The organism is Bacillus sp. FSL K6-1033, assembly GCF_038630765.1.
GTDB lineage: Bacteria > Bacillota > Bacilli > Bacillales > Bacillaceae > Bacillus > Bacillus altitudinis.
On the sequence record NZ_CP152041.1, the window covers coordinates 2,377,513 to 2,435,183 of the forward strand.

General features: G+C 42.1%; 58 protein-coding genes, 1 other RNA gene, 1 pseudogene, 1 riboswitch and 2 other annotated features (2 of these 63 only partly in view). Of the genes and pseudogenes, 11 read left to right on the forward strand and 49 right to left on the reverse strand.

Going from position 1 to position 57,671, the window contains the following annotated elements; genetic code table 11:
* From MHH31_RS12200 to MHH31_RS12275, 16 genes are all read right to left on the reverse strand, one after another.
* Positions 1-52, reverse strand: the 5' portion of a protein-coding gene (locus tag MHH31_RS12200; protein ID WP_007501430.1) for a YrrS family protein. Its footprint begins 611 nt before the window's first position; 52 of the gene's 663 nt are visible here — the first part of the coding sequence; it begins with the start codon at positions 50-52; its stop codon lies beyond the left edge, outside the window.
* Positions 53-119: 67 nt separating this feature from the next.
* Entirely contained in the window at positions 120-1,862 is a 1,743-nt protein-coding gene (locus MHH31_RS12205) for a penicillin-binding protein 2 (protein WP_025207694.1), read from the reverse strand.
* Positions 1,863-1,912: 50 nt separating this feature from the next.
* Entirely contained in the window at positions 1,913-2,386 is a 474-nt protein-coding gene (greA, locus tag MHH31_RS12210; protein ID WP_007501433.1) for a transcription elongation factor GreA, read from the reverse strand.
* 647 nt (positions 2,387-3,033) lie between these two features.
* Entirely contained in the window at positions 3,034-3,666 is a 633-nt protein-coding gene (gene udk / locus MHH31_RS12215; protein ID WP_007501435.1) for a uridine kinase, read from the reverse strand.
* A gap of 7 nt (positions 3,667-3,673) precedes the next feature.
* The gene (locus MHH31_RS12220; RefSeq protein ID WP_342494845.1) at positions 3,674-4,942 is read right to left on the reverse strand and encodes a U32 family peptidase; all 1,269 of its coding nucleotides are present in this window, start codon (positions 4,940-4,942) and stop codon (positions 3,674-3,676) included.
* Between the two features lie 20 nt (positions 4,943-4,962).
* Positions 4,963-5,892: a peptidase U32 family protein gene (locus MHH31_RS12225; protein WP_008342670.1), complete on the reverse strand. Its 930-nt coding sequence runs from the start codon at positions 5,890-5,892 to the stop codon at positions 4,963-4,965.
* Positions 5,889-6,554 (reverse strand): O-methyltransferase, encoded by a 666-nt coding sequence (locus tag MHH31_RS12230; RefSeq protein ID WP_342494846.1) that lies wholly within the window; start codon positions 6,552-6,554, stop codon positions 5,889-5,891. The genes MHH31_RS12225 and MHH31_RS12230 overlap by 4 nt, the downstream gene beginning before the upstream one ends.
* Positions 6,555-6,766: 212 nt before the next feature.
* Complete coding sequence (gene mltG, locus MHH31_RS12235) at positions 6,767-7,849, reverse strand: endolytic transglycosylase MltG (RefSeq protein WP_045034105.1); 1,083 nt, start codon at positions 7,847-7,849, stop codon at positions 6,767-6,769.
* A gap of 73 nt (positions 7,850-7,922) precedes the next feature.
* Positions 7,923-9,011, reverse strand: coding sequence for an acetyl-CoA C-acyltransferase (locus MHH31_RS12240; RefSeq protein ID WP_061419777.1), 1,089 nt, complete (start codon positions 9,009-9,011; stop codon positions 7,923-7,925).
* On the reverse strand, positions 8,999-10,456 hold the full coding sequence (locus MHH31_RS12245; protein ID WP_342494847.1) for an acyl-CoA synthetase: 1,458 nt from the start codon (positions 10,454-10,456) through the stop codon (positions 8,999-9,001). The genes MHH31_RS12240 and MHH31_RS12245 overlap by 13 nt, the downstream gene beginning before the upstream one ends.
* Complete coding sequence (locus MHH31_RS12250) at positions 10,456-11,022, reverse strand: biotin transporter BioY (RefSeq protein WP_024718368.1); 567 nt, start codon at positions 11,020-11,022, stop codon at positions 10,456-10,458. Before MHH31_RS12250 ends, MHH31_RS12245 begins: the two co-directional genes overlap by 1 nt.
* Positions 11,023-11,179: 157 nt before the next feature.
* Positions 11,180-11,464 carry a DUF1292 domain-containing protein gene (locus MHH31_RS12255; protein WP_017358102.1) on the reverse strand — a complete coding sequence of 95 codons (285 nt, stop codon included), beginning with the start codon at positions 11,462-11,464 and terminating at the stop codon, positions 11,180-11,182.
* A 15-nt stretch (positions 11,465-11,479) separates the two neighbouring features.
* Positions 11,480-11,896, reverse strand: a complete 417-nt coding sequence (ruvX, locus tag MHH31_RS12260; RefSeq protein ID WP_003216519.1) for a Holliday junction resolvase RuvX — start codon at positions 11,894-11,896, stop codon at positions 11,480-11,482.
* A 3-nt stretch (positions 11,897-11,899) separates the two neighbouring features.
* A complete protein-coding gene (locus MHH31_RS12265) occupies positions 11,900-12,166 on the reverse strand; it encodes an IreB family regulatory phosphoprotein (RefSeq protein ID WP_024718370.1) in 267 nt (88 codons plus the stop codon).
* Between the two features lie 89 nt (positions 12,167-12,255).
* Entirely contained in the window at positions 12,256-14,892 is a 2,637-nt protein-coding gene (gene alaS, locus MHH31_RS12270; protein ID WP_342494848.1) for an alanine--tRNA ligase, read from the reverse strand.
* Positions 14,893-14,971: 79 nt separating this feature from the next.
* Positions 14,972-15,179: a binding site (T-box leader), on the reverse strand.
* 43 nt (positions 15,180-15,222) lie between these two features.
* Positions 15,223-16,287, reverse strand: a complete 1,065-nt coding sequence (locus tag MHH31_RS12275) for an AI-2E family transporter (protein ID WP_017358104.1) — start codon at positions 16,285-16,287, stop codon at positions 15,223-15,225.
* A 224-nt stretch (positions 16,288-16,511) separates the two neighbouring features.
* On the opposite strand from MHH31_RS12275, the gene MHH31_RS12280 reads away from it, so the two are divergent.
* The 4 genes from MHH31_RS12280 (at position 16,512) to MHH31_RS12295 (ending at position 19,464) form a co-directional block, all read left to right on the forward strand.
* On the forward strand, positions 16,512-17,240 hold the full coding sequence (locus tag MHH31_RS12280; RefSeq protein WP_007501456.1) for an amino acid ABC transporter ATP-binding protein: 729 nt from the start codon (positions 16,512-16,514) through the stop codon (positions 17,238-17,240).
* A 14-nt stretch (positions 17,241-17,254) separates the two neighbouring features.
* Positions 17,255-18,064, forward strand: coding sequence for a transporter substrate-binding domain-containing protein (locus MHH31_RS12285; RefSeq protein ID WP_327877837.1), 810 nt, complete (start codon positions 17,255-17,257; stop codon positions 18,062-18,064).
* Between the two features lie 80 nt (positions 18,065-18,144).
* Complete coding sequence (locus tag MHH31_RS12290; protein ID WP_007501460.1) at positions 18,145-18,798, forward strand: amino acid ABC transporter permease; 654 nt, start codon at positions 18,145-18,147, stop codon at positions 18,796-18,798.
* Positions 18,799-18,813: 15 nt separating this feature from the next.
* A complete protein-coding gene (locus MHH31_RS12295; protein WP_008342693.1) occupies positions 18,814-19,464 on the forward strand; it encodes an amino acid ABC transporter permease in 651 nt (216 codons plus the stop codon).
* 38 nt (positions 19,465-19,502) lie between these two features.
* Here MHH31_RS12295 and MHH31_RS12300 read toward each other — a convergent pair whose 3' ends face one another.
* The 8 genes from MHH31_RS12300 to MHH31_RS12335 all read right to left on the reverse strand — a co-directional run bounded on the left by MHH31_RS12300 (position 19,503) and on the right by MHH31_RS12335 (position 26,322).
* Positions 19,503-19,634, reverse strand: a complete 132-nt coding sequence (locus tag MHH31_RS12300) for a YrzQ family protein (protein ID WP_008342695.1) — start codon at positions 19,632-19,634, stop codon at positions 19,503-19,505.
* A gap of 20 nt (positions 19,635-19,654) precedes the next feature.
* Positions 19,655-19,846 (reverse strand): hypothetical protein, encoded by a 192-nt coding sequence (locus MHH31_RS12305; RefSeq protein WP_003216308.1) that lies wholly within the window; start codon positions 19,844-19,846, stop codon positions 19,655-19,657.
* A gap of 13 nt (positions 19,847-19,859) precedes the next feature.
* A complete protein-coding gene (locus tag MHH31_RS12310) occupies positions 19,860-20,318 on the reverse strand; it encodes a PRC-barrel domain-containing protein (RefSeq protein WP_041506817.1) in 459 nt (152 codons plus the stop codon).
* A gap of 90 nt (positions 20,319-20,408) precedes the next feature.
* Positions 20,409-22,793: an ATP-dependent RecD-like DNA helicase gene (locus MHH31_RS12315; RefSeq protein WP_284725520.1), complete on the reverse strand. Its 2,385-nt coding sequence runs from the start codon at positions 22,791-22,793 to the stop codon at positions 20,409-20,411.
* 19 nt (positions 22,794-22,812) lie between these two features.
* Positions 22,813-23,466, reverse strand: a complete 654-nt coding sequence (locus MHH31_RS12320; RefSeq protein WP_041506815.1) for a tetratricopeptide repeat protein — start codon at positions 23,464-23,466, stop codon at positions 22,813-22,815.
* A 61-nt stretch (positions 23,467-23,527) separates the two neighbouring features.
* A complete protein-coding gene (gene mnmA / locus MHH31_RS12325; protein WP_041506814.1) occupies positions 23,528-24,646 on the reverse strand; it encodes a tRNA 2-thiouridine(34) synthase MnmA in 1,119 nt (372 codons plus the stop codon).
* A 95-nt stretch (positions 24,647-24,741) separates the two neighbouring features.
* Positions 24,742-25,884 carry a cysteine desulfurase family protein gene (locus MHH31_RS12330; RefSeq protein ID WP_342494849.1) on the reverse strand — a complete coding sequence of 381 codons (1,143 nt, stop codon included), beginning with the start codon at positions 25,882-25,884 and terminating at the stop codon, positions 24,742-24,744.
* 18 nt (positions 25,885-25,902) lie between these two features.
* Positions 25,903-26,322 (reverse strand): Rrf2 family transcriptional regulator, encoded by a 420-nt coding sequence (locus MHH31_RS12335; protein ID WP_008342713.1) that lies wholly within the window; start codon positions 26,320-26,322, stop codon positions 25,903-25,905.
* Positions 26,323-26,529: 207 nt separating this feature from the next.
* On the opposite strand from MHH31_RS12335, the gene MHH31_RS12340 reads away from it, so the two are divergent.
* On the forward strand, positions 26,530-27,795 hold the full coding sequence (locus tag MHH31_RS12340; protein WP_342494850.1) for a replication-associated recombination protein A: 1,266 nt from the start codon (positions 26,530-26,532) through the stop codon (positions 27,793-27,795).
* Positions 27,796-27,828: 33 nt separating this feature from the next.
* On the opposite strand, the gene MHH31_RS12345 is transcribed toward MHH31_RS12340, so the two are convergent.
* From MHH31_RS12345 to MHH31_RS12365, 5 genes are all read right to left on the reverse strand, one after another.
* Positions 27,829-28,593 (reverse strand): tRNA threonylcarbamoyladenosine dehydratase, encoded by a 765-nt coding sequence (locus MHH31_RS12345; RefSeq protein ID WP_008342718.1) that lies wholly within the window; start codon positions 28,591-28,593, stop codon positions 27,829-27,831.
* Positions 28,594-28,685: 92 nt separating this feature from the next.
* Positions 28,686-28,866, reverse strand: a non-coding RNA gene (ssrS, locus tag MHH31_RS12350) — 6S RNA.
* Positions 28,867-28,943: 77 nt separating this feature from the next.
* Positions 28,944-30,722 (reverse strand): aspartate--tRNA ligase, encoded by a 1,779-nt coding sequence (aspS, locus tag MHH31_RS12355; protein ID WP_026050119.1) that lies wholly within the window; start codon positions 30,720-30,722, stop codon positions 28,944-28,946.
* An 18-nt stretch (positions 30,723-30,740) separates the two neighbouring features.
* Entirely contained in the window at positions 30,741-32,015 is a 1,275-nt protein-coding gene (gene hisS, locus MHH31_RS12360) for a histidine--tRNA ligase (protein ID WP_008342721.1), read from the reverse strand.
* 73 nt (positions 32,016-32,088) lie between these two features.
* Positions 32,089-32,328 (reverse strand) — a binding site (T-box leader).
* A gap of 58 nt (positions 32,329-32,386) precedes the next feature.
* A complete protein-coding gene (locus MHH31_RS12365; RefSeq protein ID WP_003216250.1) occupies positions 32,387-32,557 on the reverse strand; it encodes a YrzK family protein in 171 nt (56 codons plus the stop codon).
* A gap of 137 nt (positions 32,558-32,694) precedes the next feature.
* Here MHH31_RS12365 and MHH31_RS12370 point away from each other — a divergent pair, with 137 nt between their 5' ends.
* The gene (locus MHH31_RS12370; RefSeq protein ID WP_041506805.1) at positions 32,695-34,275 is read left to right on the forward strand and encodes an SH3 domain-containing protein; all 1,581 of its coding nucleotides are present in this window, start codon (positions 32,695-32,697) and stop codon (positions 34,273-34,275) included.
* A 97-nt stretch (positions 34,276-34,372) separates the two neighbouring features.
* On the opposite strand, the gene dtd is transcribed toward MHH31_RS12370, so the two are convergent.
* The 8 genes from dtd to MHH31_RS12410 all read right to left on the reverse strand — a co-directional run bounded on the left by dtd (position 34,373) and on the right by MHH31_RS12410 (position 43,850).
* Entirely contained in the window at positions 34,373-34,816 is a 444-nt protein-coding gene (dtd, locus tag MHH31_RS12375) for a D-aminoacyl-tRNA deacylase (protein WP_008342725.1), read from the reverse strand.
* 18 nt (positions 34,817-34,834) lie between these two features.
* The gene (locus MHH31_RS12380) at positions 34,835-37,045 is read right to left on the reverse strand and encodes a bifunctional (p)ppGpp synthetase/guanosine-3',5'-bis(diphosphate) 3'-pyrophosphohydrolase (protein ID WP_008342726.1); all 2,211 of its coding nucleotides are present in this window, start codon (positions 37,043-37,045) and stop codon (positions 34,835-34,837) included.
* A gap of 142 nt (positions 37,046-37,187) precedes the next feature.
* Positions 37,188-37,700, reverse strand: a complete 513-nt coding sequence (locus MHH31_RS12385; protein WP_008342729.1) for an adenine phosphoribosyltransferase — start codon at positions 37,698-37,700, stop codon at positions 37,188-37,190.
* A 23-nt stretch (positions 37,701-37,723) separates the two neighbouring features.
* A complete protein-coding gene (gene recJ, locus MHH31_RS12390) occupies positions 37,724-40,057 on the reverse strand; it encodes a single-stranded-DNA-specific exonuclease RecJ (RefSeq protein WP_058336587.1) in 2,334 nt (777 codons plus the stop codon).
* Positions 40,058-40,138: 81 nt separating this feature from the next.
* A complete protein-coding gene (locus tag MHH31_RS12395) occupies positions 40,139-40,495 on the reverse strand; it encodes a lipopolysaccharide assembly protein LapA domain-containing protein (protein ID WP_025207709.1) in 357 nt (118 codons plus the stop codon).
* 99 nt (positions 40,496-40,594) lie between these two features.
* On the reverse strand, positions 40,595-41,083 hold the full coding sequence (locus MHH31_RS12400; protein WP_008342734.1) for a cation:proton antiporter regulatory subunit: 489 nt from the start codon (positions 41,081-41,083) through the stop codon (positions 40,595-40,597).
* Positions 41,084-41,283: 200 nt separating this feature from the next.
* Positions 41,284-43,512 (reverse strand): protein translocase subunit SecDF, encoded by a 2,229-nt coding sequence (secDF, locus tag MHH31_RS12405; protein ID WP_048001809.1) that lies wholly within the window; start codon positions 43,510-43,512, stop codon positions 41,284-41,286.
* A gap of 41 nt (positions 43,513-43,553) precedes the next feature.
* On the reverse strand, positions 43,554-43,850 hold the full coding sequence (locus MHH31_RS12410) for a post-transcriptional regulator (protein WP_003216788.1): 297 nt from the start codon (positions 43,848-43,850) through the stop codon (positions 43,554-43,556).
* A gap of 116 nt (positions 43,851-43,966) precedes the next feature.
* Between MHH31_RS12410 and spoVB the strand changes: the two genes are divergently transcribed.
* Positions 43,967-45,517, forward strand: a complete 1,551-nt coding sequence (spoVB, locus tag MHH31_RS12415; protein WP_019743030.1) for a stage V sporulation protein B — start codon at positions 43,967-43,969, stop codon at positions 45,515-45,517.
* Between the two features lies 1 nt (position 45,518).
* On the opposite strand, the gene MHH31_RS12420 is transcribed toward spoVB, so the two are convergent.
* Entirely contained in the window at positions 45,519-46,181 is a 663-nt protein-coding gene (locus tag MHH31_RS12420; RefSeq protein ID WP_024718383.1) for a DUF421 domain-containing protein, read from the reverse strand.
* 165 nt (positions 46,182-46,346) lie between these two features.
* On the opposite strand from MHH31_RS12420, the gene MHH31_RS12425 reads away from it, so the two are divergent.
* Positions 46,347-46,724 carry a TIGR04086 family membrane protein gene (locus MHH31_RS12425; RefSeq protein WP_007501492.1) on the forward strand — a complete coding sequence of 126 codons (378 nt, stop codon included), beginning with the start codon at positions 46,347-46,349 and terminating at the stop codon, positions 46,722-46,724.
* Between the two features lie 49 nt (positions 46,725-46,773).
* Here the strand turns inward: MHH31_RS12425 and yajC are convergent, their stop codons facing one another.
* The 7 genes from yajC to MHH31_RS12460 all read right to left on the reverse strand — a co-directional run bounded on the left by yajC (position 46,774) and on the right by MHH31_RS12460 (position 51,802).
* Positions 46,774-47,040, reverse strand: coding sequence for a preprotein translocase subunit YajC (gene yajC, locus MHH31_RS12430; RefSeq protein WP_003216659.1), 267 nt, complete (start codon positions 47,038-47,040; stop codon positions 46,774-46,776).
* A 47-nt stretch (positions 47,041-47,087) separates the two neighbouring features.
* Positions 47,088-48,233, reverse strand: coding sequence for a tRNA guanosine(34) transglycosylase Tgt (gene tgt / locus MHH31_RS12435; protein ID WP_008342748.1), 1,146 nt, complete (start codon positions 48,231-48,233; stop codon positions 47,088-47,090).
* Between the two features lie 31 nt (positions 48,234-48,264).
* Positions 48,265-49,293: a tRNA preQ1(34) S-adenosylmethionine ribosyltransferase-isomerase QueA gene (gene queA / locus MHH31_RS12440; protein WP_039167059.1), complete on the reverse strand. Its 1,029-nt coding sequence runs from the start codon at positions 49,291-49,293 to the stop codon at positions 48,265-48,267.
* Between the two features lie 34 nt (positions 49,294-49,327).
* The gene (locus MHH31_RS12445) at positions 49,328-49,528 is read right to left on the reverse strand and encodes a DUF2905 domain-containing protein (RefSeq protein WP_008342752.1); all 201 of its coding nucleotides are present in this window, start codon (positions 49,526-49,528) and stop codon (positions 49,328-49,330) included.
* Complete coding sequence (ruvB, locus tag MHH31_RS12450; protein ID WP_007501501.1) at positions 49,521-50,525, reverse strand: Holliday junction branch migration DNA helicase RuvB; 1,005 nt, start codon at positions 50,523-50,525, stop codon at positions 49,521-49,523. The genes MHH31_RS12445 and ruvB overlap by 8 nt, the downstream gene beginning before the upstream one ends.
* Positions 50,526-50,536: 11 nt before the next feature.
* The gene (gene ruvA, locus MHH31_RS12455; protein ID WP_017358123.1) at positions 50,537-51,142 is read right to left on the reverse strand and encodes a Holliday junction branch migration protein RuvA; all 606 of its coding nucleotides are present in this window, start codon (positions 51,140-51,142) and stop codon (positions 50,537-50,539) included.
* A 147-nt stretch (positions 51,143-51,289) separates the two neighbouring features.
* Positions 51,290-51,802 carry an intercompartmental signaling factor BofC gene (locus tag MHH31_RS12460; protein WP_008342756.1) on the reverse strand — a complete coding sequence of 171 codons (513 nt, stop codon included), beginning with the start codon at positions 51,800-51,802 and terminating at the stop codon, positions 51,290-51,292.
* A 226-nt stretch (positions 51,803-52,028) separates the two neighbouring features.
* Between MHH31_RS12460 and MHH31_RS12465 the strand changes: the two genes are divergently transcribed.
* Complete coding sequence (locus tag MHH31_RS12465) at positions 52,029-52,673, forward strand: protein kinase family protein (RefSeq protein WP_342494851.1); 645 nt, start codon at positions 52,029-52,031, stop codon at positions 52,671-52,673.
* Positions 52,674-52,905: 232 nt separating this feature from the next.
* Here MHH31_RS12465 and MHH31_RS12470 read toward each other — a convergent pair whose 3' ends face one another.
* Positions 52,906-53,088: a hypothetical protein gene (locus MHH31_RS12470; protein WP_008342761.1), complete on the reverse strand. Its 183-nt coding sequence runs from the start codon at positions 53,086-53,088 to the stop codon at positions 52,906-52,908.
* 192 nt (positions 53,089-53,280) lie between these two features.
* Between MHH31_RS12470 and MHH31_RS12475 the strand changes: the two genes are divergently transcribed.
* The gene (locus MHH31_RS12475) at positions 53,281-53,430 is read left to right on the forward strand and encodes a hypothetical protein (protein WP_008342763.1); all 150 of its coding nucleotides are present in this window, start codon (positions 53,281-53,283) and stop codon (positions 53,428-53,430) included.
* A gap of 31 nt (positions 53,431-53,461) precedes the next feature.
* On the opposite strand, the gene thiC is transcribed toward MHH31_RS12475, so the two are convergent.
* Positions 53,462-55,222 carry a phosphomethylpyrimidine synthase ThiC gene (gene thiC, locus MHH31_RS12480; protein WP_342494852.1) on the reverse strand — a complete coding sequence of 587 codons (1,761 nt, stop codon included), beginning with the start codon at positions 55,220-55,222 and terminating at the stop codon, positions 53,462-53,464.
* Between the two features lie 126 nt (positions 55,223-55,348).
* Positions 55,349-55,458: riboswitch (TPP riboswitch) on the reverse strand.
* 238 nt (positions 55,459-55,696) lie between these two features.
* Between thiC and MHH31_RS12485 the strand changes: the two are divergent.
* Positions 55,697-56,329, forward strand: a pseudogene (locus tag MHH31_RS12485) (LysE family transporter).
* Between the two features lie 46 nt (positions 56,330-56,375).
* On the opposite strand, the gene MHH31_RS12490 reads toward MHH31_RS12485, so the two are convergent.
* Together MHH31_RS12490 and safA are read right to left on the reverse strand one after the other, a co-directional pair.
* A complete protein-coding gene (locus tag MHH31_RS12490; protein ID WP_017367717.1) occupies positions 56,376-56,996 on the reverse strand; it encodes a YhcN/YlaJ family sporulation lipoprotein in 621 nt (206 codons plus the stop codon).
* Positions 56,997-57,129: 133 nt separating this feature from the next.
* Positions 57,130-57,671, reverse strand: partial view of a SafA/ExsA family spore coat assembly protein gene (safA, locus tag MHH31_RS12495; protein ID WP_342494853.1) — the end only. The gene runs 655 nt beyond the window's last position; 542 of the gene's 1,197 nt are visible here — the last part of the coding sequence; its start codon lies beyond the right edge, outside the window — the gene reads right to left on this strand; the stop codon is at positions 57,130-57,132.

Below are 57,671 nucleotides of genomic sequence, written 5' to 3' on the forward strand. Positions count from 1 at the left end.
TATTCGCCTTTCTGCGCTTATCACGATGTTCAAATCGAGAATTTCTACTCAAAATCTCTGCACTCCTTTGCCTCTGTTCCCTAAGTCGTTACTATTCTAACATGACATGAAGGGATGTTCTATGTCTGTTTCTTTTCAATTTCATTGACCTTTTTTACAATATCATAAAACGCTTCATTTGTCTTAGCCCGGCCACTTGCCTCATCAAGGTGAACAACGACGAGAGCGTATTTTGGTTTTTCTGCCGGAAAGTATCCGGCAAACCACTTGTGATAAAGTGGATTCCCCTGTTTATCTTTGCTGCCGGTTTGGGCCGTGCCTGATTTCCCTGCTATATGGAACGGCAGGTCTTGAAATCTTCTTCCTGTTCCTTTGTCAGACGTCACCACCTGCCTTAAGTACTTTTGCAAGGTTTGAGCTGTATAGCGGTCAATACTGTCACCATCAGGTCGTTTGTTTTGAAAGGATAGCATCGTTGTTCCGTTTTGATACATCACTTTATCTGCAATCCTCACTTCTTTTCGTTCTCCACCCCTTGCAATCGTTGCCATCATATTGGCAATTTGTAAGGGGGTTGTTTTGACATTTTTTTGACCAATTGCCGTTTGCGCAATGGCTTTTTTGACATGCTTGTCTCTTTTATCTCCCCACACACTGCCTGTTTCTTCACGATCAAACTGTTTGAATTGTTGCTTATGGTATACATCCCCTTCCCAGCCAGCTCGATCCACAAGCCCAAGCTTTGAAGCTGTCTTTTCAAGGATTTGATCATCTGTTTGGATGAGCTGCTCAGCGAGTGTCGCAAATGTATAATTACAGCTTTGCGCAAAGCTTTCAGACAGATTCAGTACTTCCTGCTTTCCTTCTGGCTCTCCATATAAATTCTTTCGACAATCATACATCGTTTGTGGTTGGTTCAAGTTTTTTTCAATCGCTGCGGCAAGCACGACCGTTTTAAATACAGAACCGGGAGCCATTGCGGTCAGCATGTAATTTCTTGCCTCATGCCGGTTTTTGCTGGTCACATTTGGAACACTCGCCATCGCTAGCACACTGCTATTTTGGATGTCGAGCAGAACCGCTCCGCCTTTTTCAACACCTTGTGCTTTGAGAACATTCTCCATTTCCCTCTGCATGTCTTCGTCCATGGTTGTCTGCACTTGCAGCGGATAAAACGAATGAGCTTCTGCTGTATATTTGACGTCCATCCCAAACAAAGGGTTTCCCCTTCCGTCCACATGGTATAACAATTTTGTGTCTTGCTCTGGTAATAGAAATTCGTCAAATGTACTTTCCAAACCGAATGTACCGATCTCAGTGCGGATTGAAAGCTCTTTTTTGTCCGGATAACGCTTTCTCAAGAGTTCTGGATTCTCGCTTGTGAAACCTAATGTGTGGAGGGCAAGTCTTTTTTTGTCCTTCTCTTTCATATATACGCCGTAAACACCTGAATATTTCATATCATTGATGTCTTTTAGCTTTTTTTTCGTGATATCATCTTTTAAAATGAGTGGTTTCTTCGTTTCTGTCAGCTGGCTCTTCAATTCATCTTCTTCCATCTCAAGTATAGAAGCGGTTTGCTTTAAGTGAGGGAGGTCATATTGCAGGAAAGGAAATATGATGACCGCAGGCTCTTCTTTTGTGAGAAGTGCCTCGCCGTTTCGATCTAAAAATTCACCGCGTCCGTCTGAAATGACTACTTCTTCTGTCCGCTGCCTGACACTTTCTTGGATCAAATTAATATCCAGCTTTGAAAAAGATTCTGTGAAAAACAACTGAATTTCCGCTAGTCTAAATAGGAGACCGAGCAATAAGATAAAAATAATGACACCTGTCCATTGGATTCTTCTTGTTTTCAGCATAAAAACACCTCGTCCCTATTGTGGACGAGGTGTTGATCGTATAAACGTAATTATGAAATTTTTACAATTTGGACGAACATTTCTCCGCCAGGTGTTTGAACAGTGACTTTGTCGTCTACTTGTTTGCCTAAAAGGCTTTTTGCAATTGGTGAATCGTTTGAAATTTTGCCTTCAAACGGATCAGCTTCTGCACTTCCTACAATCGTATAAGACTCTTCTTCACCGTCCGGTAATTCAACGAATGTCACCGTTTTACCGAGTGAAACAATATTTGAGTTACCTTCATCTTCAATAATTTTGGCATTACGAATCATATTATCAAGCGTTGTAATACGACCTTCTACAAACGCTTGCTCTTCTTTAGCAGAATCATATTCCGAGTTTTCAGAGAGGTCTCCAAAACTTCTAGCGATTTTAATACGCTCTACAACCTCTTTACGTTTAACCGTTTTCAAATATTCAAGCTCTTCTTCTAATTTGCGCTTTCCTTCTTCTGTCATTGGAAATACTTTCTCTTGTGCCATGAATCATTCACTCCTTCTATTAATCCTCATCATACAAGCTTTCTGCATGTGAGTGACGACTGAAATATACAAGAATGAGGACATATTCCGGCCCTCATTCCTTCTGTCCCATATTCGTAAAAGTCCATCTTACATGGCGTCCCTTTTAGATGCAACTATTATGCCTTTTTATTAGGCAGGAACAGCAGCGGTCTCATGATGATATATTATCTTCATCGCACAAACTGTGGAAAGGCACAGGAAGCTCCTGTACCTCGTTCGGCCATTTCGATCATATGTAGAAGAATAGCTTATCCATTCTCCATCTTCCAATACATAATATGGTCAGTGTACGATATGTCTATGCTATATTATTACAAAATTGCATTTTGATCAAGAATTGTTTGAAAATTTGTGATGATTTGTTTGTCGTTTTTTTAATATACTTTTACAAAGCAGGAATAACTGAAACTTTCAGCATCCCATCGTGATTTTCCTGTCTCCATTTCGCAGCATTGTTTTCCTATCATATCAAATCTTTTACTCAGGGACTGCTTCTTACAATGCTCACCGATGATTTCGGACTAGCCATTACTAAAGTATTGACTACAAGAGCATGATGTTGAAAAGACCTTTACGTCGTAAAGGTCTTTGTTCTTCTCCATCATTTACTCTCCGCGGTTTTGAAGAATCGTTTGAATTTTTGTCACCATGAGGTCTATTGCGACATGATTTTGTCCGCCTTCTGGGATGATGATATCGGCGTATCGTTTTGACGGTTCAATGAATTGATTGTGCATCGGTCTGACGACAGATACATATTGTTCAATCACGGAATCAATCGATCTGCCTCTTTCTTTCGTATCACGTAAAATACGGCGAATGATCCGAAGATCTGCATCTGTATCCACATACAGTTTAATATCCATTAAGTTTCTTAGACGTTCATTTTCAAGAGCAAAGATTCCTTCAACGATGATGACATCTTTGGGCTCAACATGTACCGTCTCTTCTGAACGTGTGTTTAGTTTAAAATCATAAATTGGTTTTTCAATGGACTCGTACTTTAGCAGCGCTTCTACATGCTCAATCATCAGGTCATTGTCAAATGCAAGCGGATGATCATAATTGGTCAGCAGGCGCTCTTCAAATGGCATATGACTTTGATTTTTATAATATAAATCTTGCTGAAGCATGAGGATTGAATGTCCTTTAAATTTTTCGTAAATGGAATTGGTGACGCTCGTTTTACCTGAACCCGAGCCGCCAGCGATTCCAATCACCACTGGTTTTTTCCCCATGTTCCGGTTATTTCCCCTTTCTCATCATGTTGCTAGGGTATACTTTTTGATCAAGCTTAAATTTCACAATTTGCAGTGGATGACGAGCGGCATCGAGTTCGTTCCCTTTTTCGTCCCAAATCTTCTCAATCTTGCATGTGAAATTTTCAATTTCTGGACCGAAAAATTCAACTTCGTCGCCAGCTTTAAAGAAATTACGCTGCTGTAATGTGACAATTTGTTCTTGTTCATCATAATGAAGTACAAGACCGACGAAATCAAAGGTCGTTTTCTTTCCGTGAATGCCAAACATTTGTTCATCCGTTCCTGGTACACCTTCAAAAAAGGCAGGAGCCGTGTCACGGTTGGCACATTTGTCTAATTCATCAAGCCATTCTTGTTGAATGACGAAATTGTCTGGATCCGCACAGTAAGCATCAATGACTTTACGATAGACACTGACAACTGTTGCTACATAATGAATGGACTTCATTCGTCCTTCGATCTTTAAGCTATCAATTCCCATTTCGATCATTTGCGGTATGGATTCGATGAGTTTCAAATCTTTTGGACTCATCGCAAATGGTGCGTCTTCTTCACCGAATAAAGGCGCTTCCTCAGAGCCTTCTAGTTTATAAAGATCATAATCCCAGCGGCAAGATTGGCAGCAGCCTCCGCGGTTTGAATCTCTCGCTGTCATATGGTTACTGAGCACGCAGCGGCCAGAATAAGCAATACACATCGCCCCGTGAATGAACGTTTCGATTTCAATATCCACTTTTTCTTTCATTTCTTTAATCTCTAGGGCGCTTGTTTCACGTGCAAGGACCACACGCTCAAGCCCCTCTTCCTTCCAAAACTGCACCGCTTTCCAATTTGAAAGAGACTGCTGTGTGCTCAAGTGAACTTCAAGCTTTGGAGCTACTCGTTTGCATGTTTCAATAATGAGTGGATCAGCGACAATAATTCCCGCTACACCGGCTCCTTCAATCCCTTGAAGATATTCTTCCAGCCCGTCCATGTTTTCGTTGTGGGCGAAAATATTCGTTGTCACATAAATGCGAGCACCGTATTTGTTCGCAAATGCGACACCTTCTGCCATTTCTTCGATTGAAAAGTTATCTGCATTTGAACGAAGTCCAAATTCTTTCCCGCCAATAAAAACAGCGTCCGCTCCATAATGCACAGCAATTTTTAGTTTTTCTAAGTTACCTGCTGGCGCTAGCAGTTCTGGTTTTTTTGTAATGACACGTTTTCCATCGATCATTTCAGAAATTCCATCTTTTAAAAGTGCCATTTCCTCTGCCTCCTTTTATCTTAATAAACCGTTTCTTTAAAGAAGAACCCTGTATCGATTGAACGGTTGACAGGCTGGATCTCTTCAATACGCTCCACCCATTCATCTTTCTGATCTTCATAGGCTTCCTTATCAGTCACTAGTAAATCAATGGCTTTTCGATAGAGGGATGTCACCTCTGTCATATAAGAAAGTGACTTTAAAATTCCGTCAATTTTAAATGAGTCAATGCCTGCGTCAACAAATTCTTCTAATTCATCAATCATACATACATCATTTGGACTCATAATGTGTGTGCCATTTTCATCCTCAAAAATAGGATATTTGTTTTGACGCTCCTGGTCGTGAAGGAATAGACCTTCTTCCATATTTCTGCCTTCCACGTCCATTTGTTTGCCTTGATATTCAAAATAGTTGCCAACAAGTGTCCGTTTGGATTGGAACATACAGGTCATGCCGTGGACTTGAATTTCAATCTCCACTTCGGCGTTTTCTTTGATATCAATCACGCTATCCATATTGAGTTCTTTGGCAAGAACAGCACGTGTTGCGCCTTTTCTGCCCCAGTAGTTACAAGTGTAATAGTTTGTCCCAGTTGTTTCTGTACTCCAGTGCAGATTCAAGTTGACACCTGTTTCTTTTGCTGCCATGATCACTGCCGGATCTCCAAAAACGACACCATCCACGTTTAACCCATCGAGAAAGGTTAAATAATCTCCAAGCAGTGCCACACGGTCATTATGAAAAATCGCATTCATGGCGACATATACTTTTTTGTGATGTGCATGTGCGAGTTGAACCGTTTGTTTCACATCTTCTCTTGAAAACTCACCTGCAAGACGGATTCCATATGTTTGTTCACCTATTAAAAATGCGTCAGCACCCGCTTCAATGAGCGGCAGTACATCCGACACCTTGCTTGGCGTCACAAGCAATTCTGGTTTTTTCATGATTGGTCACCTCTTTTTGTACTAATAGCGATCCCATCTCCAACCGGAATGATACACGTTTGGTAGTCAGGATTTGACATCAGCCATTGATTGTATCGATCAATTTTGCCTATTAATTGTTTTTTTCGTTTATCTTCAATTTCTTCTTCATAATTTGTCGCAACTAAGCCTTTAAATAATACGTTGTCTGTAATAATCATTCCGTCATCGGACAGCATCGGTTCAAACAGCTCAAAAAAGCGTTGATACTGACCTTTTGCCGCATCAATGAAGATCACATCATAGGGCGCCATCGTCTGAACCGTTTTAGCTGATTCGATCGCATCGCCAAAAAACACGTGAATTCTATCTTTGAAATACAATTCTTCAATATTCCGTGTCGCTTCCTCATAACGTTTCGCATTTCGCTCAATCGTATAGATTTCAGCATCTGGCAGAGCTTCTGCCATTCGAATCGCTGAATAGCCAATCGCTGTCCCAACCTCAAGAATCTTCTTCGGTTTTTTCAAAGAAAGCAGCTGCAATAACAGTTCAATGCTCACCTTTTCCATGATTGGCACATGATGCTCTTTCGCATACTCCTCTAATTGAGCGATGGCATCAGGACTCGGCTCAATTAAATCTTCAATATAATCATTTATTTGATCATCTTCGATTGTCATTATATGTCTAGCTCCTTCATGACCTGAAAAAGAAGAGTCCTGCCTGCTGCAGCTCTCTTTCTCGTCAATCTTTCGTTCATCTAAGTAAAAACAACCCGATATATTTTACCACAAAGATGTGGTAATTGCGAACCTATAAAATGGATATAACAACGAAAAAAACTGCAGGCAATTTCACCATTGTCTACAGTCTTTTTCCTCTCACATGAGCGCTAGTTGCTGCCTGTGATGTATTTCGCTTTTGCTTTGTTGTGCTCATTTAACGTTTTCGTAAAGACGACTTCCCCATTTTTCTTTGCTAGGAAGTAAACAAAATCTGTTTTCTCTGGATGGAGTGCTGCTTTCCAAGAAGATTCTCCAGCATTGGCAATAGGTCCAGGCGGCAGCCCTTTGTTTGTATACGTATTATAAGGTGATTTCACTTTTAAATCTTTGTAATAAACACGGGACTTATGCTCGCCAAGCGCATAAAGAACGGTTGGATCTGTTTGAAGCGGCATGTCCTTTTTCAACCGGTTATAAAACACACTTGAGATTTTTGACCGGTCTGTTTTTTCGGTTGCTTCCATTTCTATCAGGGATGCCATCGTTAGGACATCATGGATGGACATCTTTCTCTTTTTCATGTCCTTTTCATACGTTTTCACATATTGATCTGTTTGTTTAATCATCGTGTCAATGATGGTTTCAAGTGATTCATCCTCACGATAAAACGGATACGTCGCCGGGAATAAATATCCCTCTAACGGATGCTTGACCTGTTTCCCGTTCACTTGTGATGTCACCGTTTTCGGGTATTTTTTCATTAATTTTTTAATAAAGGCTGGATCATCCAACTTCGCTTCAACTTCCTTCGCTGAAAAATTCGTCTGGTTTGCGATAATAGATGCAATATCAGACAACTGTTTCCCTTCAGGTATCACAAGCTGAAATGCGTAGTCTGTCCCGCCAGATGTCAGCTTTTGAATTAGCTGATCCGCATCCATTGTTTGTTTGAGATGAAAATAGCCCGCTTTAAAGCCTGACGCTTTTTTGTACTTTGCATAGTAAGTGAAAATCGTGTCATTTGAAATCAGCTCTTTTTCTTTTAAAATGCTCGCAATTCCGCTGACAGATGTCCCATTTGGAATATGAATATTAATGGTTTGTTTGCTTTTTTGATCGACCGGCCCGAGTGCTGATTTTACATATAAAAAACCTGATAATGCTGCAATGATGATCACAGCAAGTACAGATAACAGGACGATCCCCATTTTTCGTTTAAAAAATGGTCGTTTCTTTTGTTCTGAAAACATGCATGGCCCTCCTCACATCTAGCTTTTATAGTACATGATTCGACGGAGTTCGGCAATTACTTGCTCATGCATGTCATGACAGAACTTGCCATAGTGTGGCTAAACCGACACCGCCTCCACTGCCAATTGCAGCCATGACATAACTTCCATTCGGTAAGGCGCGGGCTTCGCAAAACAGTCTCACCATCATAGCAGCTCCCGAGGCGCTATATGGATGACCAAGACAAAGCGCACCGCCTCTTTTATTGATACGGTCATAAGGAATACCTAGTGTCCGGGCAATGAGCACTACTTTGAGTGCAAACGCTTCATTGATTTCAAAAAGTGCAACATCTTCTATCTTCACTTGTTCTTTATGTAAAAGTTTCTTGATTGCATCAATTGGTGAAGCAGCAGGATAATGCGGGTCCATAGCGGTCACGGCACTCCCGATATACCGCAGCATAGGGCTGAAGCCTTTTGCCTCCGCTTCCGCTCTTTCCATCACAACGACGGCAGCTGCACCATCTGCTTCTTTACAGCTATTGGTCACAGTCACAGTACCTTTGCCTGGTAAAAAGACAGGTTTTGCTCGCTTTATCAAGCTTGCAATCGGTCTTATTTTAGCTGCCGCTTCATCTGTACCCATCCCGCTAATCGGAACAATTTCTTCTGAATACGTTCCTTGCTTGAATGCGGTTATACTTCGTTCCCAGCTTAAAAGTGCATAGTCATCTTGCTCTTGTCTCGCAACTGAAAATCTCGACGCCGTCAGCTCTGCCGCTTCCCCCATATGAGGGTCCCCTATCCACTCTGGAGAAAAGCGGGCCCTTTCTTTCATTGGTGACCGAGAAATGCTTTCCGTTCCACCAGCGATATACATTGATCCCTCCCTCGACTGAATCATGATGCACGCCGTTCTAATGGCTTCAAGACCGGAAGCACATTGCCTATCAATGGTCATACCCGGAATATGTAATGAAAGCCCTGCTTCTAACGAGGACAGACGGGCAATGTTGCCACCACCCCCGACGACATTGCCTAAAATGATGTCATCTGGCTTGGTCACGTTTGAAAAATGCTGGATCAAGGGCGCAGCTAGATGCTCTGGCCGGTAATCCTTCAACATTCCATTTTTCTCACCGAAGGGCGTCCGCTTCGCTTGTACGATCACGGCTTGCATGATAATTGTTCCTCCGCCCACTTTTTCATACTGGCACGAGCGATTTTCCCTCCTGATGTTTCGATCATTTTGTCCGTGACGAGCCATTTTTTTGGTACTTTGTATGCCGCTAATGTTTCTTTTACAGCTTGCCGAATGATTTTTGTTTGCTGTACATTCTCAATAATGGCAACAGGGATTTCGCCCCAATAAGGATCAGGAAGTCCAATCACGATTGACCGATTCACCTCTGGCTGTTCATTCAGCACACGCTCAATTTCCTCTGGAAAAATATTCAGTCCCCCATAGACAATCATGCCATTCTCGCGGCCGCTCATATACAAGTAACCATCTTCGTCGAGCCACCCCATGTCATATACGGTCAGCCACTCTTCGGGCGGCTTTTCATCTTGTAAATAGCCTGAAAAAGACATTGGGCTTTTCACATAAATTCTCCCTATTTCATTTGGCTTGCAAACGGTTTGATCTGCCCTCCTGACTTCAACCTGAATAGAAGGAAAAGGCTTTCCGACAGAAGTAGGCTTTTGCAAAAAGTCATCTGAAGATAAATAGGAGACAAAACTCAATTCTGATGTTCCATAAAAATCAAAAAATGTGATGTAAGGATAGCGGTTGACGAGCTGTTTTTTTGAAGAGTTTCCCCAATCTGCACCAGACGACAGGACAAGAAGCGGATTCTTCCCGAAAGCATCCATTTGCAGCAACGATTCTGTCATGGTCGGAACCGTATAAATAGCCGTGATGTCTCCTTTCTCTAAGGTTTTCTTTGCTTTCTCTGGCACAAATTTTTCTAACAATGTCACAGTGCCACCGAAATAAAGTGTGCTGATCGCACCGTATAAAAAATGAGAGGATAAAAGTGTGCCCAAAATCAGTACATGATCTTTATGTGTGATCCCAAAGACGGATGTTGTCATTTGAAAGCTCTCGATCCATGACTGTTGGCGTCTTATAAAGGCTTTGGGCGATCCCGTTGATCCTGAAGTAAAACCCATATAAAAAGCAGGATCTTCCTCCGGTTCACTTTTGTTCGATTGAACGTTTATGCTGAGGCTGATTCTTTCTTTCCATTCAGATAAAGAGAGCACTGGCATATCCAGCTTGTACTTTTCAATTCTTTTGATATATCGATTTTCCACAATGACAAGGTCTGCCTCGCTTAATAAGAGCTTTTCCGCGCATTCCTTATCACTCCACCGCGGATCAAGAGGCACCGCTGTCCATCCTGCAGAAGCTGCGCCAGCAAATAGTTGGAGAAACGGAACACCATTTGATACTAAAAAAGCGACTCTTTTTTGCTGATGAGGCGTTTCTTTTAACCATTGTGCAGATGACTTCACACGCTCATGCCATTCTTCATAAGTGATCTGCTCTTTTTCATCTATGATCGCCATCTGACCTGGCTCCACTTTTGCATGAGCTGCATAGTTTTCCGTTATTCTCATCAAACTGCTCGCCTCCCTCTATGTAAGTCCCTTTTTCGATATGACATCGCTTGAATGATTTTCACCGTGAAGACGGCACATATCCCTGCTTTGATCAGATCACCCGGTAAATAAATGACGCTGAACAGAGCTGCTTGCGTGATCTTTATATGCATCATCATGGCTTGAAAGGGAATTCCGCCTATATATAATATCCCGATACTGCATACCGCATAGATTAAAAATAGGCGTAAGGCCGTCACTTTCTTCAGCCGGTTCAGCCACAGACTGATCATAAAGGCAGCCACTGGATAAGCAAGTAAAAAACCACCGCTTGGCCCAAAAAAGACCCCTATTCCGCCTCTCCCTCCAGATAAAAGAGGTGCGCCTGCTGCCACTATTAGAAGAAACAGAAGTAAACTAATCAGGGCTTGCTTTGGTTTTAACAGCCCTCCAGCAAGCAAAAGACCTGCGGTTTGTAAGGTGATTGGTACAGGTGTAAACGCAAGAAAAATAGGCGGAATCAATCCTAACATCCCAATAACTGCTGTCATGAATGCCATTTGCATCATATCGTGAATTTTCAATTTTCATACCCCTCACTCGATGTTTTTTGATAAAAATAGCGTAAAAGGTCGAGTGATATATGTCAACTAAATTTAAATAATAGTTTACATATAGAATGTAAAAAAAGACCTGTGAAGAAAGATCACAGAGATCATGTTCACAGGCCTTTTATTCGTTCTATTCTTCTTCGTCTTCTTGATCTAAGAACGTATTTAACGTTTCTTCAATCATGTCCCACTCTTCATCCGTTTCAATTGGCTCTAATTCGCCATCTTCACCGTCTTCGTTTGGTGTGAAGCTTGATGCATGAATTTCAATTTCTTCGTTATCTTGTTCAGAAATTGGGTAGTAAAGAACATATGATTTGTTAAAATGGTCGCTTTCAAAAGTAAATAGTACTTCGCAAAGCTGCTCATTTCCATTATCATCAACGATTGTAATTTGCTTTTCTCCGTGTTCCATTTGATTCACCTCATTTTAATTTAAGCTGTCTAAGTACCCTTGAAGGATCATAACAGCCGCCATTTTATCAATGACTTTTTTACGCTTTTGTCTGCTCACATCTGCAGAGATGAGCATTTTTTCTGCTGCCATCGTTGACAGACGCTCGTCCCAAAGCACAACAGGAACATTGTACGTGTTTTCTAACACTTTCGCAAATGATTGGCTGGCCTCGCCTCTTGGACCGACCGTACCGTTCATATTTTTTGGAAAACCAAGTACAATTTTATCCGTTCCATATTGCGAGACGATCTCAGACAGGCGGCTGAGACCAAAGTCTCCGCCTGCTTCATCAATTTTAATGGTTTCAATCCCTTGAGCTGTCCATCCCATTTCATCACTGATTGCCACACCAAGGGTTTTCGTGCCTAAATCTAAGCCTAAAATTCTCATGTTTTACGCCTCTTTATGTGTCTCTAAGTACGATTTAACCAATTCCTCAATTAATTCGTCTCGTTCTAGTTTACGAATTAGGTTGCGTGCATCCTGATGTCTTGGAATATAAGCAGGGTCGCCTGACAGCAAGTATCCGACAATTTGATTGATCGGGTTGTATCCTTTTTCTTGGAGTGCGTCATAAACTGTTATGAGCACTTCATTCACATTGGTTTCAGCTGAATCATCAGAGAAGTTAAACTTCATTGTCTTATCAAATGAACTCACTGCTTCTTGCACCTCTCTTCCAACATTCTACTAGCAAGCTTTTTTCTAACCGCTCATCTAATACCATTATTCTACACTACATTGACTGATTATAAAACGGATTTGACAGATTCTTCGACAGTTGCCAGTGCTTCTTCAAGCTTTTCTGGCTGTTTCCCGCCTGCTTGTGCCATATCTGGGCGTCCGCCTCCGCCTCCGCCGCAAATTTCAGCTGCCTGCTTCACAAGTTTTCCTGCATGAAGACCTTTTTCAATGACGTCTTTCGTCACACCGGCTGAAATGTTGACTTTTCCATTTTGAACGGCACCAAGTACGATGACAGCTGAACCTAATTTCGCTTTTAAGTCATCAACCATCGTTCTTAAATGGTTCATGTCTTTGGCGTTTACTTTTTCAGTTAACACGTTCACTCCGCCAACTTCGATGACTTTTTCTAAAATAGAGCCAGCTTCTGCTTGACTTAATTTCGCAAGAAGTGATTCGTTTTCTCTTTGAACTTCTTTTAAATCAGCCTGCAAGGAAGCGATGCGTTTTGGTACATCTTTTGTATTTGATTTCAGTTCATTAGCTGCCTTTTCTAAAATCGCAAGCTGATCATTTAATTCTGTATAAGCACCTTTACCTGTTACAGCCTCAATACGGCGTGTTCCAGCACCAATACCCGATTCAGATGCAATTTTAAACAATCCGATCTCCGCAGTGTTTTGAACGTGACAGCCTCCGCATAACTCGATGCTGTAATCACCTACTTGCACCACACGGACAATATCGCCATATTTCTCGCCAAACAGCGCCATTGCGCCCATTTCTTTTGCTTCAGCAATTGGTTTCAGGTCAATGGCAACCGAAATGCCTTCCCAAATCTTTTCGTTGACGATTTTTTCAATTTGTGACAATTCTTCTTTTGTTACTTGTCCAAAGTGAGAAAAGTCAAAGCGAAGTCTGTTTTCATTCACAAGTGAACCCGCTTGGTTAACGTGGCTGCCCAATACATCTTTTAGCGCTTGGTGCAAAAGATGTGTCGCTGTGTGATTTTTCACAATGCCTTTTCGAAGCGCTGATTCGACTTCTGCAGTGACTTCAATGCCTTTTTGAACTGTACCACTTACGACGACTCCTTCGTGGACATGCTGGCCGTTTGGCGCCTTTTTCACATCTTTGATATCAATGATCGCTTCGGCACTTTTTAACGTTCCTTTATCCGCCACTTGTCCGCCGCTTTCCGCATAGAAAGGTGTTTCATCTAATAAAATTTGCACCGTTTCCCCTTCGTGTGCTTCTGTGACAATTTCACCGTTTTGAAGCAATTCGATAATACGAGCATCTGCAGTTAAATTTTCGTAGCCAACAAACGTACTTTCCGCTTTAATATCGCCTAAAGCCCCGCCTTGAACCTGCATACTACCTACATCTTGTCTGGCATTTCTTGCACGTTCACGCTGCTTCTCCATTTCTAGCTGGAAGCCTTCACGATCGACTGTCATGTTCTCATCTTCTGCATATTCTTCTGTAAGTTCGACCGGGAATCCATATGTGTCATAAAGCTTAAATACATCTTGACCGGAAATTTGTGAGCTGCCATTGTCTCGTTCTTTTTTGATCACTTCTGATAAAATGGCTAACCCTTCATTCAGTGTCTCATGGAAACGCTCTTCTTCATTTTTGATCACTTTTGCAATAAATTCTTCTTTTGCTTGAACATCTGGATAGAAATCCTTCATGATCTCCGCAACAACTGGAACTAGGTCATACATAAATGGACGGTGGATATGGATCGTTTTTGCATAACGCACAGCACGGCGCAGCAAACGTCTTAACACATAACCTCGGCCTTCATTAGAAGGAAGTGCTCCGTCACTGACGGCAAAGGCCACAGTACGAATATGGTCAGCAATGACTTTAAATGCTGTGTCTTTTTCTTTTGACTCCCCATAGCTTTCTCCAGAAATCGTTTCTACTGCACGAATAATCGGCATGAACAGGTCTGTATCAAAGTTCGTCGGTACGTTTTGAATAACAGAGACCATACGCTCAAGACCCATTCCTGTATCAATGTTTTTCTTCGGAAGCGGTGTGTATGTACCATCTGGATTATGGTTAAATTCAGAAAAAACAAGATTCCATACTTCTAGATAACGTTCATTTTCTCCGCCTGGATATAATTCAGGGTCGTTCATGTCGTTGCCATATGCTTCTCCGCGATCATAGAAAATTTCTGTATTCGGACCACTTGGCCCCTCGCCAATATCCCAGAAGTTGCCCTCTAGACGAATAATTCGTTCCTCAGGGACACCAATTTTATCTCTCCAAAGAACATACGCTTCTTCATCCTCTGGATGTACCGTTACAGATAACAGATTCGGATCAAAGCCAATCCACTCGTCACTTGTGAGGAATTCCCAAGCCCATTCGATTGCCTCTTCTTTGAAATAGTCTCCAATAGAGAAGTTGCCCAGCATTTCAAAAAACGTATGATGGCGTGCTGTTTTCCCTACATTTTCAATGTCATTTGTACGAATTGATTTTTGTGCGTTGCAAATACGTGGATTCTCAGGCACGACGCGGCCATCGAAGTATTTCTTTAATGTTGCCACCCCGCTGTTAATCCATAGAAGTGTTGGATCGTCATGCGGTACGAGGGACGCACTCGGTTCGACAGCATGTCCTTTTTCTTTAAAAAAATCTAAAAACATTTGACGTACTTGAGCTGAAGTTAAAGTTTTCATCATAAATCCTCCCTTTTTTATTCTCAATCTTCACACAAACGAAAAAACATCCCGCCCTATGCAAGCAAAAAACTACTTACACAGGGACGAGATGCTCTCGCGGTACCACCCTGATTATAGACATATGCGTCTATCACCTTCACATCCGATAACGCCGGAAGAGAGCGGCAGTGTTTATCTGCACTCGGGACTAGCTTCCGTTAAAGGTCTGATAAGGCTTTTCTCAGCAAACAAAGCCTCTCTCTGCAACAGCTTTTTAACGTACTCGGGTCCGTCATTGAATTCAATATGTATGAATCGAAATTATTATAGACAACTCGGCTCGTCTTGTCAATGAACGCTTCGTCTCATGTGAATATATTGCACAATGATAACCCTCATAATGGCTGCGGACGGCACGGCTAAAATCATTCCAATCAAGCCAAACAGCTCACCTCCAGCGAGTAACACCAGCATGATTACGACAGGATGCATATGCAGGCTTCTCCCGACAATGATCGGACTCAGTACATTGCTTTCTAAAAATTGAAGCACGGCTACTGTAATTAGCACAATGATCACTGACTTCACTGAGATGGTAAAAGCGATAAAGACAGCTGGAATCGCTCCAATAATCGGGCCAAAATACGGAATGACATTCGTTGCACCGATTAACATACCTAGTACAAGCGGATATGGAATATGGAACAGCCAAAGAACAATGGCAGCAGCTCCTCCAATTAAAGAACAGACAAGCAATTGCCCTCTAATATAATCCCCAAGTGAGTCATCCACTGCTTTCACAAAGGCATGTCCCCTTTTTCGGAAGCTTGGCGGGGTTAAATACCATGCTGCCCGCTTCATCGTGTTCATATCTTTCACCATATAAAAGACAAGAAAAGGAATAAGTGCAGCAACTAAGGCGTAATCAAGCAGTACTTTACAGCTAAGAATCATCCGCTCTGCCCCATTTGCGGCATACGTCTCAGATTGGACAATAAAACGATCCAGCCGTTCATGTAGTCCATCAGGCCAGTGGCTTGTATGACGATGAACATGTGATAAAGCACCATTATACGTTTCGGCAAGCATGGGAATTTGCTCCGACAATTCATTTAACTGAGCGATTAAAACCGGTGCCCCTTTATACACAGCCAAACCAATGCCTCCAAAAAACAGCACATATATCAATAAGAGACTGACCGTCCTTGGCAAACCTCGCTTATGTAGTCTTTCAACAATGGGATAAAGAAGATAAGAAATAAAAATAGCGATAAGAAGCGGGATTAAAACCGCTTTGAGCAATAAAAAAATAGGCATCCATAACTCGTCGAGCTGAACCAAAATGAGTAAAGACGCAAGGACAAGCAGTACACCTGCAGCATATATTAGAAACTCGATCGGACGTTTCTTCACCTTTTTCACCTCTCTTCTTATTGTTTAACCAACTTCTGCAATTATCCATGTAAATAAAATTTGTCCTAACTTTGTTAAAAATGAATACACATGAAACATACGGCTCCATCCAAAGTCACTGTTTGCTGTAAAATCTCGTTAGAAAATATTCCATTATTTTCTTATTTCCGCCTCATTTATGCTAGAATCCACTTTAGCTCAATCATTAGAAGAGGAGGTTCTTCATGATCACATTCGAAGAAGTCAACAAGCATTACGGCCAGTTCCATGTACTTAAGGACATTAACCTACATATTCAAAAAGGTGAGGTTGTTGTGATCATCGGTCCTTCAGGGTCTGGAAAAAGCACGATGCTCAGATGTATCAATCGTCTTGAAAGCATTGATGAAGGAAAAGTCCTTGTCAATCAAGTGTCTGTTCAGCATCCGAAAACCAACATCAATCTCATCAGGCAAAATATCGGGATGGTGTTTCAGCACTTCCATCTTTATCCGCATAAGACGGTGCTTGAAAACATTATGCTTGCGCCGATGAAGGTTAAAAAAGTGAGCAAAGAAGAAGCAAAGGAAACAGCTGAATTTTATTTAAATAAAGTTGGCATTCCTGAAAAAGCAGACACCTACCCTTCTAGACTCTCAGGAGGACAGCAGCAGCGTGTGGCAATCGCAAGAGGACTTGCAATGAAACCTGAGGTCATGCTTTTCGATGAACCAACATCAGCTCTTGATCCAGAGATGATCGGTGAGGTGCTAGATGTGATGAAACAGCTGGCAAGGGAAGGAATGACAATGGTCGTTGTCACGCACGAGATGGGATTTGCCCGTGAAGTCGCGGACCGCATTGTGTTTATTGATGAAGGAAGAATTCTTGAAGAATCTACACCAGCTGCCTTTTATGAAAAACCGCGCGAGAAACGCGCTCAGCTCTTTTTAAGCCGTATTTTAAATCACTAGGGGGAATGAATTTGATGAAAAAAATGAAACGCTTTGGCCTATTACTGTTGATGACTTTCTGTATGATCGCTCTCGCTGCTTGTGGATCTGCCGAGAAAGGCTCAACTGATGCAAAACAAGGCAGCTCATTAGAAGCCATTAAGAAAGACAAAAAAATCGTTTTCGGTGTGAAAAACGATACTCGTTTATTCGGTCTAAAAAATCCTAGTAGCGGGGATATTGAAGGGTTTGATATTGATATCGCAAAAGCGATCACTAAAGAAATGCTCGGTGATGAAGGAAAAGCAGAATTTAAAGAAGTGACATCTAAAACAAGGATTCCTTTACTGCAAAAAGGAGATATTCATGCCATTGTTGCCACAATGACGATCACAGAAGAGCGTAAAAAAGAGGTCAATTTCTCAGATGTTTACTTTGAAGCAGGACAATCACTGCTTGTGAAAAAAGGCAGCGACATTCAATCGATTGATGATCTTAAAAAAGGTACGAAGGTGCTTGCAGTGAAAGGGTCCACTTCTTCTCAAAACATTCGCGAAAAAGCACCAGAAGCATCCGTTTTAGAATTTGAAAATTACCAAGAAGCCTTTACAGCCTTAAAATCAAATCAAGGGCAAGTTCTGACAACTGATAATGCAATTTTATTTGGCATGGCAGACGAAGATTCAAATTATGAGGTCGTTGGCGGAACATTTACCGATGAGCCTTATGGCATCGCTGTAAAAAAAGGCGATGAAGAGTTGACAGAAGCCATTAATAAAGCGTTAAAGGCATTAAAAGACAATGGAGAGTATGACAAGATTCATAAAAAATGGATCAAAGAATAATTAATTGACTCGATCAACCTCAACACCCTCAGGAGAGCCGCTTGCCGGCTCCTCTGTTGATTAGGAAGGAAGTGAACTGATTGCTGCGGTTTTCCATTTTAACTGAGAACTTCCATCTTTATTTAGAAGGGTTTAAATATACGATTGGTGCAAGTGTCATTGCGTTGATTGGAAGCTTTTTCATCGGTACACTCATTGCCATTATGAGAATTGCGCCACTAAGGCCGCTCAACTGGTTAGGGACGGCTTACGTGGAATTTATTCGGAATATTCCGTTATTATTGATCACCTTTGTGTTCTTTTTTGGTTTACCGGTACTTGGCATTGTGGCAGATGGCTTTACAGCAGGAACCATTGCCCTCTCCATTTATACGTCTGCTTTTATCGCTGAAGCCATTCGTGCAGGTATACAAGCTGTACCGCTTGGACAAATGGAAGCAGCTAGAGCTTCTGGTCTGTCATATGGCGGAACGATGCGATATATTATTCTGCCGCAGGCAATCAAAATTGTCATTCCACCACTTGGGAATCAATTTATCAATCTTGTGAAAAACTCGTCTATTTTAGGTGTCATTGCAGGGTTTGATCTGATGTACCAAGGAGACCTTATCGCTTCGAGAACGTTTGTGACATTTGATGTATACATCTTTGTTGCCATGTTCTATCTTCTATTGACCATTCCGCTTAGTCTAGGCGTTGGTTATTTAGAAAAAAGATTAGCCCGAAGCCACTAGAAAGGAGGAAACACAATGGATTTTATAGGTGCCTACCAGCCCGATCATCTCGCCTTTTTACTTGAAGGATTTGCTGTCACCTTAAAAGTGGCTTTTATCTCCATCATTTTAAGCTTTATCATCGGATTAGTCGTTGGCACATTGAGGTTCGCACAAATCCCTATTTTATCAAAGGTGCTTGCGGTCATTGTGGAAACCGTTCGGAACCTGCCGCTTTTGCTGATCATCTTTTTTACGTATTTCGCCCTGCCTGAAATCGGCATTAAGCTGAGCATTACAGCCTCTGCCATTGCGGCTTTAACCGTGTTTGAATCCGCCATGCTGTCAGAAATTATTCGCAGCGGATTAAAATCAATTGATAAAGGACAAATCGAAGCGGCCAGATCCTCTGGTTTAACCTATATTCAAACATTAAAAATGATTATCATGCCACAGGCGTTACGCCGAATGGTCCCGCCGATTGTCAGTCAATTTATTTCTCTTTTAAAAGATACATCGCTTGCCGTTGTGATTGCCCTTCCAGAGTTATTGCATCACGCGCAGATTTTAAATGGTCAAAGCCAATCTTATTTACTTCCTATTTTCCTCTTGGCCGCCATGATGTATTTTGTTGTGAACTTCAGCTTGTCTATACTTGCACGGAGATTAGAGTACAGGCAGGCATAAAAAAAGGACATCCGCTCATGGTGGATGTCCCTTTTTGTTTAAAGCATTCGCATAACTCGTTTTCTCATCTTTTTCATATCCCGCTTAGATGGCATATCATATCGACTTGCAAAGTGATATGCGAGTGCACCTGCACCAAGCGTTAATAGTGAAGAAGTCATTTTGCCCATTCGAAATTCCCCCTTAACACTTATAGTTGAATTGAACGTTCATCGTCACTAAACAGGTCATCTAAACTGCTTAGTGTACCGTCTTCCTCCACTTGGTGAGTAGATATTTTGCCTTTTGACAGTGTCAATTCAATAAAACAGCCCCAGCAATAATATTGATTGACCCCAATTTTTCCGATGTCTTTACATTTGCAATTTGGGCAAATGAGCATACTCAGCACCTCTTTACGTTCGGTTTAGAACAAGTGCTTCCTTTTGAACATCCATCAAGGTTCCGGCAGCATGCAGCTGCTTTCGAATCCCTGATAGCTCTGTAAAGAAGCCGTCCGAGAGTTCATATGCTACGATTGTGCCCGAATTTGTACAAAAGTATACATCTTCCAAAACACCTAATGTTTCACCATCTGGCGTACGGATCATTTTCTTTTTTAATTTCGAAAAGAAGAAGGATGGGGCGGAGGTATCTATCTCGATGCCCTTCTGGCAGCTCACATATAGACCTTTGTCTGTCAGTTTGTCGCCAGCTGAGAATGGAATGAAAGCACAGTCTTTCTTTTTCCCATCTAAAACATATCCCCCGCAGCTGCCGCCGGCTAAAAAGCAAATATCTTTGATCGCCCCAAGTGAATGAGACAGCTCGTCTGTATAGATCGTCAGTCCTTCAAGCTCTCGACATGTTCTCAAAATGTGATCAACCACCTTTTCGGAACAGTCTTATCGTGTGCGTTTCCTCTATGACTCATACGAAGAAATGGCTTCCATGAAGGAAGCCATTTACTCTTGCATAAAATCAAACGGGGTGATTCCCTCCATGCCAATATTGGCATCGTGTACGCTGAAAGGAAGTTCTTTTTGGAGGGCTGCTAACTCAGCGTCCATGATTTCTTCCGTTTCAGTAAGACGCATGGTTAAAGATGTTTGTCTGAGGGAGTCTTCATTATTTTTCACGCCCCACTCTAATGCTGATTCCTCACCGCACAAAATTAAAAACTTTTTACTTCGTGTAATGGCCGTGTAAAGCAAATTTCTTCGAAGCATTCGATAATAACTTCTCACGACTGGCAGCACCACGATTGGGAATTCACTGCCCTGAGATTTATGAATCGAGCAACAATAAGCGTGTGTAAATTGATGAAAATCTTTTTTCGTAAACGTGATTTCGTTTCCATCAAAGGAGATGACCGCCATATCTTCTTTTTCCGTGTTTTCTTTCGCATAAAAGATCGAGACAATTTCGCCAATATCTCCATTAAAAATGTTATTCTCCGGCTGATTGACAAGCTGAAGTACCTTATCACCTGTCCGGTAGACGACATCACCAAATGGAATCTCTCTTCCTTTTGGCTTTTTAGGATTCAAAATTTGCTGAAGCATTTTATTCAGTTCATTAATGCCTGCTTTTCCTTTATACATCGGGGCAAGCACTTGTATGTCCTTTGCTGAATAACCCTTTTGCGCAGCATTGCTGACCACTTTCTCGATGACTTCTTTCATTTGGTCACTAGAGCATTGAATAAAGGATCGATCCTTCGAGCGTGCAGTAATATCCTTTGGCAATACACCATTTTTCATATCATGCGCAAGTTCAACAATTGTTGAACCGTCTGCCTGCCGGTAAATATCAGTTAGTGTCACTGCCGGTATAGCTTGTGAAGCAAGCAGGTCTCTTAACACTTGACCAGGTCCGACAGATGGAAGTTGATGTTCGTCTCCAACCATAATGACTTGAATATGATCTGGGATCGCCTTAAACAAATGGTTCGCCAGCCAAATATCCAGCATACTCGATTCATCAATGATGACAAGTTTTCCTTCAATCGGCTGGTCTTCATCATGTGAGAAGCCTTCTGATCCATTCCAGCCTAGCAGCCGGTGAATGGTCACAGCAGGAAGTCCAGTGGATTCGGTCATTCGTTTCGCAGCACGTCCAGTTGGTGCGGCAAGCACGAACGGAAATGCTTCATCTTTTTTATAATCACCCGGGTCAAGAGATACGCCGTGAAGATCGCTGTAAAGCTCGACAATCCCTTTAATGACTGTCGTTTTCCCTGTACCCGGTCCGCCTGTTAAAAGCAGCATTGGAGACATGAGTGCCTTTTGAATGGCTTCTTTTTGGGTTGGTGCATACTGGACACCAAGCCGTTCCTCCAGTTCACCGAGTGCAAGCAGAAATTCTGATTCAGGAAATTGATCTGCATATTCCGTTTGAGCGACAATTTTTTGAATGCGTTTTGCCACACTTTGCTCCGCATAAAAGAGCGACGGATGATAACAGCGCTCATCTTCAATAATCATTTCTTTCCCTTCACCAAGTGCAATGATCTGATTGGCAACGTCCATTTCAGTCACTTTGTAGTCATTGCCGGTTTGATTCAGCAGTTTACGGGTTTCGACGATCAGATCTTTCGTTTGTATGTACGTATGACCGTCCTGCAGGCTTGCTGTCTCAACGGTATACAAAAGGGCTGCACGAATGCGGTCTGGATCATTTCCAGATATCCCTGTTCTAGCGCCGAGTTCATCTGCTTTAATAAATCCAATCCCCTCGACGTCTTTGACGAGCTGATAAGGGTTTTCTTCAATTTTTTGCAACGTTTCACTCTCGTATACTTGGTAAATCTTCATGCTAAGCTGAGGACCAAAACCATATTGATTCAGGCTAATCATGATTTGCTCAAGCCCTTGATGCTCTTGAAGTGCGGCAGCCAGCTTATCGGCCTTCTTTTTTGACAGGCGAGGGACGTCATACAACACAGACGGATCACGCATAATTTGATGAAGCGTCTGATTGCCAAGCTTGCCGACGATTTCTTCCGCCGTCTTTTTTCCAATCCCTTCAAACAAGTCACTAGAGAGATAATGAATGATGCCTTGCTTTGTTGTAGGGACTTCCTTTTGAAAATGAGTGGCTTGAAACTGCTCGCCAAACTTCGGATGACTTGTGACCTTGCCATAGAAGGTGTAGGTTTCATCCTCATGAAGTGCTGGGAAGTAGCCTGTGACAGATGCTGTTTTTTCCTCTAAATTCTCTGATGTTTCAATGACTTTTACTTTTAACACCGAGTATAAATTACTTTCGTTATGGAAAATAACGGCTTGAACCGTCCCTTTTAAAAACGGTTCGTCTTCAAGCTTCATTTGATCTGGATGTTCCTGCACAGGTCTTCCCTCCTTCCGGTTATTCTGCCTCTTGAATCAGCTTTTGCGCATGCAATGCAAGCATATGATCAGGCTGCACGTCAATGGCTTTTCCTAGCATTTCAAGCGCTTCGTCCTTTTTCTCTAAATACGCATACGCAACGCCTGCATTATAAAAGGCGTCTGCATGCTGCGGATCTCGCATAATCACTTCAGTAAAGACTGCGACCGCTTCCTCCAGCAGATGTTCATTCGCTAAGCACATGCCAAATTGAAATCTTGCTTCGTTGTCTTCTTCGTTTAGCTCAACTGCACGCTGAAGATAAGGCATCGCAAGCTTTGGCTGCTCTAATTTCATCAGTGTCTGCCCTAACATATAAAACAAATCACTGTTTTCCATTCCAGCTTGTAGCGCTTGCTCAAAATAGTCTTTCGCTTTCATAAAGTCTTCTTTCATCGTATAGACATTTCCTGCCCCGTAATAGGCTGCAGCTGCTGTATGATCAAGTTCAATGGCTTTTTGAAAGAAGTTCAAAGCACGTTCAAATTCATGAACGCTTGAAAGTAAGTTCGCAAAGTTGATATATGGAACCGGGTCCTTTGGGCTTTCTTCAATGGCTTTCGTAAAAGCTTCAGCTGCCTGTTCGATGTTCCCTTGATTTAAAGCTTCAATACCGATTTCGTTATGATTCATTCGCTCTCTTCATCCTTTCATTAAAAAACCTCAACAGCGACGTTGAGGTTTTTAACACATGTTACACATACGACAGCTTTTGGCCATCTTTAAAGACATCGTCAATGGTCCCGCCGCCAAGACATTCTTCGCCATCATAAAAAACAACAGCTTGTCCTGGAGTGACAGCACGAACGGGTTCATCAAAGATCACCATTGCTTCCTGCTCACCTGTCATTTTGACTTTTACATGATGGTCTTCTTGACGGTATCGGAATTTCGCTGTGCATGTGAGTTCACCGTTTTCGCCGACAATATGAGGACGAGTCCAGCTGATGTTAACAGCTGAAATACTTTCAGAGTATAAAAGCGGATTGTGGAAGCCTTGTTCAACAAATAAGATATTTTTCTCTAAGTCCTTCCCAACAACAAACCACGGATCACCGCTTCCGCCAATGCCAAGTCCTTGGCGTTGACCGATCGTGTAATACATGAGTCCATCATGTTCACCTTTTACTTCTCCGTCCATTGTCTGCATCACACCGGGCTGTGCAGGCAAATATTGGCTAAGGAACGTTTTAAAGTTTCTTTCCCCAATAAAGCAGATGCCCGTAGAATCTTTTTTCGTTGCTGTTGCGAGCTCTGCTTCTTTCGCTAATTCACGCACTCTTTTTTTCTCTAAATCGCCGATTGGGAACAACACTTTTTCAAGCTGTTCTTGAGTCAGCTGATTCAAGAAATAAGTTTGGTCTTTGTTTGTATCAAGACCTCTTAGCATTTTCACTTCATCGCCGGTTCTGTCGACACGGGCATAGTGGCCTGTTGCCAAATAATCCGCTCCAAGCGACAATGCATGCTCAAGAAATGCTTTGAACTTAATTTCTTTATTACACATGACATCTGGATTCGGCGTTCTGCCTGCTTTATATTCATCAAGAAAATATTGAAACACTTTGTCCCAATACTGTTTCTCGAAATTCACTGCATAATATGGGATTCCAATCTGGTTACAAACACGAATGACATCCTCATAGTCCTCCGTTGCTGTACATACACCATTTTCATCTGTGTCATCCCAGTTTTTCATAAATATGCCGATCACATCATAGCCTTGCTCCTTTAACATGAGCGCAGCAACTGATGAATCGACGCCTCCGGACATACCGACCACAACTCTTGTGTCTTCAGGTCTTTTTGTCATCTTCATCAACTCCAATTTCAATGAAACAACGTGCGCGTTTCGTTCTTCAGGTGCCTAGCTGTTTCATTTTTCACACACGAACAAAAGGGGAGCATTTATTTGGCTAGGCGTTTCACGACAGCCGCTATCTTATGCGCCGCCTGCTTCACATGTTCCTCTTCATTTCCAAGACCGAAGCTTATTCTGACTGAGGATGTCAGCTCTTTTGCTTCTTCACCATACATGGCGCTTAATACGTGCGAAGGAAGGACAGATCCAGCCGTACATGCTGACCCGCTTGAAACAGCAATCCCTTCCATATCTAAGTTCACAAGTAACGATTCAATGGAAACGCCCGGGAAGTGGACATTTAAAATGTGCGGCAATGTCTCTTTCGGATGTCCATTGATAGAGAAATTGAGTGATTCCTCTTCGAATACTTGCAGCATCGCTTCTTTGAGCTTACCATAATGCACTGCTTTTTCTCTTCTGTTTTGCTTTGTTAATTGAACTGCTTCTGCAAGCCCAATGATTCCCGCCACATTTTCAGTGCCAGCACGGCGTTTTCTCTCTTGTTCTCCTCCGAATAGCTGCGGTGAAAGTTTTACACGCTCATTCACGTATAAAAAGCCTGTTCCCATCGGGCCATTTAGTTTATGACCGGACGCAGATAAGAGGTCGATATGAAGTTCTGTGACATCAATTGATATTGTCCCAAATGCCTGTACAGCGTCTGTATGAAAATAAGCAGTGTGTTCGTGTAAAAGTTGACCAATTTCTTTAATTGGCTGAATCACACCCGTTTCATTATTGCCGTACATGATAGTCACAAGAATTGTATCGTCTCTTAGTGCTTGTTTTAATTGATCAAGATGAATCAATCCAGTGTGATCCACATCTAAATACGTCACATCAAAACCAAGCTTCTCTAGTCGCTCGCATGTATGCAGCACTGCATGATGCTCAGTTTTTGTTGTGATGATATGTTTTCCTTCATGCTGCCTTGCCATTGCCACACCTGTAATGGCCAAGTTGTCTGCCTCTGTTCCTCCGCTTGTGAGGATGATCTCCTGCGGCTTACAGTGTAATTCTCCTGCAATGAATTCCCTTGCTTCATCGAGCCACTTTCTTGCCTCGCGCCCATATGAATGAATACTAGAGGGATTGCCAAATATCTCTGTAAAGTAAGGCATCATCTTGTCCACAATTCGCTGATCCATCGGCGTTGTAGCTGCATGATCTAAATAGATACGTTCCATTTCCGGTACACCTCTGATCTAAATATAGAACATATACGCCTCTTGATCCTCGTCATCTTTATAGCTTGCCAAGTCTTCAAGAGTTGTATTGTCCAGTACGTCTTTTACTGCATCACGAATACGAATCCAAAGTGCACGCTTTGCTGGTTCTTCGTTTTCGATCACTTCAACAGGACTAATAGGTCCTTCTAATACACGAATAATATCACCGGCTGTAATCTCGTTTGGCTCATGGGCAAGCACATAGCCGCCATACGCTCCGCGGATACTTTTCACAAGACGTGCATTGCGAAGTGGTGATACAAGCTGCTCTAAATAATGCTCAGACAAATCATTGTTTTGAGCGATTGATTTTAATGATGTAGGGCCTTCGCCATGTTTTTTGGCTAATTCGATCATGATCGTCAGACCATATCTGCCTTTAGTAGAAATTTTCAAGTTAAACACCTCTGCGTTTTCTATTTCTATGTCATCAATTATTTTTCTGATTTCATATACGCTTATATAGACCAAAAGCAATTATATCATACTTTTAGCCAACTTTCATTTGCGGGTTCTGAGCTCAAAACGAGGACGCATCCCTTTTCTATTTGAAGAAATTTCGGTACTCTATACAAACAAGACATTGCTTTAGGAGAGATAATCATGAAACCTTTAGCGTATCGGATGCGCCCAAGTCATATTGGAGACATTATTGGGCAGGAGCATCTCGTTGGGGAAGGTCAAATTATTAGACGAATGGTCGAGGCAAAACATTTGTCCTCGATGATTTTATACGGACCGCCGGGAATCGGCAAAACATCCATTGCAACTGCAATCGCTGGCAGTACAAGCATTGCCTTCCGTACATTGAATGCGGTGATTCATAACAAAAAAGATATGGAAGCTGTCGCCGCTGAAGCGAAAATGAGTGGTCAGGTCATCTTGATTTTAGACGAAGTCCACAGACTCGATAAAGGGAAGCAGGATTTCCTTCTTCCGTATTTAGAAAATGGCATGATCATTTTAATTGGCGCGACAACAGCTAATCCGTATCATGCGATTAACCCAGCCATCCGCAGCCGGACACAAATATTTGAGCTGAAGCCGCTGGAAACAGAGCAAATTAAAGTTGCATTATCTCGAGCTTTACAGAATGAACATCGCGGGCTTGGCGGTTATTCGGTCAAAGTTGATGAGGAGGCAATGAATCATTTTGCAAATGGATGCGGAGGAGATGTGCGTTCCGCTTTAAATGCGCTCGAACTAGCCGTCTTATCGACAAAAGCGGATGAATCTGGACAGATCACGATCACTCTAGCTGCAGCAGAAGAATGTTTACAAAAAAAGAGCTTCTCGCATGATAAAAACGGTGATGCCCATTATGATGTCCTCTCGGCTTTTCAAAAATCCATTAGAGGATCTGATGCAGATGCTGCGCTGCATTACCTTGCAAGACTCATTGAAGCGGGAGACCTTGAAAGCATTTCGAGACGATTACTTGTGATGGCTTATGAAGATATTGGCCTAGCCAGTCCGCAGGCAGGGCCACGTGTGTTAAGCGCTGTTCAAACAGCTGAGAGAGTTGGTTTTCCAGAAGCACGAATTCCACTCGCTAATGCCGTGATTGAACTGTGTCTTTCTCCAAAGTCAAACTCCGCTTACCAAGCGATTGATGCGGCACTGCATGATATTCGCACGGGGAAAATTGGTGAAGTTCCCGTTCATTTAAAAGATGCCCACTATAAAGGAGCAGCAGCACTTGGAAGGGGCGCCGATTACTTATATCCGCACGATTATGAAAATGGCTGGGTGAAGCAGCAATATTTACCTGACCCGCTGAAAAACAAGCAATATTATGAACCAAAGCAAACTGGAAAATTTGAAGGTGCACTAAAGCAAGTGTATGAAAATTTAAGACGGCAAAAATAAAAAAAAGCCCCCTGCTCTAAGCAGGCGGGCTGTTTATTTATCTTTCACACGTGTAATCGGAATGTCTTTTAACAGTTTCATAATGACATGACCACCCATGATCAGTCCAGCCACAGATGGAACAAACGCATTGGATGATGGCGGCATTTGTGCCTTACGAATTTTCGCTTCATCATTTCCAACTTCTTTTCTCACATCTTCACGAATGACAATCGGACTTTCATCAGAGAAAATAACTTCAATTCCCTTACGAATGCCTTCCTTCCGCAGGCGTGTTCTGACGACTTTCGCAATTGGGTCTGTATGTGTTTTCGAGATGTCATCAATTTTAAAGCGTGTCGGATCTGTTTTATTTGCAGCACCCATACTCGAAATAATGTTCACATCGCGTTTCAGGCACTCTTTCATTAAATGAATTTTATAATGAATTGTATCTGATGCATCAATGACATAATCAAGTGGATACTCAAAGAATTGTTCATATGTTTCTTCTGTATAAAACATTTTGAGCGCAACAACTTCACATTCTGGGTTAATGTCAGCAATTCTTGCCTGCATTAAGTCAACTTTAGGCTGACCAACCGTTGATAGCAGAGCTGGCAGCTGCCGGTTTACATTTGTAATATCAATATCATCTTTATCAACAAGAACAATACGGCCAACACCTGAACGAGCAAGAGCTTCTACTGCAAAAGAACCTACGCCGCCTACTCCAAGCACTGCAACTGTACTGTTTTTTAATATATTTAAGCCTTCCTTGCCAATGGCAAGCTCGTTTCTTGAAAACTGATGTAACAAGTGCCTCACTCCACCTTTATTTAAAATGAATCGAAAGAATCATATCATATTCAGCGTTCTCCGTCATCCTTCTCAAATAGAAAAAAACACAAAAAAGTCCCGATCACGCCGCCAGCTTTTCCTTCGTTTTGAACCCCGCACCATGCAGGTGGGTGCTTTCTCCCTCACTTTATAAGTCCTCAGAAGAGGCATTTATGCAGAAAGGAAAGGCAAGCTCCCGTAGAAAAAAATGTTCGGTCAAAACTAGGTAACCACCGTACGTATCAGGACTTTATTTATTGGTTGATGAAAGCATATCATAGGCATGTCCCTTTTTCAAGCGTTTACATGCCTATAAACATGCGCCTATTTTACTGTTTTACTTTTGTTTTAATAGCCAAACTCAGTTCATCTAGCTGCGCTGCGCTTACAGTGCCAGGAGCATCTGTGAGAACACAACTTGCACTTGCCGTTTTCGGGAACGCAATGGTATCTCTTAGGTTAGATCGGCCGGCAAGCAGCATCACTAAGCGGTCAAGTCCAAGCGCAATTCCGCCGTGCGGAGGCACACCATGCTCAAATGCATCAAGAAGGAAGCCGAACTGATCGTACGCTTCTTCTTTAGAAAAGCCAAGTAAACCAAACATTTTCTCTTGAATGTCCTTTTCAAAAATACGAATAGAACCTCCGCCAAGCTCATAGCCGTTCAGCACAAGATCATACGCTTGAGCTTTCATATCTTCTGGACTTGTTTCAATTAATTCAAGATCATCACGAACTGGCATTGTGAAAGGATGATGAGCAGCATAGAAGCGGCCTTCTTCTTCATCTTTTTCAAGGAGCGGCCAGTCGACTACCCATAAGAAATTGAAGACAGACTCATCGATGAGTTTAAGCTCTTTGCCAAGTTTTAAACGAAGTGCGCCAAGCGCATCATGGACAACAGACGTTTTGTCAGCGACAAAAAGTAAAAGGTCGCCTTCTTCAACTTGAAGCTGTTCTTTTAATTCTGCTTGTTTTGACTCATCAAAGAATTTAGCGATTGGTCCTTTTAACTCTGTCCCTTCAGCTTTTAGCCAAGCGAGACCTTTTGCACCATAGTTCGCTGCAAATGCACCAAGTGCATCGATGTCTTTTCTTGAGTAGTTTGCTGCAGCCCCTTTGACATTAATGGCTTTGACAGCTCCGCCATTGTTTACAGCACCGCTGAAGACTTTGAAATCTGAGTCTTTTACCGTGTCTGAAATGTTGACAAGCTTCATGTCAAATCGGGTATCTGGCTTGTCAGAACCATAGGAATTCATCGCTTCATCGTACGTCATACGAGGTAATGGCAATGTCAGGTCAACGCCTTTGACATCTTTCATCACCTTTGCCATCATCTCTTCAGCAAGCGTCATGATGTCTTCTTGGCTCATAAAGGACATTTCAATATCGACTTGTGTAAATTCCGGCTGACGGTCAGCACGCAAGTCTTCATCTCTAAAGCAGCGAGCGATTTGATAGTAGCGGTCCATCCCAGACACCATGAGCAATTGCTTAAATAATTGCGGAGACTGCGGCAGCGCATAGAATTCTCCTTCGTGTACACGGCTTGGCACAAGATAGTCACGCGCACCTTCTGGCGTACTTTTTGTTAAAATTGGCGTTTCAATGTCTAGAAAGCCGTGATCATCTAAGAAATGGCGGAATGCTTTTGTGACTTCATGTCGCATTTTCATCGTTTCAAACATCGCAGGGCGGCGAAGATCTAGGTAGCGATATTTTAAGCGCACATCTTCTGATACCTCATCTGCTTGATCAGAAATCACAAATGGAGGCGTCTTGGCTTCATTTAAAACAGTGACTGTGTCGACTTGAATTTCAATTTTGCCTGTTTTTAAATTTGGGTTGATCGTGGCTTCTTCTCTTGCGACCACTGTCCCTTTAATATCAAGGACATATTCATTCCGAATCGATTCTGCTGTCTCAAGAGCCTCTTTTGATTGGTCTGGATGAAAGACAACTTGCACAATGCCTGTACGATCACGCAGGTCAATAAAGATTAATCCGCCAAGGTCACGACGTTTTTGTACCCATCCTTTTAATACAACGGTTTGACCGATTTGGTCTTCTGTTACTTCTCCACAATAAAAAGTTCTACCAAACACAAACATTCCACTCCTTCTTTACGCTTTCTGGTGGGCTTTCATCATTTGAATCAGCTCATCAAGCTTCACTTCAATTTGTTCACCCGTTGTCGTATCTTTTACGTTTACAATTTGCTGCGCTAGCTCATCTTCACCAAGAACTGCAATAAACTTGGCTTTCAAGCGGTCTGCCGCTTTAAATTGTGCTTTTAGCTTTTTCCCTGTATAGTCCATTTCACTTGAAATGCCTTCTTTTCTTAGGCGATTCAATAAGCCAACAGCATAATCTTTTGCTTGATCTCCTAATGCCGCAATATATAAATCAATGCCGTCTTGAACAGGAAGCTCAATCTTCTCTGCATCAATCGCTGATAGGAAACGTTCAATACTCATCGCAAAGCCGATACCTGGTGATTCAGGACCGCCAATTCCTTCAACAAGTCCATCATAACGGCCGCCGCCGGCTAATGTTGTGATCGCGCCAAAGCCTTCTGCATTACTCATAATCTCAAAGGCAGTGTGATTGTAATAATCAAGACCGCGCACTAAGTTCGGATCGACGACATATTCAATGCCTAGATCGGTTAAGTATTGTTTTACTTTTTCAAAATAAGTCCGTGATTCTTCATTTAAGTAATCTTGAATGGATGGTGCCGTTGCCATCAGTTCGTGATCGCGGTCCTTTTTACAATCAAGAATACGCAATGGATTTTGATGTAAACGAATTTGGCAGTCGTGACAGAATTCATCAATTCTTGGTTCAAAGTGCTCGACAAGTGCTTGACGGTAATCTGCACGGCTTTCTTTGTCACCAAGGCTGTTAATGACGAGTTTTAAGTTGGAAAGACCTGCTTTCTCATACACACTCATCGCTAATGAAATGACCTCTGCATCAATGGCAGGATCTTTTGAACCGATCGCTTCAATTCCGAATTGATAAAATTGACGATATCTTCCCGTTTGTGGACGCTCATAGCGGAACATTGGTCCAATGTAGTACAGCTTTGTAGGCTGTGCAGGCTGTGCAAACAGTTTATTTTCAACATAAGAACGGACAGTCGAAGCTGTTCCTTCTGGGCGAAGTGTGATGCTACGTCCTTTTTTGTCTTCAAATGTGTACATCTCTTTTTGAACGATATCTGTTGACTCGCCTACTCCTCGTGCAAACAGTTCTGTATGCTCAAAAATCGGTGTGCGGATTTCTTTGTATTGAAAGGCTGCACATGTATCTCTCGCAATTTGTTCAACATACTGCCAGCGTTCTGATTCTCCCGGTAAAATATCCTGTGTGCCTCTTGGAATATTAAAACTCATCTTTCGTCCTCCTACGACCATCATTCATTTTTTATGTGGACATATAAAAAACCCCCGCCTCTACTATGTGTATAGTAGGGACGAGAGTTATACCCGTGGTGCCACCCTAGTTGGAACATGATCTAGCCATGTTCCCGCTCAAATCCTTAACGCAGATTCACGTTCTCCGCCTAATGACTCATTTTTTGAGTGTTCAGCAGGAAACCTACAGAGTGTTCTTTCGTGATAAATGCCATGCGGATTCGCTTTCAGCCTAAGGCGATTCCTCTCTGCTCACGCAATTTACCCTACTATTCTCTATCATCAGTTCCACATTTTAAATTTTCAAGTGTGTTGATTTATATTATAATAAGGTCGGTGCTGCCACTCTGTCAACCCTTGCCGTGTCTCTTTTTCTTTTCCAGCTCTTCTTTTGATGTGCATCCGTATTCAGATGCTGTTTCTTCAAGGAAGCCTGGTTGATCCATTTCGTCGTGCTGCCAGCGGTCGATATCACGATGTCCATTATATTGCACTCGTCCTAATTTTCTGCTTAATCTCATGTTTGTACATCCTTTTATCACATTTTTATTTAGTATAAACAGATTGATTCAATTTTATTAGGGAAACTGCAAGGAATTCATCCATTACATAACGAATTAACATTCATCGGTTTTACAAGGGAGGGGAAAACACCGTTTTGAATCTGAAAACACACCATCACATGATGTTGCTGCTCACCTGTTTTGTCCTCATTGCCAGCACTTGGCCAATGACACATGCGACGGCTCAAACAGATCAAGCTGTCGTTGCAACAGATGAAATCAATGTGCGAACCGGACCTGGTTTAAGCTACGGGATCGCAGCAGTTGTGAAACGAGGAGAAAGCTACCCGATTCTCACTGAACAAGGAGAATGGGTACAGATCGGTCTATCGAACGGACAAAAAGGCTGGGTCGTCTCATGGCTGATTACCAAGTCATCTGATGCACAAAAGCCTGCTAAGCAAAAGACGCAAGGTCAAAGTACGCAAGGAAGCAGTTCAATTACGTCAACAGCCTCTGACCTTCGCATTCGGACAGGCCCAGGGACTTCCTATCAAGTCATTGGCACTTTCCCGCAGGGCGCTTCCGCTAAAAAGCTGGACACAAGCGGCGAATGGACAAAAATATCGTACAAACAAGCGGAAGGCTGGGTCCACTCTGATTATATTTCTGGCGGACAAAACGCTTCTTCATCCAGTTCAGCTGAGCCCGCTCGTTCTAAACAGTCCGGCACAGTTGGCGTATCAAGCTTGAATGTTCGAAAATCGGCGGCACCAAACGCACAAGTGGCCGCTTCACTTTCCCGCAACACTCAAGTCACCATTTTACGGGAGCAAAATGGCTGGTATGAAATCGAAGCAAAAGGCGTTAAAGGCTGGGTTGCAAGTTATTATATTGTCTCAAACCAAGGAACAAGTGCAGCACCTGAAAAGAATTCATCCTCTTCGTCATCTCATCAGAAAGCGTACATCGTTTATGATGGAACGAATATTAGAAAAAGCGCTTCTACCTCTGCTGGAATTGCAGAAAGAGCAACAAAAGGAGCTGCTTATCAAATTGTTCGTACGCAAGGTGACTGGTACGAGGTGACATTATCAAACGGCGGAACAGGCTACGTGGCGAGCTGGGTCGTTCAAACAAAGAAAAATAGCAGCGAAGCACCAAGACCTCAGCAGGATTCATCGTCTGGCACTGGATCTTTAAAAGGCAAAACAATTGTTCTTGATCCTGGGCATGGCGGAAAAGACAGCGGCACGATCGGCGCAGACGGTGCATTTGAAAAGAATATCACGATCAAAACCGCTCATTTGCTGGCGGGTAAGTTAAGAGCTTCTGGAGCAAATGTCTATTTAACAAGAAGTGATGATACATTCATCAGCCTTCAATCGAGGGTTGCCACTTCACATTACCGAAATGCAGATGCATTTATTAGTCTTCATTATGATAGTTTTATGGACCAAAGTATCAGAGGGAGCACCGCATATTATTATCAAGCATCCAAAGATCAACGTTTGGCGACAAGCGTTCATACGGAAGTCGCAAAACGATCACAGATCCCTGATAAAGGAGTCAAATTTGGAGATTATTTTGTTTTAAGAGAAAACAAGCGCCCTTCCCTTTTATATGAACTCGGCTATTTAAGCAATCCTCAAGAAGAAGCGATCATTTATAGCGCCTCTTACCAAGAACGAGTGACAGAAGGAATGACAGAAGGATTAAAACAATATTTCCGATAGAAAAAAGAGGCCGCTGCGCCTCTTTTTTGTTTGATCGCAAAAGAAAAAGACTCTAAACAAACTCTCAGCAAGAGTTTATCTACAGTCTAATGTCTTTCTATTCTTTGCTGTCCATCAACATGGTGACAGGCCCCGAATTGGTCAATGAGACGTCCATCATCGCCCCAAAACGTCCAGTTTCAACATGGATGCCTTTTTCTCTAAGCGTTTCATTGAAGCATTCGTAAAGTGAATTCGCCACATCCGGTTTGGCAGCTTTCATAAAGTTCGGCCGTCTGCCTTTTCTCGTATCACCATAAAGAGTAAATTGAGATACAGACAGTACACTTCCTTTTACATCTAACAAAGAATGATTCATTTTCCCGTTTTCATCTTCAAAAATACGCAAGTGTGCGAGCTTTTCAGCTAAGTAATGCACATCTTCTTCTGTGTCTTCATGTGTAACCCCAACGAGCACCATATAGCCTTCATTGATGGCACCTGTGATCTCTTCTTCTACTTTCACAGATGCACTCGTCACACGCTGAACAACAAGCCTCATAGACGATATACTTCCTTTCTAATTCATGAATCGGCGAACAGAGTAAATGTCTTTGATTTGTTTAATGCGTTCTACCACTTTGTGCAAATGGTTAATATTTTGGATAAAGATCGCCATATGGATCGTCGCCACTTTGTTACGATCAGACTTACCAGAAACCGATGAGATGTTCGTTTTGGTTTCGTTGACTGCTTGAAGCACCTCATTAAGTAAGCCGCGTCTGTCATATCCTAATATTTCGATTTCCACATTGTATTCTTTACGGTTTCGAGCAGGCTGTTCATGCTCCCACTCAACCGGGATTAACCGTTCCTGCGCTTCTCCTGTCTTTACGTTCGGACAGTCATCACGGTGAACAGATACGCCACGGCCTTTTGTAATAAAGCCAACAATGCTATCACCAGGAACAGGATTACAACACTTAGATAAACGGACAAGCAAGTTATCAATGCCTTTCACTCGCACGCCAGCTTCTCGTTTTTTCCCGTGATATGGTTTTGACTCTACAGACACTTCTTGAACGGTTTTCTCTTGTTCTTCCTGATCTCTTTGTTTTCTTTCTTTTTCCGTTAAACGATTCGCCACTTGGAGTGCCGTAATTCCGTTATAACCGACAGCTGCATACATGTCCTCTTCATTTGAGAAATTAAATTTATCGGCCACTTTTTGCAGATTTTCAGCGGTCAAAATGTCTTTGACATCGAACTCAAGGTTTTTGATTTCTTTCTCCACAAGTTCTCGGCCTTTTTCGACATTTTCTTCACGGCGCTGTTTCTTGAAAAACTGTCTGATCTTGTGCTTCGCTTGAGAGGTTTGGGCAAGTTTGACCCAATCCTGGCTTGGTCCATAGCTATGCTTAGAAGTCAGAATTTCAATAATATCACCTGTTTTTAGCTTATGATCAAGTGTGACCATTTTACCGTTGACTTTGGCTCCGATTGTTTTATTCCCAATTTCCGAATGAATCCGGTATGAGAAATCAATTGGTACGGAACCAGACGGTAGCTCGATGACGTCTCCTTTTGGTGTAAATACAAACACCATATCAGAGAAAAGATCAATTTTTAACGATTCCATAAATTCTTCCGCATCTGTGGATTCATTTTGGAATTCAAGGATTTCTCTAAACCAAGACAGCTTCTTCTGGAAAACGGCTTCTTCCGTCGATTCTGCTGACTCTTTGCCTTCTTTATACGCCCAGTGTGCGGCAATTCCGTATTCCGCAATTTCGTGCATTTCCACTGTACGAATCTGAACTTCAAGCGGGTCCCCTTTTGGACCAATCACCGTTGTATGAAGAGACTGATACATGTTCGGCTTTGGCATCGCAATATAATCCTTAAATCTGCCTGGCATCGGCTTCCAGCATGTATGAATAATACCAAGTACCGCATAGCAGTCTTTAATGCTGTCAACCAAAATACGTACAGCCAGCAAATCATATATTTCATTAAATTGCTTATTTTGCATGACCATTTTTCGATAAATACTATAAATATGTTTCGGTCTGCCGGAGAATTCAGCCTTAATGTTCACCTCAGACACGCGGTCTTTTACTTCATTAACAACCTCGTCCAAGTATTCCTCACGTTCCGCTCGTTTGCGCTTCATGAGATTCACAATCCGGTAGTATTGCTGCGGATTTAAATAGCGGAGGGCTGTATCTTCAAGCTCCCACTTAATCTTTGAAATCCCTAATCTGTGCGCAAGCGGTGCAAAGATCTCAAGGGTTTCATTTGAAATTCTTCGCTGCTTTTCCTGCGGAAGGTGTTTGAGTGTTCTCATATTGTGAAGACGGTCTGCCAGCTTAATTAAGATGACGCGAATATCCTGCGCCATTGCAACAAACATTTTACGATGGTTTTCAGCCTGTTGTTCTTCTTGTGATTTATATTTAATCTTTCCGAGCTTTGTCACACCATCAACAAGCATGGCTACTTCTTCGTTAAAATGCTCTTTTAAATCTTCTAATGTCACATCCGTGTCTTCGACAACATCATGCAAGAAGCCGCCAGCAATGGTCGAAGGGTCCATTTCAAGATCAACAAGAATTCCCGCCACTTGAATAGGATGGATAATATAGGGCTCACCGGATTTCCGGTATTGCTCCTTGTGAGCATTTTCAGCATATTCGTATGCACGCTCTATAAATTGAATATGTTCAGCGGACAGGTATTCTCTTGCCTTATCAATGACCTGCTGCGCCGTTAAAACTTGTTCGTTCGCCATGGAATCACCTTTTTAAATGAAAACTGTATTGTAGTTTATTATCAAGAAAAATTCGATAGATGTAAAGAGAAGAAGTCCGCTAAAAGATTTTTGATAGGAAAAAAGCACCCTTCTTACTGAGTGCTTTTTGCGTAAAACTCCATTAGTATTGCATTAACGTCAAGATGTCGTAACCGTCAAGCTTCTTTCTGCCATCAAGATACGTCAGCTCAATTAAAAATGCAATCCCTGCCACAACGCCGCCTAATTCTTCAACCAGCTTGATGGATGCTTCAATCGTTCCACCTGTCGCAAGCAAATCATCTGTGATCAGTACACGCTGACCAGGACGAATTGCATCTTTATGAATCGTTAATACATCTTTACCGTATTCCAAACCGTAATCGACTTTGATGACTTCACGAGGAAGCTTTCCTTCTTTACGAACTGGGGCAAAACCTACACCAAGTGCGTATGCTACAGGGCAGCCAATAATGAATCCACGCGCTTCAGGTCCAACAATGAGATCAATGTCTCTTTCCTTCGCGTATTCAACGATTTGATCCGTTGCATAACGGTACACTTCGCCTTTATCCATTAACGTTGTAATATCTTTAAATTGTACACCTTCCTTTGGGTAGTCAGGTACAACTGTCACATATTGTTTTAAATCCATCTTTTCCTTTTCCTCCTCGTACGTCAAAGCACAGGTGAGACTTCGCTCATCATGCTATTCAGCCATTCCTTCAGCTCTTTGGCTGAGGAATATGTTAGTGTTTGATCGAGTTCCATCAATCGTTGTTTTGCTGTATAAGACGATGATGCGGTTAAATCTTTTTTAGGGGCATCACGCACTATTGACAGCACACCATTCTCTATTTTAACAAAACCGAGTTCAAAAAACACCTTTGTCATAAAAATGATTGTATCTTTTGTCCAACCTCTATGTTTGGCAAGCTCCATGCCTTGTTCTTTAATAGGAAAACTTCCCCGTTTGAACAAGAACCCATAAAACCATTTGAATTGATCACGGCTCGGGAATGAGGACATAAAGTGATCTTCTTTCCGCTGAAACACCGTATAAATTCTTGCTGGTTGTTGATTTTCTAAAAGCAGCTTGAGCAAGTGTTCATCGGCAGGAACATCGGCAAAGATCACATACTTTTCCTGCACATCAAACGTGGATACATTTTCTGCATCAATAAGGTGAATCGGAATATCCACCAGCTCCGATTGCTTTTTTGTTTCTTCGTCAAAACAGAAGACCATCGTTTTTGCTGGATCAAGTGTTGATACTTTCTTTTCCCAATCTTTTTTCCCGCGTAAATCAAACAGCTGCCATTCATCGACTCTAGCGTCTTTTAGCATGAGCTGAGGTTTCTTTCGGTTATTCCATTCATTAATCGAGACCTCGCCAACGACAGAAATTTGGCTCCCTGGGACAAGTTCTTCTTTTAGTTTGCCTTGGTGAAAACCGACACAGTCGAGCAGCTTGTCTTCGTCTTTTAGTGACATTTTAATGTGATTTTGATTGGCCCCGATCGTTCGGATGTCTTCAAGCTGGGCGTCTTCAATCATAATGAACGGCTTAGGATTCTGCATACCAAACGGGGACAGCAGTCCCACTTCTTCAATGGCTTGCACCGTCATTTCGTCCACTTTACATACTGCATCGACCCGTTGAATTGGAATAAAATCTTCTTCAGTCAACGTTTCATTTGCATATTGATTCAATCTTTCCCTAAGTAAAGGAACATCATCCGCTTGAAGTGTCATTCCTGCTGCCATCGGGTGTCCACCGAAATGCGGCAGGATGTCACGGCACTTGCTCAAATGGAAAAATAAATCAAAGCCAGAAATACTTCGTGCTGACCCTTTCGCCATCTGCGTTTCTTCGTCTATTCCAAGCACAATCGCCGGACGAGAAAATGTATCCGTCAATTTTGAGGCAACAATGCCGACAACGCCTGGATTCCAGCCAGCTTTTGCTACGACGATAGCAGACTGGTCAGCACCTGTCTCTTCGACCATTTGAATGGCTTCTTCCGTGATCGTACTCACAATTTTCTGCCGTTCTTTGTTCAATTCTTGTACAAAACGAGCGAGTTCTTCTGCTTCATCCATATCCTCAGTCATGAGAAGATGAACAGCCGGATCTGCCTGCTCAATTCGTCCAACAGCATTCAGCCTTGGCGCAATTTGAAAGCCGACCGTTTCCTCATTTGCTTCTTCAAGAGTGGCGCCTGCTTCTTTTAATAACGCTTTTAACCCAGGCCGTCTAGACTGTCGAAGCTGCATAAGACCTTTTTTGGCAATCCATCTATTTTCATCATGCAGCGGGACAAGATCCGCAATGGTACCGATTGCAGCAAGATCTAATAATTCTACTGGGAGTTTACCGAGGAGTGCATGTGCCACTTTAAACGCAACACCGACACCCGCCAGCTCTTTAAACGGATACTCACAACCAGGCTGCTTAGGATGTACAATCGCAAGTGCCTCAGGCAGTTCCTCGCTTGGTTCATGGTGATCTGTGATGATCAGGTCTAATCCTATTTCTTTTGCAATACGTGCTTCATTTACAGCAGCGATCCCTGTATCCACGGTGATGACAAGCGATGCTCCTTGCTCTTTGATATATCGGAAAGCCTGTTCGTTTGGCCCATATCCTTCTTTAAATCGATCTGGAATATAAAAGTCTACCTTCGCAGATCGTTCTTTAAGTGTATGTAAAAGTACAGAAGTACTTGTCACACCATCTGCATCATAATCTCCGAAGATCACAATCGATTCCTGCTCTTCGATCGCTTTGTTGATGCGCTCTACTGCTTCTTTCATTCCTTTTAATAAGAATGGATCATGAAATTCGGCTTTTTGATCAAATAAAAAAGACCTCGCTTCTTCTACTTCTTCGAGTCCTCTTTGTACAAGAAGTGATGCAGTCAGCGCTGAAATATTCAGATTTTCAGAGAGTGATTTCACTTTTTCTTCGCTAGGATGTTCATATTCCCAACGCATTTTGGATAATAACATAAATTCACCCCTCAACCACACTATTATACTAGAGTGGACTGAGGGGTTTCAATTTTTATTTTATGAAATTGTACTGGAAGATTATTTTTCCTTCCGGTCAAAAGACGCTGGCTGTTCTTTTAAAGGTGTGACATTCGTTTTCTTTTGAACGTCTTTGTCTACCTTTTTTGGAGAAGCAGTAGGGGCAGTCACAGTGGCTGCACGTTCAGCTTTTAATGCTTTTAATTCACGTTTCAGTTTCACAATTTGGAAAATCCCCGCAAAAGCCACAATGAGTCCGCCCATCAGAACAGAACCGATAATGACAAGGATCAGCGGCCATTCAGCCGTTCCAAATAAGTAGTCTACCTGTACAGGCCGCACGTTAATAACAGCAAATACTGAGACAATTAATACGAAAATAAATGCGAGTATGATGGTCCATTGTTGTTTATTCATCTACAAATCCCCCAAGCTTTTTCTTTTATTCTTCCCTCTTTCTTGTCCTTTTTAAACACCGAAAGAACATGGCGGAAGGTTTTCTATCAGCATGGGCGCTTAGCTGCTGAGTTTTTCTTTAATGAGGCTCTTTAATTCTTTTCTTTCTCCAGAGATGACAAGGGTGTCTCCTTCTTCAATCACCGTATCTGGTCCTGGATTTAAAATTTTCTCATGTGATTTTCTCACAATGGCGATGACTGTTACTTGATAGTTTTGGCGAACACTCAGGTCTCCGATCGTCTGGTTAACAGCTGGTGCGTTCTTTTCAATCTTAAACCATTCAATGATGAGTTCATCAATGGCCACCTCCACTGTCTCAAGCGCTTTTGGTTTATAGACCATGCCGCCTAAAATAGCCGAGATTTGTCTTGCTTCTTCATCGCTAAGCAAGATACCAGAAATACATTCTTCGTGATCATCTTCTTGAAAATGATACATCTCTCTTCTGCCGTCATCATGTGTGATAATGGCAAGCTTCTCATTATTTCTTGTGATCATTTCGGCTTTGTGACCGATACCTGGCAGTTCAGTTTCCCGAACCTTCATAACAGCCCCTCCAATGAATAAAAGCGAAATGCCCCAAACGGACACTTGCTTTCTATACTGATCTAAACGTATGTCATTATAGCAAAAGACCATTTCAAGATCAATGAAACCCGAAATGTTTTTACATATCATCTTATTGTTGTGACGATGACAAGTATGATGCATGAAAAAAAGACTGCCATGCTGGCAGTCTTTCTTGTTTAAATATCTTGTTCTGTGTCGATTTTAGCCGGCTTTTTCAGCTCACGACCTTTCCATATCAGCCAAATTTGTGCCGCAATGTAAAGGGATGAATACACCCCTGTTAATAGGCCGACAAGTAAGGCGATGGAGAAGTTTGTAATAGATGCTGAACCGAAAATGAGAAGTGCAATCACCACTACAAGTACGGTAAGCACAGTGTTCACAGAACGCGTAAAGGTTTGCTGTAAACTTAAATTCACAATGTACGATAAATCTTCGATCGTTTTCGGTTTGCGTTTCTTCATTTGCTCACGCACCCTGTCGAAGGTGACAATCGTGTCATTGATTGAGTACCCAATGACCGTGAGTATCGCTGCAATGAAGGTGACATCCACCTCTAAGCGCGTAATACTAAAGAAGGCAACGATAAAGAATGCATCGTAAAGCAGAGAGATTATCGCTGCAATCGCCATTTTATACTCAAATCGGACGGATACATATAAGATAATCCCGATCGAAGCAATGATGACAGCGTATAATGCGTTACGAGCAAGCTCTTTTCCGACCGTCGGAGACACTGTACTTACGTTAGGCTCCGTTCCGTATTTATCTTTGAAATAATCTTTCACTTCAGCAATTTTTTCTTTATTCGGAACACCGACAAATCGAGCTGCTGCTTGATTTTCTTTTTGCCCCGATAACACAACACTGTCTGTCTCAAGGTCTAGCTTTTTAAAATCTTGCTCCACCTGTTCTGTTGACAGTTTATGGTCACTTTGAATATCAACTCTAGTACCGCTTGCAAAGTCAATACCTGCATTGAGCTTGAAGATTGACAGCACAATGATTCCAGCAATGGTAATGGCTGCTGAGAAAATCATAAAGCCTTTACGTTTGCTGACGAAATCCCATTTATCAAATGGTGTTTTCGGTTCAGTATTTTCAGTTGTTTCATGAATATCAATGATGTCTTTCTGACGAACACCAAACCAGCCTTTTCTGCGATCGAGATAACGGCTTTCTACAAGTAAGCCAAGAAGGAATCTTGATAGGAAGACAGCCGTGATAAAGCTTGTCAAAATCGATAGGATAAGCATGGTTGCAAACCCTTTGACAGAGCTTGTTCCAAAGAAGAATAGAACCCCGCCGGCAATAATACTTGTTAAGTTTGCATCAAAGATCGTGGCAAACGATCTGCGGTTACCCGATCTGAAAGCAGAACGGACAGATTTACCGAGCTTGAGCTCTTCTTTAATCCGCTCATACGTAATAATGTTGGCATCGACAGCCATCCCTACCCCAAGAATCAATGCAGCGATTCCAGGCAGTGTCATGACCGCCCCCATCCAGTCAAAGACTTGCAGTGTGATATAGATATAAGCTGACAGTGTAATGACAGCAACAAGACCTGGTAATCGGTAATAAAACAGCATGAATAAGAAGATAAATGCTATTCCTACAATTCCTGCGAAGACTGTTTCGTTTAGTGCTTGCTCACCAAACTGTGCACTCACAGATGTTGAATATTTTTCGGTTAATTTTACTGGCAATGCGCCGGCATTTAAAATGCTCGCAAGGTCTTTTGCCTCTTGAACCGTAAAGTTTCCTTCGATTTGTACGTCACTGCTGTTAATTTCTTGGTTTACATTCGGCGCAGATACATACTTATGATTTGATTTAGAGACTTCTTTTTTGAAGGAATCTCCCTTATGATAATCAAGCCAAATGACAAGCTGATTGTTTGGTGCCATCGCCGCTACTTTTTTTGTCACGTCACCAAACTTTTTCGCATCCTTTAGTTTGACCGTCACGATCGGCTCATTCGTTTGATTGAATGTTTGTTTTGCACCATTTTCAACAAGATCAGATCCGTTTAGAAGCTCTTTGTCATTCGTATCTCTGAAGGAAAGCTGTGCTTCAGTCGATAGAATCTCCCGTGCTCTGTTTTGATCTTTTACACCCGCAAGCTGTACGCGGATACGGTTGTTTCCTTCAATCGAAATGTTCGGCTCACTGACTCCAAGCACGTTGGCTCTTCGGTTTAAAGCCTCTACTGTACTGACGAGAACACCATTTGTGATCTTGTCTTCTTTTTTCACTGGGTGTACATCATACAGAACCTCAAATCCACCCTGTAAGTCCAGCCCTAGCGTCATATCTTTCGCAACGGGCTTCGTTAATAAGCCCACACCAGTTCCGATTAACAGAACCACTAAGAAAAACGCAAGTATGCGCCCTTTTTTCATTATGTATTTCCTCCTTAAACACCTGAATCCATTTAGATGGCTTATTTCAACAGTTCGTCCAGCATATTCTTGCCATCTTCACTGTCCAAAAAAGCAGACGTTTTGAACGACTGAACGGTTGCATAGTTCATAAATTCGCCAATTTTCACAGATAAAATATCTGCAACCATTTCATGAATCGGATACTCTTGTTTTTTCTTCCACTTCTTATTCTCTAAGTATGACCATAATTCCTCTAAATCTACATCTTTATAGCCCAAAACGATGAATTCTTCAAGCTTACTGAACAGAAAAGGCTTTAGATGGTCTTTGTATATAGCAGCCGGATGTTGTGTCATTGTGAGGCTCCCCCTTTTCAGTTTTTTATCGAGAGACTTGTCATGCTTGGACGATATACACGCATATCTTATTGTATATGATTCTATGTCGTTTGAGAAGGCAGGTGATCTGTGATTTGACGAAGCAAACGTTTTTAAAAGGGACGATTATTTTAATTTTAGCAGGTTTTATTACAAGAATATTGGGTTTTGTCAATCGAATTGTGATTGCAAGGTTCATTGGTGAAGAAGGCGTAGGGCTTTATATGATGGCAGCGCCTACCTTTTTTCTCGCCGTGACGCTGACACAATTCGGACTTCCTGTTGCTATTAGTAAGCTAGTCGCAGAAGCAGAAGCCCGTGGTGACAAACAGAAAACAAAACGCATTCTAGTGATGTCCCTTGCGATAACAGGAACACTCAGCCTGATTTTCACGCCGCTCTTTTTATGGTTTGCCCCTATTATGGCGGAAAATATGCTGACAGATCCTAGAACGGTCTATCCTCTGCTTGCCATTACACCAGTCGTACCCGTTATTGCGATCTCTAGTGTGTTAAGGGGCTATTTCCAAGGAAGACAGCAAATGAGCCCGCTTGCGATGTCGCAAGTACTAGAACAGGTCGCAAGAATTTCACTCGTGGCAGTATGTACAACAGCGTTCCTGCCTTATGGAATTGAATACGCAGCAGCAGGCGCTATGATTTCATCTGTCATCGGGGAAATGATTTCACTTGCTTACTTACTGATTGCCTTTCGTTATAAAAAGACCATCCGTATCCGAAAACGTTTTTTCAAGGCAATTCATGATGGAAAGGACACGTTTAAGCAGCTCATGAGTATTGCCCTGCCAACGACAGGCAGCCGTTTCATCGGCAATATCTCTTGGTTTTTAGAACCGATTGTAGTCGCGCAAAGCCTTGCGATTGCCGGTTATGCAGCTGTGGAAGCAACAAGGCAGTACGGAGAATTGACGGGACTTGCGCTCACCCTTTTGACACTCCCTAGTTTTATCACGTATTCTCTCTCCACCGCACTAGTTCCAGCGATTAGTGAAGGGATGGAACAGAACAAACGCAAAACGGTCGAATACCGGCTCAAGCAGGCGATGCGCCTTTGTTTATTAAGCGGGGGCATTTCATGTATTATCCTTTTCGTGTATGCAGAAAATTTAACCCTCTTCATGTATGGTTCATCTCATGCCGCTGTCTATGTAAAATTCATGGCGCCCTTCTTTTTGCTCTATTACTTTCAAGGGCCGCTGCAGGCTGTCCTTCAAGCATTAAATTTAGCGGGGGCAGCGATGACCAACAGTTTGATAGGAGCTGTTGTGAAAACAGGCATGATCTTTGTTCTTGCTTCACAGCCAAGCTTTGGCATTATGGGCGCAGCGCTTGCGATCCTCATTGGCATCGTTCTTGTCACGTTGCTCCATGCGGCAACTGTCGGTAAAGTGCTGCCTATTCATTTACCATTAAAAGAATATGGACTTTGCGTCCTTGTGATCATCGGCACTGGGGCAGTCAGCTTATGGATGAAACATCAAGCGAGCGGACTCTTTTCCGCACCTTTAGAGCTTGTCATGATGATCTTTTTGACGTGCGTGCTGTATGTCATTCTATTAATCTGTCTTGGGCTAGTGAAACGAGAAGAGCTGCGCCGCATCCCGTTTATTGGGAAGCTGCTGTAGCTCATCTTTTCTTTATAATTTCATCTTTCAAATCAATATAAAAATTCTTCTGATTAAAGCTGCAGTAAGAGATTTGCTCGATATCATGATAGCCTCTTTTGGCAAGCTCCTTTATCAGCCACTGTTCATCATGGTTGATCTGCTTGAGATGATCATGTTGAACCACACCGTCTGCAATAAGCGGGAGCTCAAGCGCTGCATGTTTGCGCTTGTTTTCTTTTTCAACAACGGCGAGCTTTCCTGAAGGCTCTAAGATGGCATATGAGACATCCTGGATACTATCGATGTTATTTTCTCTTAATTGAATCAGCAAATCATCAAAATTGTATCGCTGTTTTCTCATCGCACCCTCGTCTATTTTTCCGTTGATGATGAGCAGGGCCGGCTTACCGTCGAGAAAACGACGGACACCTTGGAATTTTAATGACAAATAGGCAAGGGTGATTTGAATGAAGGTTAACAGCAGGATCGGCCATACTGTATGTAACATGTGATCCTCTACTTCTTCTATGGCGAGCACCGCAATTTCAGCGATCATCATAAAAATAACAAGATCTAAAATACTCAGTTCCCCAATCTCCCTTTTGCCCATTAAACGAAAGATAAACCAAATGAGAAAATATAAAATGATCGTTCTCATGGAGATAATTAAGATGTCCTGCATATGATGTAAACCCTCCTTCTCCACCATAGCTTGTGTCAAAACACTTTATTTATGTAGAAAAGAAAGCCTGGGTTTTTATCACGAGAAACATGTCTATTTTTTCTTCTCCGTGAATACATTTTAGTAAAAGACAAGCTTCGGTCAATTGGAGAGGAGACGAATCACATGCAGGAAACGAAACAAATAGGAAAAGGCATTTTATCTGGCTTAATTGCTATTTTTGTCGTGATGATTGTCACAAGCTTACTTGTATCACTGATGCTTACCTTCACAAGTATGCAGGAATCATCGTTTAAATGGATGATCATGATCTTGTCCTTTGCGGCACTTTTTCTAGGAGGAATGATTTCTGGAGGGAAAGCAAAGGAACGGGGCTGGCTCATTGGCGCCATGACCTCTTTTATCTTTTCACTCACTGTTTTTTTATTTCAATATTTAGGGTTTGGAGAAACCTTTTCACCAGAACAATTCATCTATCATGCAGCCTTTTTGGGAATTTGTATGCTAGGGGGAATGATTGGCGTTAATCTTCGGGGCAAATAAAAAAAGAGCGAATGATATCGCTCTTTTTTTATCGCTATGTATTGGAGGATTAACCTTTGTCAGCTAATTCTCTAATAGCACGTCGGTCGAAAGTTAAACGGTTGTTTTCGCTTGTTTTGATGACCACTTTTGATTCATCAATGTAGTCGATTTCACCGTGTAAACCACCGATTGTGACGATTTTATCGCCTTTTGATAAAGATTGCTGCATCTGACGCACAGCTTTTTGTTGTTTTTGCTGTGGACGGATTAACAAGAAGTAAAGCACAGCAAACATGACAACAATCATAATGATTGAACCCATACCACCATCCATTCTATCTCACCCCTTTCTAAAGCATTGTAAAGCTTTTCGTTTATGCGTTAAAAGTTTTTCGCATTCGGCTTGTTAAAGCCATAACGCTCAAAAAACTCTTCTCTAAAATCACCTAAACGATCCTCACGGATAGCTTCTCTCACTTGCTCCATTAATTTTAACAGAAAATGAAGATTATGATAAGTTGTTAATCGAATTCCGAACGTCTCATTTGTACGGATCAAATGTCTAATATAAGCGCGTGTGTAGTTTTTACATGTATAGCAGTCACAGTTTTCATCGATTGGTCTGAAATCACGCTCATATTTAGCATTTTTCACAACAAGGCGTCCTTCACTTGTCATGAGCGTACCATTTCTTGCAATTCGCGTTGGCAGTACACAGTCAAACATATCGACACCGCGGATCGCGCCGTCAATTAATGAATCTGGTGAGCCAACACCCATTAAGTACCTTGGCTTGTCATCCGGTAAAAATGGCGTTGTGAACTCCAGCACACGGTTCATCACGTCTTTTGGTTCACCAACAGATAAACCTCCAATGGCATAGCCTGGGAAATCAAGTGAAACAAGATCTTTTGCACTTTGTTTACGAAGCTCTTCGTATTCTCCGCCCTGTACAATGCCAAACAGTCCTTGATCCTCTGGACGCTGGTGCGCTGTTAAGCAGCGCTCTGCCCATCTGCTTGTCCGCTCTACAGAACGTTTCATATAATCGTACTCTGCTGGGTACGGAGGACATTCGTCAAATGCCATCATAATATCTGAGCCGAGCGCATTTTGAATCTCCATCGCTTTTTCAGGAGAAAGGAACAACTTATCTCCATTTAAGTGATTACGGAAGTGAACGCCTTCCTCTTCAATTTTTCTAAATTCACTTAAAGAAAACACTTGGAAACCGCCTGAATCAGTGAGAATCGCTCGATCCCAGTTCATAAATTTGTGCAGGCCGCCTGCTTCTTTGACAATGTCATGCCCCGGGCGCAGCCATAGATGATACGTATTGCTTAAAATGATGCCTGCTTCCATTGCTTTTAACTCTTCAGGCGCCATTGTTTTCACTGTAGCCAGTGTACCAACTGGCATAAATACAGGTGTTTCAAAGGAGCCGTGCGGTGTATGAACGCGCCCAAGACGTGCACCTGTTTGTTTGCATGATTTAATGAACTCATAACGTATCGGTAATTGCGACAAAAATGAGCCCTCCTGTCTTTGTTGTATGATGTTATTGAATCAGCATGGCATCGCCAAAACTGAAGAATCGGTATTCCTCTTTTACAGCCTCATTGTACGCTTTTAGGACGTGTTCTCGTCCAGCTAATGCACTGACAAGCATAATTAAAGACGATTTTGGCAAGTGGAAATTCGTGATCATGCCATCAATTGCCTTAAATGTATAGCCTGGATAAATAAAAATCGACGTCCAGCCGCTTGACGCTTTGAATTCACCATCATAAGCACTTGCAATGGTTTCAAGCGTTCTTGTCGAAGTTGTTCCGACTGAAATAATCCGCCCGCCTTCTTTGCGCACGCGATTAAGCTCTTCTGCCGTTTCTTCATTCATTTCGTAAAACTCTGCGTGCATTTCATGTTCTTCAATGCGTTCAGCACTGACCGGTCGAAATGTGCCAAGCCCTACATGGAGCGTAATAAACGCAATATGCACTCCTTTTGCTTTCAGTGCATCCAGCAGTTCATTTGTAAAGTGAAGACCGGCAGTAGGCGCAGCAGCGGAACCAACCTCTTTGGAATAAACGGTTTGATAACGCTCACGATCGTCAAGCTGCTCTTTAATGTACGGAGGCAGCGGCATTTCACCTAAAGATTCAAGTACTTCATAAAAAATGCCTGTATACTGAAACTCAACTTTTCTTCCGCCATGTTCCAGTTCTTCTGTACATACCGCTTTTAATCGTCCATCACCAAATGTAATGACTGTTCCGTTTTTCACACGTTTTGCTGGTTTCACGAGCGTTTCCCATTTGTCTCCTTCTTCTTGTTTCAAAAGAAGCAGCTCCACTTTAGCACCCGTATCCTCTTTCGTTCCAAACAGACGTGCAGGCAATACACGAGTATTGTTTAAAACGAGACAATCACCCTTTTGAAAGTAATCTGTGATTTGCGAGAATGTATCATGTGTGATGTCACCTGTTTGTTTATGTAAGACCATCAGTCTTGATGCATCTCGTTTTTCAAGCGGCACTTGTGCAATCAATCTTTCTGGTAAATCAAAATCAAATAGTTCTAACTTCATTTCCTTCACCTATTCTGTAGTTAACTAGTTAACGTTATTTCATCCGTCCGAAGACATTGAGTAAAATGGTTAGGACGATGCTAATGACAATGCATGTAATCACAGGAAAAAAGAACGTTACGTTCCCTTTTTTCACGAAAATATCGCCTGGAAGTTTCCCAACCAATTGAAACACTAAACCTGCGGCAAAAAGGACACCACCTAAAATCATCAACATTTTAGGGAATTCAGTCACGAATCGGAACCTCCATATGAAAATGTTCATACGCTTCTCTTGTGACGACCCGCCCTCTTGGTGTTCTTTGCAGAAAACCAATTTGCAGTAAATACGGTTCGTACACATCTTCAATCGTATGTGATTCTTCTCCAATTGTCGCTGAGATCGTATCAAGTCCAACAGGACCGCCTCTAAATTTTTCAATCATACTTAAAAGCAGCTTATGATCGATATGATCAAGTCCGAGTCTGTCAACTTGCAGACGCTCAAGAGCATCTTCTGCAATGTCTTGTGTGATCGCATGATTTCCAAGCACCTGCGCAAAATCTCTTACTCTTCTGAGCAAACGATTGGCGACCCTCGGTGTGCCTCTAGATCTTCTTGCAATCTCTTCAGCTGAACGAATGTCGATCCCAATCTCAAACAGCTCGGCTGTTCTTGCTACAATGTGAGCCAAATCTCTTTGCTCATAGTATTCCAATCTTGCATGAACCCCAAACCTATCACGAAGCGGCGCTGTTAAAAGCCCAACACGGGTTGTAGCACCTACAAGCGTAAATGGCGGTAAATCAAGCCGCACAGAGCGTGCTGTATCTCCTTTTCCAATCACGATATCTAGACAAAAGTCCTCCATCGCTGGATATAGCACTTCCTCTATTGAACGCTGCAAGCGATGAATTTCATCAATAAACAGAACATCGCCAGGTTCAAGAGATGTTAAGATCGCCGCCAAATCGCCAGGGCGTTCAATCGCTGGTCCAGACGTTGTACGCAGCTGAACATTCATTTCATTGGCAATGATTGACGCAAGCGTTGTTTTCCCAAGTCCCGGCGGTCCATATAAAAGGACGTGATCCAGTGTTTCCTGCCTCATTCGGGCAGCTTCAATAAATACGCTGAGATTATCCTTTACTTTCTGCTGGCCAATATATTGACTAAGCGTCTGTGGACGCAGACTTTGCTCAATGGCTGATTCATGGTTGTCTGCTTCAGTTGAGACGAGCCGTTCATCCATGAGACATCACCCTATTTCAACATTTTTTGTAAAGCTTTTTTCACATATTGATCGGTTGTAAGATTCTTCTCTTCTTTTAATAAAGGAAGAACCTTTTTGATTTCACGATCACCATACCCAAGGACACTTAAGGCTTCAACCGCTTCATCTAAAGCGCTTTGCTGCGTTTCAATCTGGATATGATCCTCGTGGTTAAATAAGTTTCCTATCATTTCAGGCACCACATCTGCGAGCTTCCCTTTCAGATCTAGAATGATCTGACGTGCTGTTTTTTTGCCAACACCCGGGAATTTAATGAGGAAAGCTTCATCCTCTCGTTCGATCGCTGAAATGACAGCGCCAGGGTCACCGGAAGCAAGAATCGCAAGCGCACCCTTCGGTCCAATCCCTGTGACATTTAACAGTTTTGTGAACAACGCTTTTTCTTCTCGTGTTTGGAACCCATATAACGAAAAAGCGTCTTCCTTTATGTAATGATACGTATAAATCGTTTCTTGTTTTGTTACTCGATAGATAAACGGATTTGGGGTATAGACTTGATATCCCACTCCGCCGTTTTCAATGACAACATATTGCGGGCACACATAATCAATGGTCCCTTTTACAAACTCAATCACCGTTTTCACCTCTTTGACTGTTCTCCATTGTAACATAAATCGAAGAGAAAACCGTAATAAAAGTTAACATACGTTCGCTCAGCCTTTTTTCATAGTCAACCCATGAAAAAGAGCTTGCGGTCTTCACACCAGCAAGCTGTCATACGATTAAAACGATTGTTCATTTCGGTAAGGTTTCATGACTTCAAGCACATGCTCAAATTCATCTTTTGTTCGAAATGGAATGCCTTGTGCAAGCTGCTGCTCTACATGACTTTCCAAGCGGGACGTATCAATTTGAAAAAAGAGATGAATAGGCTCCGCCCACCCGTCAGGCCTTCCATGAAACGTAGAAATCACGCCGTCTTCTGATAATCCGATATATCCATTTGCTTTACTCAAAGGCGATATATCGTCAATTTGCTTTCTAAAAAGGGCAAAATCCTCTCGCTGTTCTACCAATGTCCAGCCCTTATACTGGGCCCAAAATGTGTCTTTGTCTTCTAATGATGCCCGCTGTCTTTCAATACTTACATCGCCGTCTAGATAGACCTTTTCAAGCTGAACGTTGATGGTTTTTGACTCTTTTTGCAAGTGTTCTGCTGCTTCCATATCAACAGCGAAAAAGAGTACACTTGTCATGATAAGTCCTGTAACGAAATACTTTATTTTCACTTTCACTATTTACACCTCTTTAGAACATAAGATCGATGCATGACATATGTAGTTTGACCCATTTTCCTAAACATTAACCAAATCGATGTCTTGACACATATTGAGAGTCTTTCGTTGTATCCTTCGTGCGTAAATGTTATGTTTTATACAATCCATTGCTCTACCGAATTACATGGTTTTTTCATCATTCGTTTTTCAGCCGCATAAACTGAAACCAAAGAAGGTGAAGTCAATGTCAGATGTCAAAAGATTAGCCGAATCGATTCAGTATCAAGAAGAAAAGCGTTTTAATAAGCTGGTCTTTAAACCGGCTGAGCTTGAGCTGTGCGGCAAAGGAAGAAGTGCCTATGTATTTTCATACAAAAAAGACGGCAAGAAAATGGCGTTAAAAGTCTTTTTTCCTTCTTATCGAAACATCGCCCGCAAAGAGGCTGCAATTTATGAAAAACTTTCCGGCTCCTCCTATTATCCTGAGATTTACGAGTCTGGGGATCAGTATATTTTAATGGAATATATTAAAGGTTATACTTTATATGAATGCCTAACAAAAGGAATTCCGATTAAAAAACAAATGATTGAACAAGTAGATGATGCATTGGAAGAAGCACGCGCGAAAGGTTTAAATCCTTCTGATATTCATCTGCGAAATTTAATTTTAACAAAGGATGGCCGCGTCAGGGTCATTGACGTCGCCCGCTTCACGCAAACGAAAACATGTCATCAATGGGATGATTTAAAAGCTGCATACGCCTATTATCAAAAACCTTTTTTTCCTAAAAAAGCGCCGCGTCTGTGGCTTGAAGTGATTGCCTATTTGTATAAGAAAAACTGGCTGTCTCGAGGTCAGCTGAACAACCGAAATGATTTTACTGCATAATGAAAGCCGCTCGAAAAGAGCGGCTTTCAGATTGTTGACAAAGGGCTAAAATGAACTTTATTTTAGCCCTTTGTCTTCTTTTCAGCGTGATCGAAAACCTTTGAATTCTAGGAAGGACGAGTACCGGCGCGGAGCGAATTTGACATTCGTGAGCACCGGCACGCAGGACTGACAAAGAATGCGAGGGTTTGTCTACACGCTGAAAGCCGCTCTCTTTGAGCGGCTTTCTGTTTTATTCTGTTTCTACATGGATACTATTCACATTTAATAGGTTAATGATTTCATTATTCAGCTTAAACCAATGATTGGCTTCCTCAATTTTTTTATACACATCATAGGTAGCTGGACGTTTCAGCTCGAAATCGAGCACTTCCCCATTGTTCATATGAAATGTTACCTTAAATACTTTCATCATAAGATCACCTTCCACTCTGTCTTGTTCACTAACCGAATCGGTTAGCTCTTTTCATTCATTCTCTATTCAATCCGTTTCCCCTGCTTCTTTCCTTCTAAACACAAGAAGTTTAAATTTTGTTTAAATTCGCACAACATATCTATCTATATACTCTTCAAAAGAAGTATATTGAATGAAAAGGAGGCTGCCTTTATGAAACAAAAGAAAAAACGAACATCTCCAGAGAGACAAACAGTCCTGTTTCATTTAACAGATGCCCTCATCCCAAGTATTGAAACGATGGCAATTGCAGTTAGAGCATTTTTGCACCTCGTAAGAAAAGCCATTTCAGCCGTTTTATAAAACCCCGCACTAGAGGAGTGCGAGGTTTTTTTTAGGATTGATAGATTTGGCTGCCTTGATTGATAAACTCTTTTGCCTTCTTCTCCATCTCTCTTTTCACTTCTTCTGATTGGTTGCGGATGTCATGGGAAATTTTCATACTGCAAAACTTTGGTCCACACATGGAACAGAAATGAGCGGTTTTAGCACCTTCAGCAGGCAATGTTTCATCATGGAATGCCAACGCTCGTTCTGGGTCAAGTGACAGGTGAAATTGATCACGCCATCTGAATTCAAATCTCGCTTTCGATAAGGCATCATCACGCTTTTGAGCAGCAGGATGCCCTTTTGCTACATCAGCTGCATGTGCGGCAATTTTATAGGCGATGACGCCTTCTCTTACATCTTCTTTGTTCGGCAGACCTAAATGCTCTTTTGGTGTCACATAGCACAGCATGGCGGTTCCGTACCAGCCAATCATCGCCGCACCGATCGCGGATGTAATATGATCATATCCCGGTGCAATATCTGTTGTTAGAGGACCTAACGTATAAAAAGGTGCCTCTTTGCATATTTCCATCTGCTTATCGACATTCTCTTTGATTTTATCCATTGGAACATGACCAGGTCCTTCAATCATGACCTGTACATCATGTTTCCAAGCGATCTCTGTCAATTCCCCTAACGTTTCCAGCTCTGCAAACTGCGCTTCGTCATTTGCGTCCGCAATGGATCCAGGTCTGAGCCCGTCCCCAAGCGAAAAGGCAATGTCATATGTTTTCATGATTTCACAAATTTCTTCAAAATGGGTATACAGAAAGTTCTCTTGATGATGAGCGAGACACCATCTTGCCATAATGGCTCCGCCTCTTGAAACAATTCCTGTGACCCGGTCGACTGTGAGCGGAATATACCTTAAGAGGACGCCCGCATGAATGGTGAAGTAGTCAACCCCTTGCTCTGCCTGTTCAATTAATGTGTCTCGGTATACTTCCCACGTCAAATTTTCTGCGATTCCATTCACTTTTTCAAGTGCCTGATAAATCGGGACAGTTCCTACTGGGACTGGGCAATTGCGGATAATCCATTCTCTCGTTGTATGAATATCCTTTCCTGTAGACAGGTCCATCATCGTATCTGCCCCCCATCTAATTGCCCATGTCATCTTCTCCACCTCTTCTTCAATGGACGACGTCACAGCTGAATTGCCAATATTCGCATTAATTTTCACGTGAAAATTCTTCCCGATGATCATCGGCTCACTTTCAGGATGGTTGATATTCGCTGGAATGACCGCTCTTCCACTAGCCACTTCCTCTCTAACAAACTCAGGACTTAGCTGTTCTCTCAAAGCGATAAACTCCATTTCAGGCGTAATGATCCCCTTTTTTGCATAATGCATTTGCGTCACACAAGCACCTTGTTTCCCGCGGAGCGGCACATGATGAAAATCTGTATGGGCAGCTTGAAAGGATTCTTTCCCATTCAAGCGATATCCATTATCTTCTGGCTTTACTTGACGCCCTTCATAGATTTCAGTATCTTCTCTTTCTTTAATCCATGCTGATCTCAGGCGCTTTAATCCCTTTGTGACATCAATATGAGCCTCCTCATCTGTATACGGCCCACTTGTATCGTACACACGAATCGGTTCATTTTGGATATCTCCTGTTTGTGTCACTGTATTTGTGAGCACAATTTCTCTTTTTGGCACCAAAATGTCAGGTCTTGAGCCTTGTTCATATACCTTTCGACTGCCTTCAAAATTTGATAATAAAGATTGCGTTGATGGAACATTTGTCTTTTCATTCATTTGCTGTTCTCTCCTTCTTTTCGTGTGACCGGTCAGGATGGAATCAGCACCAGCAAAAAACCAGATTCTATGTAGAGAACCTGGTTTCGTCGTCAGAAAAAAACATGTATGCCATTCATATGGCACATGTATCATCTTCAACTTCCCCACGCTGGTACGAGCCAGATCAGGTCCAAAGGGTTAAGAAGCTTGTCTTCTCTCTCAGCCCTCATTTCCGGGCACCCCTAGTCACTTATATTGATTTCCACAACAGTGTAGCATAGCTGAGAAATGAAAAAAAGAAGTTTCAGGAAAATAGTTCCTTTCCTCTACAATGAATACATGATCTTCACGATATACATCTTTCTATACACGATCTATCTCTCTCATTTCGATTAAATCAGAAATAATCATTGATCCTTTTCTCCTATTATGTATAATTAATCTAAACGGAGAATTTTTATACAAACATGATTCAAAGGAAGTTCTAGTCGATTGCAAACATTTCTTACATTTATCGTCGTTGGATTCTCAATTGCTCTACCTGTTGGAGCGATCACGGTTGAAATGACAAAGCAGGGATTAAAAAACGGATTCTTTCATGGATTAACTGTAGGCGCTGGTGGTATGACCATCGATATATTGCTCATCTTGGCTTTATATGCTGGATTTGCTCAATTTTTATCTTTGCCCTTTATCCAAATTCCGCTCTGGCTGATCGGTGCCATCTTTTTAATGATTCTTGCCTACGATTCGATTAAAAATGCGGATCAAGACATCCATTTAGCAGGAGAAAAAGTGAATAAATCATTCGCTAAAACATACCGAAATGGGCTGCTCGTCGCGGTATCCCCTGGAAACCTTGTGTTCTGAGTATCTGTGTTTGGTGCTGTACTGGCAGATGCTTATACGAATACAAATTCATCTGAATTTATATTGGCTGCTGCGGGTATTTTGGCAGGGATTCTTCTTCATGACATCGGTCTTCTCACGATTGTTTCCCTAACAAAAAAAGTGATGAACCGAACCATGATTAAGTGGACATCCATTATTGCCGGTATTTTATTACTTGGATTTGGCTGTTATTTCTTTTATGAATTTTATATCGGGATCAAAGTTTATTTTTAAAGAAAGGCTAAAGTTCGTCATGAACTTTAGCCTTTTTTATTCCAGCCTATCGGGTCATGCCTGTCTGACCTGTTTCAAATTGCGTTTTTCTCATATCTCTGAAGCGTGTAAATGCGCCTTCGTCTTTAATGACTTGGACAGCTCTACCATCTGCATAACGAGTCGCTGCTTCTTCTACTTGTGATACACCCTCTGATGTCAAGCGCCCATCTGTTTTAAGAGCAATATACACATTTTCATCCGTCACCATGACTTGTGAGTCTGTCACATGGTTCATTTTGTTCACTCGGTTGGCGATTTTTCTTGAACGCTGGATGTTCTCTTGTTTATCGTAGCCAGAGAACGACATTTGGTTATGATAGTTCATATCTCCATGACTGTAGCGTCCATCTCCACCAGTCAGCGGCATTCTCACTTGATCCTGTGTAGGGCGTGAACGATAATCAACATTCGTTGTATTTCTTCCGTTCATTCCCTCCATAAGCTCAGAAACCGGTCCTTGATGATCTTGGTTGTTGTCTGTTGCCTGTTGATTGGAGTGGTATCCAACTGGCTGACCTGATTGATTATGACGTGTATCTACACCCGCATTGTTATTTGTACCACATGCCGTTAATCCAATAGGTAGAAGCACTAAGGCGATTGTTTTTTGCCATTTTTGTCTCAAACGAAAAACCCCCTGTACAAATTGAATCTCATGAGCGCAAAACAGGCTCTGTTTTAGCATGTACAGTTGAGGACAAAAACAAGCTGTCAGTTATAAACAAAAAAAGGAACGATTGAGATCGTCCCTTGTGTCATTAATCTTTTTCGTCTTCTTCTGGTCTTGCAAAAACAGATGGGTTTTGATAAGGCTGCTGCATATAAGGCTGTGCTGGATAAGCACCCATTTGACCATATGGAACAGGGTTTGGATAATGTCCAGGCCAAGGTTGATGATGCTTCATACCATCATCGCATCCGCAGTCTTCCTTGCCATATGCTTCATTTGGAGCGTTTGGATAAAAGCCTTGATTGGCATTGGCATTTGCATTTGCATTTGCATTTGGATGCATATGGTGGTGCCAGTGATGCCCATCGTTTGCATGATGCTCATGATGTTCACCGTAATAAGCCGGTGCTTGATACGCAGGATAATACGGCTGAGCCGCCGGGTAAGGGTACGGCATCATGTGATGGTGATAATACGGCTGTACCGGATAACAAAGGCCTGATCCCGGTAAAATAGGAGAAGCGGGTACCATTTGCTGCGGATATGGATACATTGCTGGCATGTAATGACCATAACCATAATAAGGATCATATGACTCTTGATGATGGTGGTGATGCTCTTTATTTTCAG

What these genes read in the sequence shown, in the direction of transcription:
- MHH31_RS12380 (WP_008342726.1), bottom strand. Translation starts at nt 37,045, where the DNA reads ATGGCGAACGAACAAGTTTTAACGGCGCAGCAGGTCATTGATAAGGCA.
- MHH31_RS12220 (WP_342494845.1), bottom strand. Translation starts at nt 4,942, where the DNA reads ATGGCACTTTTAAAAGATGGAATTTCTGAAATGATCGATGGAAAACGT.
- MHH31_RS12205 (WP_025207694.1), bottom strand. Translation starts at nt 1,862, where the DNA reads ATGCTGAAAACAAGAAGAATCCAATGGACAGGTGTCATTATTTTTATC.
- MHH31_RS12285 (WP_327877837.1), top strand. Translation starts at nt 17,255, where the DNA reads ATGAAAAAAATGAAACGCTTTGGCCTATTACTGTTGATGACTTTCTGT.
- MHH31_RS12400 (WP_008342734.1), bottom strand. Translation starts at nt 41,083, where the DNA reads ATGAAGGTTCGGGAAACTGAACTGCCAGGTATCGGTCACAAAGCCGAA.
- MHH31_RS12330 (WP_342494849.1), bottom strand. Translation starts at nt 25,884, where the DNA reads ATGGAACGTATCTATTTAGATCATGCAGCTACAACGCCGATGGATCAG.
- MHH31_RS12305 (WP_003216308.1), bottom strand. Translation starts at nt 19,846, where the DNA reads ATGCTCATTTGCCCAAATTGCAAATGTAAAGACATCGGAAAAATTGGG.
- MHH31_RS12280 (WP_007501456.1), top strand. Translation starts at nt 16,512, where the DNA reads ATGATCACATTCGAAGAAGTCAACAAGCATTACGGCCAGTTCCATGTA.
- MHH31_RS12420 (WP_024718383.1), bottom strand. Translation starts at nt 46,181, where the DNA reads ATGCAGGACATCTTAATTATCTCCATGAGAACGATCATTTTATATTTT.
- mnmA (WP_041506814.1), bottom strand. Translation starts at nt 24,646, where the DNA reads ATGACAAAAAGACCTGAAGACACAAGAGTTGTGGTCGGTATGTCCGGA.
- dtd (WP_008342725.1), bottom strand. Translation starts at nt 34,816, where the DNA reads ATGAGGCTTGTTGTTCAGCGTGTGACGAGTGCATCTGTGAAAGTAGAA.
- MHH31_RS12340 (WP_342494850.1), top strand. Translation starts at nt 26,530, where the DNA reads ATGAAACCTTTAGCGTATCGGATGCGCCCAAGTCATATTGGAGACATT.
- greA (WP_007501433.1), bottom strand. Translation starts at nt 2,386, where the DNA reads ATGGCACAAGAGAAAGTATTTCCAATGACAGAAGAAGGAAAGCGCAAA.
- mltG (WP_045034105.1), bottom strand. Translation starts at nt 7,849, where the DNA reads ATGTTTTCAGAACAAAAGAAACGACCATTTTTTAAACGAAAAATGGGG.
- udk (WP_007501435.1), bottom strand. Translation starts at nt 3,666, where the DNA reads ATGGGGAAAAAACCAGTGGTGATTGGAATCGCTGGCGGCTCGGGTTCA.
- thiC (WP_342494852.1), bottom strand. Translation starts at nt 55,222, where the DNA reads ATGAATGAAAAGACAAATGTTCCATCAACGCAATCTTTATTATCAAAT.
- MHH31_RS12470 (WP_008342761.1), bottom strand. Translation starts at nt 53,088, where the DNA reads ATGATGAAAGTATTTAAGGTAACATTTCATATGAACAATGGGGAAGTG.
- queA (WP_039167059.1), bottom strand. Translation starts at nt 49,293, where the DNA reads ATGAAGTTAGAACTATTTGATTTTGATTTACCAGAAAGATTGATTGCA.
- MHH31_RS12245 (WP_342494847.1), bottom strand. Translation starts at nt 10,456, where the DNA reads ATGAGAATAACGGAAAACTATGCAGCTCATGCAAAAGTGGAGCCAGGT.
- MHH31_RS12425 (WP_007501492.1), top strand. Translation starts at nt 46,347, where the DNA reads ATGCAGGAAACGAAACAAATAGGAAAAGGCATTTTATCTGGCTTAATT.
- MHH31_RS12230 (WP_342494846.1), bottom strand. Translation starts at nt 6,554, where the DNA reads ATGACAATCGAAGATGATCAAATAAATGATTATATTGAAGATTTAATT.
- MHH31_RS12385 (WP_008342729.1), bottom strand. Translation starts at nt 37,700, where the DNA reads ATGGATTTAAAACAATATGTGACAGTTGTACCTGACTACCCAAAGGAA.
- MHH31_RS12475 (WP_008342763.1), top strand. Translation starts at nt 53,281, where the DNA reads ATGAAACAAAAGAAAAAACGAACATCTCCAGAGAGACAAACAGTCCTG.
- MHH31_RS12295 (WP_008342693.1), top strand. Translation starts at nt 18,814, where the DNA reads ATGGATTTTATAGGTGCCTACCAGCCCGATCATCTCGCCTTTTTACTT.
- MHH31_RS12465 (WP_342494851.1), top strand. Translation starts at nt 52,029, where the DNA reads ATGTCAGATGTCAAAAGATTAGCCGAATCGATTCAGTATCAAGAAGAA.
- MHH31_RS12300 (WP_008342695.1), bottom strand. Translation starts at nt 19,634, where the DNA reads ATGGGCAAAATGACTTCTTCACTATTAACGCTTGGTGCAGGTGCACTC.
- secDF (WP_048001809.1), bottom strand. Translation starts at nt 43,512, where the DNA reads ATGAAAAAAGGGCGCATACTTGCGTTTTTCTTAGTGGTTCTGTTAATC.
- MHH31_RS12365 (WP_003216250.1), bottom strand. Translation starts at nt 32,557, where the DNA reads ATGAGATTAAGCAGAAAATTAGGACGAGTGCAATATAATGGACATCGT.
- ruvX (WP_003216519.1), bottom strand. Translation starts at nt 11,896, where the DNA reads ATGAGAATTTTAGGCTTAGATTTAGGCACGAAAACCCTTGGTGTGGCA.
- MHH31_RS12395 (WP_025207709.1), bottom strand. Translation starts at nt 40,495, where the DNA reads ATGAATAAACAACAATGGACCATCATACTCGCATTTATTTTCGTATTA.
- MHH31_RS12410 (WP_003216788.1), bottom strand. Translation starts at nt 43,850, where the DNA reads ATGACACAACATCCGGCTGCTATATACAAAGACCATCTAAAGCCTTTT.
- MHH31_RS12225 (WP_008342670.1), bottom strand. Translation starts at nt 5,892, where the DNA reads ATGAAAAAACCAGAATTGCTTGTGACGCCAAGCAAGGTGTCGGATGTA.
- recJ (WP_058336587.1), bottom strand. Translation starts at nt 40,057, where the DNA reads ATGTTATTATCCAAAATGCGTTGGGAATATGAACATCCTAGCGAAGAA.
- MHH31_RS12255 (WP_017358102.1), bottom strand. Translation starts at nt 11,464, where the DNA reads ATGGAACACGGAGAAAAGCAAATTACAATCGTTGATGATAATGGAAAT.
- ruvB (WP_007501501.1), bottom strand. Translation starts at nt 50,525, where the DNA reads ATGGATGAACGGCTCGTCTCAACTGAAGCAGACAACCATGAATCAGCC.
- hisS (WP_008342721.1), bottom strand. Translation starts at nt 32,015, where the DNA reads ATGAGTTTTAATATTCCAAGAGGCACACAGGATATTTTACCGGGAGAA.
- yajC (WP_003216659.1), bottom strand. Translation starts at nt 47,040, where the DNA reads ATGGATGGTGGTATGGGTTCAATCATTATGATTGTTGTCATGTTTGCT.
- MHH31_RS12320 (WP_041506815.1), bottom strand. Translation starts at nt 23,466, where the DNA reads ATGAATCATAACGAAATCGGTATTGAAGCTTTAAATCAAGGGAACATC.
- alaS (WP_342494848.1), bottom strand. Translation starts at nt 14,892, where the DNA reads ATGAAAACTTTAACTTCAGCTCAAGTACGTCAAATGTTTTTAGATTTT.
- MHH31_RS12240 (WP_061419777.1), bottom strand. Translation starts at nt 9,011, where the DNA reads ATGCAAGCCGTGATCGTACAAGCGAAGCGGACGCCCTTCGGTGAGAAA.